54 protein-coding genes and 1 riboswitch are annotated in these 55,077 nt (G+C 68.4%); of the genes, 25 read left to right on the forward strand and 29 right to left on the reverse strand.

The window, feature by feature from the left end; genetic code table 11:
• Positions 1 to 196: 196 nt before the first annotated feature.
• Genes FXO18_RS05635 through FXO18_RS05645 form a run of 3 tightly spaced genes read right to left on the reverse strand, consistent with a single transcriptional unit; the run spans position 197 to position 4,976 of the window.
• A complete protein-coding gene (locus FXO18_RS05635; RefSeq protein WP_149360746.1) occupies positions 197 to 2,782 on the reverse strand; it encodes a molybdopterin-dependent oxidoreductase in 2,586 nt (861 codons plus the stop codon).
• 2 nt (positions 2,783 to 2,784) lie between these two features.
• On the reverse strand, positions 2,785 to 3,594 hold the full coding sequence (locus tag FXO18_RS05640) for an FAD binding domain-containing protein (protein ID WP_149360145.1): 810 nt from the start codon (positions 3,592 to 3,594) through the stop codon (positions 2,785 to 2,787).
• Between the two features lie 8 nt (positions 3,595 to 3,602).
• The gene (locus tag FXO18_RS05645; RefSeq protein ID WP_149360146.1) at positions 3,603 to 4,976 is read right to left on the reverse strand and encodes an 8-oxoguanine deaminase; all 1,374 of its coding nucleotides are present in this window, start codon (positions 4,974 to 4,976) and stop codon (positions 3,603 to 3,605) included.
• An 85-nt stretch (positions 4,977 to 5,061) separates the two neighbouring features.
• On the opposite strand from FXO18_RS05645, the gene FXO18_RS05650 reads away from it, so the two are divergent.
• Positions 5,062 to 6,444, forward strand: coding sequence for a guanine deaminase (locus FXO18_RS05650; protein ID WP_149360147.1), 1,383 nt, complete (start codon positions 5,062 to 5,064; stop codon positions 6,442 to 6,444).
• 408 nt (positions 6,445 to 6,852) lie between these two features.
• Here the strand turns inward: FXO18_RS05650 and pucL are convergent, their stop codons facing one another.
• The 3 genes from pucL to FXO18_RS05665 are packed head-to-tail and all read right to left on the reverse strand — an operon-like array spanning position 6,853 to position 10,237.
• Complete coding sequence (gene pucL / locus FXO18_RS05655; RefSeq protein ID WP_149360148.1) at positions 6,853 to 7,761, reverse strand: factor-independent urate hydroxylase; 909 nt, start codon at positions 7,759 to 7,761, stop codon at positions 6,853 to 6,855.
• A 23-nt stretch (positions 7,762 to 7,784) separates the two neighbouring features.
• Positions 7,785 to 8,288: a 2-oxo-4-hydroxy-4-carboxy-5-ureidoimidazoline decarboxylase gene (gene uraD, locus FXO18_RS05660; RefSeq protein WP_235900499.1), complete on the reverse strand. Its 504-nt coding sequence runs from the start codon at positions 8,286 to 8,288 to the stop codon at positions 7,785 to 7,787.
• Positions 8,285 to 10,237, reverse strand: a complete 1,953-nt coding sequence (locus tag FXO18_RS05665; RefSeq protein WP_149360149.1) for a solute carrier family 23 protein — start codon at positions 10,235 to 10,237, stop codon at positions 8,285 to 8,287. Before FXO18_RS05665 ends, uraD begins: the two co-directional genes overlap by 4 nt.
• A gap of 87 nt (positions 10,238 to 10,324) precedes the next feature.
• Between FXO18_RS05665 and FXO18_RS05670 the strand changes: the two genes are divergently transcribed.
• The 3 genes from FXO18_RS05670 to FXO18_RS05680 all read left to right on the forward strand — a co-directional run bounded on the left by FXO18_RS05670 (position 10,325) and on the right by FXO18_RS05680 (position 14,001).
• On the forward strand, positions 10,325 to 10,903 hold the full coding sequence (locus tag FXO18_RS05670; RefSeq protein ID WP_149360150.1) for a nucleotidyltransferase family protein: 579 nt from the start codon (positions 10,325 to 10,327) through the stop codon (positions 10,901 to 10,903).
• 366 nt (positions 10,904 to 11,269) lie between these two features.
• Entirely contained in the window at positions 11,270 to 13,300 is a 2,031-nt protein-coding gene (locus FXO18_RS05675) for a hypothetical protein (protein WP_149360151.1), read from the forward strand.
• A gap of 41 nt (positions 13,301 to 13,341) precedes the next feature.
• Positions 13,342 to 14,001, forward strand: coding sequence for an ABC transporter ATP-binding protein (locus tag FXO18_RS05680; protein ID WP_149360152.1), 660 nt, complete (start codon positions 13,342 to 13,344; stop codon positions 13,999 to 14,001).
• Positions 14,002 to 14,007: 6 nt separating this feature from the next.
• Here the strand turns inward: FXO18_RS05680 and FXO18_RS05685 are convergent, their stop codons facing one another.
• The 3 genes from FXO18_RS05685 to FXO18_RS05695 are packed head-to-tail and all read right to left on the reverse strand — an operon-like array spanning position 14,008 to position 16,716.
• Positions 14,008 to 14,907 (reverse strand): SDR family oxidoreductase, encoded by a 900-nt coding sequence (locus FXO18_RS05685; protein WP_149360153.1) that lies wholly within the window; start codon positions 14,905 to 14,907, stop codon positions 14,008 to 14,010.
• A complete protein-coding gene (locus FXO18_RS05690) occupies positions 14,888 to 15,856 on the reverse strand; it encodes a hypothetical protein (RefSeq protein WP_187774202.1) in 969 nt (322 codons plus the stop codon). The genes FXO18_RS05685 and FXO18_RS05690 overlap by 20 nt, the downstream gene beginning before the upstream one ends.
• A 26-nt stretch (positions 15,857 to 15,882) precedes the next feature.
• Complete coding sequence (locus tag FXO18_RS05695; protein WP_149360155.1) at positions 15,883 to 16,716, reverse strand: SDR family oxidoreductase; 834 nt, start codon at positions 16,714 to 16,716, stop codon at positions 15,883 to 15,885.
• Positions 16,717 to 16,825: 109 nt separating this feature from the next.
• On the opposite strand from FXO18_RS05695, the gene FXO18_RS05700 reads away from it, so the two are divergent.
• Complete coding sequence (locus FXO18_RS05700; RefSeq protein ID WP_187774203.1) at positions 16,826 to 17,767, forward strand: alpha/beta hydrolase; 942 nt, start codon at positions 16,826 to 16,828, stop codon at positions 17,765 to 17,767.
• Between the two features lie 154 nt (positions 17,768 to 17,921).
• Here the strand turns inward: FXO18_RS05700 and FXO18_RS05705 are convergent, their stop codons facing one another.
• The gene (locus FXO18_RS05705; protein WP_149360157.1) at positions 17,922 to 18,557 is read right to left on the reverse strand and encodes a hydrolase; all 636 of its coding nucleotides are present in this window, start codon (positions 18,555 to 18,557) and stop codon (positions 17,922 to 17,924) included.
• Positions 18,558 to 18,677: 120 nt separating this feature from the next.
• On the reverse strand, positions 18,678 to 19,148 hold the full coding sequence (locus FXO18_RS05710; protein WP_149360158.1) for an SRPBCC domain-containing protein: 471 nt from the start codon (positions 19,146 to 19,148) through the stop codon (positions 18,678 to 18,680).
• An 89-nt stretch (positions 19,149 to 19,237) separates the two neighbouring features.
• Positions 19,238 to 19,432: riboswitch (cobalamin riboswitch) on the forward strand.
• A 29-nt stretch (positions 19,433 to 19,461) separates the two neighbouring features.
• Here FXO18_RS05710 and FXO18_RS05715 point away from each other — a divergent pair.
• From FXO18_RS05715 to FXO18_RS05740, 6 genes are all read left to right on the forward strand, one after another.
• Complete coding sequence (locus FXO18_RS05715) at positions 19,462 to 20,511, forward strand: ABC transporter substrate-binding protein (RefSeq protein WP_187774204.1); 1,050 nt, start codon at positions 19,462 to 19,464, stop codon at positions 20,509 to 20,511.
• Entirely contained in the window at positions 20,511 to 21,563 is a 1,053-nt protein-coding gene (locus FXO18_RS05720) for a FecCD family ABC transporter permease (RefSeq protein WP_149360159.1), read from the forward strand. Before FXO18_RS05715 ends, FXO18_RS05720 begins: the two co-directional genes overlap by 1 nt.
• Positions 21,560 to 22,633: a FecCD family ABC transporter permease gene (locus FXO18_RS05725; RefSeq protein ID WP_235900500.1), complete on the forward strand. Its 1,074-nt coding sequence runs from the start codon at positions 21,560 to 21,562 to the stop codon at positions 22,631 to 22,633. Before FXO18_RS05720 ends, FXO18_RS05725 begins: the two co-directional genes overlap by 4 nt.
• On the forward strand, positions 22,633 to 23,418 hold the full coding sequence (locus FXO18_RS05730; RefSeq protein ID WP_149360160.1) for an ABC transporter ATP-binding protein: 786 nt from the start codon (positions 22,633 to 22,635) through the stop codon (positions 23,416 to 23,418). Before FXO18_RS05725 ends, FXO18_RS05730 begins: the two co-directional genes overlap by 1 nt.
• Positions 23,415 to 24,086, forward strand: coding sequence for a (2Fe-2S) ferredoxin domain-containing protein (locus tag FXO18_RS05735; RefSeq protein ID WP_149360161.1), 672 nt, complete (start codon positions 23,415 to 23,417; stop codon positions 24,084 to 24,086). The genes FXO18_RS05730 and FXO18_RS05735 overlap by 4 nt, the downstream gene beginning before the upstream one ends.
• Positions 24,087 to 24,356: 270 nt before the next feature.
• On the forward strand, positions 24,357 to 24,698 hold the full coding sequence (locus FXO18_RS05740; protein WP_149360162.1) for a hypothetical protein: 342 nt from the start codon (positions 24,357 to 24,359) through the stop codon (positions 24,696 to 24,698).
• On the opposite strand, the gene FXO18_RS05745 is transcribed toward FXO18_RS05740, so the two are convergent.
• Together FXO18_RS05745 and FXO18_RS05750 are read right to left on the reverse strand one after the other, a co-directional pair.
• The gene (locus tag FXO18_RS05745; RefSeq protein WP_149360163.1) at positions 24,695 to 25,099 is read right to left on the reverse strand and encodes a hypothetical protein; all 405 of its coding nucleotides are present in this window, start codon (positions 25,097 to 25,099) and stop codon (positions 24,695 to 24,697) included. The genes FXO18_RS05740 and FXO18_RS05745 overlap by 4 nt on opposite strands.
• Before the next feature lie 135 nt (positions 25,100 to 25,234).
• Positions 25,235 to 26,053, reverse strand: coding sequence for an ion transporter (locus tag FXO18_RS05750; RefSeq protein ID WP_149360750.1), 819 nt, complete (start codon positions 26,051 to 26,053; stop codon positions 25,235 to 25,237).
• Positions 26,054 to 26,176: 123 nt separating this feature from the next.
• Here FXO18_RS05750 and FXO18_RS05755 point away from each other — a divergent pair, with 123 nt between their 5' ends.
• From FXO18_RS05755 to FXO18_RS05765, 3 genes are all read left to right on the forward strand, one after another.
• Positions 26,177 to 27,595, forward strand: coding sequence for a M20/M25/M40 family metallo-hydrolase (locus tag FXO18_RS05755; RefSeq protein ID WP_187774205.1), 1,419 nt, complete (start codon positions 26,177 to 26,179; stop codon positions 27,593 to 27,595).
• A gap of 135 nt (positions 27,596 to 27,730) precedes the next feature.
• Entirely contained in the window at positions 27,731 to 29,062 is a 1,332-nt protein-coding gene (locus FXO18_RS05760; RefSeq protein WP_328593361.1) for an NCS2 family permease, read from the forward strand.
• A gap of 77 nt (positions 29,063 to 29,139) precedes the next feature.
• On the forward strand, positions 29,140 to 29,934 hold the full coding sequence (locus FXO18_RS05765; protein ID WP_149360166.1) for a PIG-L family deacetylase: 795 nt from the start codon (positions 29,140 to 29,142) through the stop codon (positions 29,932 to 29,934).
• Between the two features lie 19 nt (positions 29,935 to 29,953).
• Here FXO18_RS05765 and FXO18_RS05770 read toward each other — a convergent pair whose 3' ends face one another.
• A complete protein-coding gene (locus FXO18_RS05770; protein WP_149360167.1) occupies positions 29,954 to 30,139 on the reverse strand; it encodes a DUF1918 domain-containing protein in 186 nt (61 codons plus the stop codon).
• A gap of 153 nt (positions 30,140 to 30,292) precedes the next feature.
• On the opposite strand from FXO18_RS05770, the gene FXO18_RS05775 reads away from it, so the two are divergent.
• Together FXO18_RS05775 and FXO18_RS05780 are read left to right on the forward strand one after the other, a co-directional pair.
• Entirely contained in the window at positions 30,293 to 30,874 is a 582-nt protein-coding gene (locus FXO18_RS05775; RefSeq protein ID WP_149360168.1) for a lytic transglycosylase domain-containing protein, read from the forward strand.
• A 268-nt stretch (positions 30,875 to 31,142) separates the two neighbouring features.
• Entirely contained in the window at positions 31,143 to 31,727 is a 585-nt protein-coding gene (locus FXO18_RS05780) for an SMI1/KNR4 family protein (RefSeq protein ID WP_187774206.1), read from the forward strand.
• Positions 31,728 to 31,952: 225 nt separating this feature from the next.
• Here the strand turns inward: FXO18_RS05780 and FXO18_RS05785 are convergent, their stop codons facing one another.
• The 3 genes from FXO18_RS05785 to FXO18_RS05795 form a co-directional block, all read right to left on the reverse strand.
• Positions 31,953 to 32,342, reverse strand: coding sequence for a hypothetical protein (locus FXO18_RS05785; RefSeq protein ID WP_149360170.1), 390 nt, complete (start codon positions 32,340 to 32,342; stop codon positions 31,953 to 31,955).
• A gap of 527 nt (positions 32,343 to 32,869) precedes the next feature.
• Positions 32,870 to 33,241 (reverse strand): hypothetical protein, encoded by a 372-nt coding sequence (locus tag FXO18_RS05790; protein WP_149360171.1) that lies wholly within the window; start codon positions 33,239 to 33,241, stop codon positions 32,870 to 32,872.
• Complete coding sequence (locus FXO18_RS05795) at positions 33,231 to 33,989, reverse strand: MerR family transcriptional regulator (protein WP_149360172.1); 759 nt, start codon at positions 33,987 to 33,989, stop codon at positions 33,231 to 33,233. Before FXO18_RS05795 ends, FXO18_RS05790 begins: the two co-directional genes overlap by 11 nt.
• A gap of 240 nt (positions 33,990 to 34,229) precedes the next feature.
• Here FXO18_RS05795 and FXO18_RS05800 point away from each other — a divergent pair, with 240 nt between their 5' ends.
• Complete coding sequence (locus tag FXO18_RS05800; protein WP_149360173.1) at positions 34,230 to 34,778, forward strand: type 1 glutamine amidotransferase domain-containing protein; 549 nt, start codon at positions 34,230 to 34,232, stop codon at positions 34,776 to 34,778.
• 156 nt (positions 34,779 to 34,934) lie between these two features.
• Positions 34,935 to 35,090: a hypothetical protein gene (locus FXO18_RS15855; RefSeq protein WP_187774207.1), complete on the forward strand. Its 156-nt coding sequence runs from the start codon at positions 34,935 to 34,937 to the stop codon at positions 35,088 to 35,090.
• A gap of 126 nt (positions 35,091 to 35,216) precedes the next feature.
• On the opposite strand, the gene FXO18_RS05805 is transcribed toward FXO18_RS15855, so the two are convergent.
• The 4 genes from FXO18_RS05805 to FXO18_RS05815 all read right to left on the reverse strand — a co-directional run bounded on the left by FXO18_RS05805 (position 35,217) and on the right by FXO18_RS05815 (position 36,802).
• Positions 35,217 to 35,429: a hypothetical protein gene (locus FXO18_RS05805; RefSeq protein WP_149360174.1), complete on the reverse strand. Its 213-nt coding sequence runs from the start codon at positions 35,427 to 35,429 to the stop codon at positions 35,217 to 35,219.
• An 18-nt stretch (positions 35,430 to 35,447) separates the two neighbouring features.
• On the reverse strand, positions 35,448 to 35,603 hold the full coding sequence (locus tag FXO18_RS15860) for a DUF6131 family protein (protein WP_187774208.1): 156 nt from the start codon (positions 35,601 to 35,603) through the stop codon (positions 35,448 to 35,450).
• 75 nt (positions 35,604 to 35,678) lie between these two features.
• On the reverse strand, positions 35,679 to 36,404 hold the full coding sequence (locus FXO18_RS05810; protein ID WP_149360175.1) for a sigma-70 family RNA polymerase sigma factor: 726 nt from the start codon (positions 36,402 to 36,404) through the stop codon (positions 35,679 to 35,681).
• A 2-nt stretch (positions 36,405 to 36,406) separates the two neighbouring features.
• Complete coding sequence (locus FXO18_RS05815) at positions 36,407 to 36,802, reverse strand: ATP-binding protein (RefSeq protein WP_149360176.1); 396 nt, start codon at positions 36,800 to 36,802, stop codon at positions 36,407 to 36,409.
• Between the two features lie 260 nt (positions 36,803 to 37,062).
• Between FXO18_RS05815 and FXO18_RS05820 the strand changes: the two genes are divergently transcribed.
• The 3 genes from FXO18_RS05820 (at position 37,063) to FXO18_RS05830 (ending at position 39,429) form a co-directional block, all read left to right on the forward strand.
• On the forward strand, positions 37,063 to 37,509 hold the full coding sequence (locus FXO18_RS05820) for an STAS domain-containing protein (RefSeq protein ID WP_149360177.1): 447 nt from the start codon (positions 37,063 to 37,065) through the stop codon (positions 37,507 to 37,509).
• Positions 37,506 to 38,216, forward strand: a complete 711-nt coding sequence (locus tag FXO18_RS05825; protein ID WP_223114583.1) for a GAF and ANTAR domain-containing protein — start codon at positions 37,506 to 37,508, stop codon at positions 38,214 to 38,216. The genes FXO18_RS05820 and FXO18_RS05825 overlap by 4 nt, the downstream gene beginning before the upstream one ends.
• A 160-nt stretch (positions 38,217 to 38,376) precedes the next feature.
• Entirely contained in the window at positions 38,377 to 39,429 is a 1,053-nt protein-coding gene (locus tag FXO18_RS05830) for an RNase H family protein (RefSeq protein ID WP_149360178.1), read from the forward strand.
• Here FXO18_RS05830 and FXO18_RS05835 read toward each other — a convergent pair.
• The gene (locus FXO18_RS05835) at positions 39,417 to 40,820 is read right to left on the reverse strand and encodes an aspartate aminotransferase family protein (RefSeq protein WP_149360179.1); all 1,404 of its coding nucleotides are present in this window, start codon (positions 40,818 to 40,820) and stop codon (positions 39,417 to 39,419) included. The two genes, FXO18_RS05830 and FXO18_RS05835, sit on opposite strands and share 13 nt — an antisense overlap.
• Positions 40,821 to 41,136: 316 nt before the next feature.
• On the opposite strand from FXO18_RS05835, the gene FXO18_RS05840 reads away from it, so the two are divergent.
• Positions 41,137 to 41,976 carry an AraC family transcriptional regulator gene (locus FXO18_RS05840; RefSeq protein WP_187774209.1) on the forward strand — a complete coding sequence of 280 codons (840 nt, stop codon included), beginning with the start codon at positions 41,137 to 41,139 and terminating at the stop codon, positions 41,974 to 41,976.
• A gap of 5 nt (positions 41,977 to 41,981) precedes the next feature.
• On the opposite strand, the gene FXO18_RS05845 is transcribed toward FXO18_RS05840, so the two are convergent.
• Both FXO18_RS05845 and FXO18_RS05850 read right to left on the reverse strand, forming a co-directional pair.
• Positions 41,982 to 43,145 carry an acyl-CoA dehydrogenase family protein gene (locus FXO18_RS05845; RefSeq protein ID WP_149360181.1) on the reverse strand — a complete coding sequence of 388 codons (1,164 nt, stop codon included), beginning with the start codon at positions 43,143 to 43,145 and terminating at the stop codon, positions 41,982 to 41,984.
• 6 nt (positions 43,146 to 43,151) lie between these two features.
• A complete protein-coding gene (locus tag FXO18_RS05850) occupies positions 43,152 to 45,188 on the reverse strand; it encodes an acetyl/propionyl/methylcrotonyl-CoA carboxylase subunit alpha (RefSeq protein ID WP_149360182.1) in 2,037 nt (678 codons plus the stop codon).
• Between the two features lie 166 nt (positions 45,189 to 45,354).
• On the opposite strand from FXO18_RS05850, the gene FXO18_RS05855 reads away from it, so the two are divergent.
• Entirely contained in the window at positions 45,355 to 45,936 is a 582-nt protein-coding gene (locus FXO18_RS05855) for a hypothetical protein (protein WP_149360183.1), read from the forward strand.
• A gap of 432 nt (positions 45,937 to 46,368) precedes the next feature.
• Here FXO18_RS05855 and FXO18_RS05860 read toward each other — a convergent pair whose 3' ends face one another.
• The 4 genes from FXO18_RS05860 to FXO18_RS05875 form a co-directional block, all read right to left on the reverse strand.
• Positions 46,369 to 46,824, reverse strand: coding sequence for a (2Fe-2S)-binding protein (locus FXO18_RS05860; RefSeq protein ID WP_149360184.1), 456 nt, complete (start codon positions 46,822 to 46,824; stop codon positions 46,369 to 46,371).
• 27 nt (positions 46,825 to 46,851) lie between these two features.
• On the reverse strand, positions 46,852 to 49,077 hold the full coding sequence (locus tag FXO18_RS05865) for a xanthine dehydrogenase family protein molybdopterin-binding subunit (RefSeq protein WP_235900501.1): 2,226 nt from the start codon (positions 49,075 to 49,077) through the stop codon (positions 46,852 to 46,854).
• 60 nt (positions 49,078 to 49,137) lie between these two features.
• Entirely contained in the window at positions 49,138 to 50,451 is a 1,314-nt protein-coding gene (locus tag FXO18_RS05870; RefSeq protein WP_149360185.1) for a DUF2254 domain-containing protein, read from the reverse strand.
• An 81-nt stretch (positions 50,452 to 50,532) separates the two neighbouring features.
• Entirely contained in the window at positions 50,533 to 52,110 is a 1,578-nt protein-coding gene (locus tag FXO18_RS05875) for a carboxyl transferase domain-containing protein (RefSeq protein WP_149360186.1), read from the reverse strand.
• A gap of 477 nt (positions 52,111 to 52,587) precedes the next feature.
• Between FXO18_RS05875 and FXO18_RS05880 the strand changes: the two genes are divergently transcribed.
• Complete coding sequence (locus FXO18_RS05880; protein ID WP_149360187.1) at positions 52,588 to 53,298, forward strand: hypothetical protein; 711 nt, start codon at positions 52,588 to 52,590, stop codon at positions 53,296 to 53,298.
• Positions 53,299 to 53,331: 33 nt separating this feature from the next.
• Here the strand turns inward: FXO18_RS05880 and FXO18_RS05885 are convergent, their stop codons facing one another.
• Entirely contained in the window at positions 53,332 to 54,363 is a 1,032-nt protein-coding gene (locus FXO18_RS05885) for an XdhC family protein (RefSeq protein ID WP_187774210.1), read from the reverse strand.
• 73 nt (positions 54,364 to 54,436) lie between these two features.
• Here FXO18_RS05885 and FXO18_RS05890 point away from each other — a divergent pair, with 73 nt between their 5' ends.
• Entirely contained in the window at positions 54,437 to 55,063 is a 627-nt protein-coding gene (locus tag FXO18_RS05890; RefSeq protein ID WP_149360189.1) for an SACE_7040 family transcriptional regulator, read from the forward strand.
• The last annotated feature ends 14 nt before the right edge of the window (positions 55,064 to 55,077 follow it).

Genomic DNA, 55,077 nt, shown 5'->3' on the forward strand with positions numbered 1-55,077 from the left:
GGAGGCAACAACGCCCCTCCGCGATCCGGTTCCGCCTCGTGCCCGTCCCCCGCTTCGAGCGGGGCCCGCGCACCGGCTGGCTCCAAGAAAGTTACACACCCCCGATCCCAATCACAAATCCGCTGTTCACGTGCCGTTCGCCGGGATGAGCACCCACGACGACCAGCGGTGCGCGGCACTGCCCGAGGGACAGCTCCTAGTCGCGCCCGTGGAGCCCGCGCCACACCCGCGCAGGGTTCATGGGCTGCTCGCGCAGGCGCACGCCAGTGGCATCACGGATGGCATTGGCCAGGGCGGGCGCGACGGGGTTGTAGGGCGATTCGCTCATGGACTTCGCACCGAGGGGGCCAAGCTGGTCGTAGGTATCGGCGAAGCAGATCTCGGTCGCGGGAATGTCGGCGAGCTGGGGGATGTGATAGTTCCGCAGGGTGTTGACGGTGTTCGCACCTTCCTGGGTCGGCACTTCCTCCCAGAGGGCGGAGCCAATGCCTTGGGCGATCCCGCCTTCGATCTGGCCGCGGCACTGCTCAGCATTGAGGACTGTCCCTGCATCGGCGGCGTGCACGGACTGGAGGACGCGCACGACGCCGGTCCCGGTATCCACCGCCACGCGGAACGCATGGACGTTGAAGGCGACCGAGCGGGGCGAGCCATCCTGCCGGGAGTGCTCGGCGAGCGGTCCGTGCTCGGCAGCGACTTCGGCCAGATCACCATTGAACTGCTCGATGCGGCGGGCGAGCGCCGTAGCTGCCTGGTGCACGGCCTTGCCGGCAACCACTGTTCCGGCGGAGCCGAACGCGCCGGTGTCGTGCTCGACGGCGTCGGTGTCGGACTGGATGATGCGGATCGCGCCGGGCTCGATACCGAGAGCCTCGTCCACGAGCTGCGCGTGGATGGTGGTCGTGCCGTTGCCGAACTCCGCGGTACCCACTCGCACGGTGACAGTGCCGTCGCGCTCGAGGGTGACGCTGGCATCGGCGATGTGCCCGCGCGGCGGGATGGTCGCGATCATGGCGATGGCCATCCCCTCCCCCACTTGCTCCCGGGGCGTGGCCGGCGCGCTGGAGCTGCGGCCTCGAGCGAGGGCTGCCTCAGCAAGGTCGAGGCATTGGTCGAGGCCATAGCTGCCGAAGATGAGGTCGTCATCATGAGGGGCTGCGTCGACGAACACATCACCGGGGACGACAACGTTGCGGCGGCGCAGGTCGAACGGGGAGATGCCGATCTCGCGCGCGAGATCATCGAGCGCTTGCTCGATGGCGAACATGAGCTGCCCGAGCCCGTATCCGCGGAAAGCACCAGAGGGAGGGTTGTTGGTGTAGACGGCGCGGGCGTCGACGCGCTTGTTGGCGCAGCGGTACTGGGCCACGGATTCGCTGCAGCCGTGGAACATGACACCCGGCGAGTGGTTGCCATAGGCACCCGCATCGGAGAGCACGTCGACAGCGAGCGAGGTGAGCCGGCCGTCCGGCGTGGCCGCGGCGGTGACGTCGATGCGCATGGGGTGCCGGTGGGCGGCGCGATCGAACTCGTCGGAGCGGCTGTATTCGTACTGGACGGGTCGGCCGGTGCGCTGGACGGCGAGGGCAACGATGTCCTCGGTGAACATCTCCTGCTTGCCCCCGAAGCCGCCACCAACGCGCGCGGTGTGGACGCGGACCTGCTCGCGGGGCAGGTCAAGGATGCGGGCAAGCTCATCGCGCACGAGGAACGGCACCTGGCTGCTGGTCCGCAGAACGAGGCGCTGATCGTCATCGATCCAGCCGATCGTCGCGTGGGTCTCCATATGGACGTTCTGCACGCGAGCAGTGCGCCAGGTTCCGCGGACGACCGCTCCCCCTGCTTGCTCCGCTGCCTGGATGCCGCGGGCGATGCTGCCGGTCTCGCCATGCAGCTCTGCGACGACGTTGCGCGGGGATACCGACGGATGCAGGACGGGCGCACCGGGCTCGGTGGCCTGCTCGGGATCGTGCACCGCGTCCAGGAGGGTGTACTCGACCGTGATGGCCGCGGCAGCGCGGTGTGCGTCGCGCGGGGTCTCGGCGATGACGGCGGCGACGCGCTGGCCCACGAACCGGACGGTGTCGTCGAGGATGCGGGTGTCCTCGGGATCGTCGGCGTAGTGGTGGTGGCGGGCGGTGGAGAAGCGCGCCGGCGGGCTGTCCTCGTGAGTGAGGATGGCGACCACGCCTGGCATGCTGCGCGCTTGCGCCGTGTCGATGCGCTCTATGCGCGCGTGCGCATGGGGGCTGGCCACGATCGCGAGGTGCAGCAGGCCCGGGATGGTGGTGTCGAGGGTGTAAGGCTCGGTGCCGGTCACGACACTGTCCGCGGCGGGGGGCAGCGTGGTTCCAGCAGGGACGGCTCGTCCTTCGAGGGCATCGCGGATGGAGCGGTAGCCGGTGCAGCGGCAGAGGTTGCCCTTCATGGCGCGGGGCAGGTCCGCGCGCTGCTCGTCGGTGAGCGCCGCCGCCGTCATGATCATGCCGGGGGTGCAGTAGCCGCATTGGAAGCCCATGGCGTCGCGGAAGGCCTGCTGGGCGGGGTGGAGGTTGCCGGGCTGGCCGAGCCCCGCCGGGGTGGTGATGGTCGCGCCGGCGGCGCGGTGGGCAGGGGTGATGCACGAGTGCTGGGGCTTGCCGTCGATGTGGACGGTGCAGGCGCCGCAGTCGCCGGCGTCGCAGCCCTTCTTCACGTCGTGGTTGCCATGCTCGCGCAGGTAGGTGCGCAGGCATTGGCCGGGGCGGGGCGGGGTGGTGATCTCGCGGCCGTTGACATTCATGGTCATGTCCTCCGCTCCACGAGCTCGGCGACCAGGTCCTCGGCGAGCATCGCGGTGACGTGCTCGCGCCAGTCGGCCGTGCCGTGGGGGTCGGTGTACCAGCGCTCGCTGCTGATCCTGCTGATCGCGGAGCGCGTTTCCGCTGGGCTGCCCGCTTCGAGGAGCAGCGGACGGTCTGTCGCGGCGGTGATGGCGAGGATGTAGCCGTCCGCGGTGGCCCGGCCGATGAGCAGCGCGCCGGACCGGCCGAGGGGCGCTTGGGATATGCGGCGCAGCGTGACGTCCTGGCGCAGGGCGGTCTCGGGCAGGTGGATGGAGCGGAGGATCTCGCCGGGTGCCAGGGTGGTGCGGCGCGGCCCGGTGATGAGCTCGGTGATGGTGGTGGTGCGGTCGGTGCCGTCCGGCTGCCAGATCGTGAGAGTGGCGTCGAGGGCGGCGGCGAGGGCGATCATCGACCCGGCGGGGAGGGCGAGGCAGATGTTGCCGCCGACGGTGGCGGTGGTCCATATCTTGAACGAGGCGACGAGCGCGTCGGCGCACTGGCGGAACAGGCTGGTGGCGGTCCATTCCGGGGGGAATGATGCTTCGATGAGCTGCTCGATGGTGCAGGTGGCCGCGATGTCGAGGCCATCGTCGGTGATCGCGAGCGATGGCCAGCCGAGCGCGGTGATGTCGATGAGCCGGTCGGTTCCTGGCTGGGGCTCGGAGTAGAGCCAGGTGCCCCCGCCGAGGATCGCATCGCCTGGCGCTGGCAGGGGAACCTCGCGGCGCGCGCGGGGCTCGACGATGGTGTCGATGGTGTGCAGGTCCACGCGATGGCCTATCCGTTGTGCCCGCGTGCCATGACGAGCTGGGCGGTGAGCACGACCTTCGCGGCCTTCTCGGCGTCCACGGTGGTGACCTCCCCGTTCTCGACAATGACGCGCCCGTCGACGATCAGGCGCTCGAGCGGCGGCGCGACGCCCATGACGAGCGCGACCACGGGATCGTCGATGCCAGCGTGGGGCAGGGTGTCCATGCGCCACAGCGCGAGGTCGGCGAGCTTGCCCTCCTCGATGGAACCGATGTCGTTGGCGCGACCAAGCAGGCGGGCTCCTCCTAGTGTCGCGAGCTCGAGCGCCTGGCGCGCGCTGAGCGCGGCGGCTCCGTCGCGGGCCCGGGCGAACAGCAGCGCGTGACGTGCTTCCTCGATGAGGGAGCCGCCCTCGTTGCTCGCCGCGCCATCGACGCCGAGGCCCACGGCCACCCCGGCGCGGACGAGGTCGCGGAGGCGTGCGATTCCTGCTCCGAGGCGGGCGTTGGAGGTGGGACAGTGCGCGACCCCGGTGCGGGTGTCGGCGAGCTGGACGATCTCGCGGTCCTCGAGGTGCACGGCGTGGGCGAACCAGACATCGGGGCCGGTCCAGCCAAGCCCGGCGACATACTCGAGGGGGGTGCCGCCGAGGTTCTGCCGGCAGAACGCGACCTCCTCGCGGGTCTCGGCGAGGTGGGTGTGCAGGCGCGCGCCGTAGTCGCGGGCGAGGGCGGCGGTCTCGCGCATGAGGTCGGCGCTGGCGGAGAACGGGGAGCAGGGCGCGAGCCCGATGCGCAGCATCGATCCGGGCGAAGCGTCATGCCATTCCGTCAGTGCTTTCTCGCTGGCGGCGAGGATGTCGCGGAGCGGCTCGACGAGCGAGTCGGGGGGCAGCCCGCCCTGGGACCGGCCGAGGTCCATGGAGCCGCGAGTGGGGTGGAAGCGCATGCCGATCGCGGCGGCGGCGGTGATCTCGCTGCCGAGCATGTCGGCGCGGGCACCCTTGTCGCCGGTGGGCGGGAAGACGTAGTGGTGGTCGGTGGTGGTGGTGCAGCCGGTGGCGGCGAGCCTGACGAGGGACGCGATGGCCGCGGTGTAGGCGGTGTCGCGGGTGAGCTCTGACCAGCGGGGGTAGAGGGTGACGAGCCAGTGGAAGAGGTCGAGGTCGGCCGCGTGGCCGCGGGTTATCCATTGGTAGAGGTGGTGGTGGGTGTTGACGAGCCCCGGGGTGAGCAGGCAGCCGCGGCCGTCGATGATGGTGGCGCGCTCGGGCAGGTCGGCGGGCTCGTCGCCCACGGCGGTGATGCGGTTGCCCTCGATGACGACGCTGCCGGTGAGCTCGCGCCGCTGCCCGTCCATGGTGACGATGCGAGCGTTGCGAATTACTTTGGTCACCGACATACCTGTGAATGTAGTGATCCCGCATTACACACTGGTGACGTTCGGGGCGCAATGGCTGTCATCTTGGTGTGCAAGAGTGTGCGACGTGCTCCTGTACCGAGGTCATGTGCTGCATATCGCCGGTCGCCCCAGCGTCAATGAAGCAGGGGATGCGCTGGTCAGCGAGCCGGATGGCGCGCTGGTCGTGGACGATGCCGGCCGGATCGCCTACTCGGGACCGTTCAGCGAGGTTCCGCCCGATCTTGCTGCGGCGACAGTAGTGGATCGGCGGGGCTGCCTGTTGCTGCCCGGATTCGTCGATGCGCACATCCATTTCCCGCAGGTCTACACCACGGATGCGCACGGTGGTGGCACGTTGCTGAGCTGGCTGGATCGATGCGTCTTCCCGGCCGAGGCCCGTTTCGCTGATGCTGGCTTCGCGCGGGAGGCGGCGCGGGAGTTCTGCGCGGCCCGCATCGCGGCGGGCACGACAGCGGCGATGGTGTTCGGCTCGGCGTTCCCGGTCGCGCAGGACGCCTTGTTCGAGGAGACCGCGCGGACGGGGCTGCGGATGGTCAGCGGGCGCGGCGTGCAGACCCGCGGCCCGGCCTCGGCATCGCCGTTGATCACCTCGGAGGGCGATGCGGAGCGCTCGTGCCGGGCCGAGATCGCTCGCTGGCATTGCGCGGATGATCCAGGGCGGCCTGATCGGGCGATGCTCCAGGTGGCGCTGGTGCCCCGTTTCGCGCTGTCAGTGACGCCGGAGACGCTTGGCTGGATGGGCGAGCTGCATCGGCAGCATCACGCCTCGGGGGTGTACTTCCACACGCACCTGAGCGAGAACGATGCCCCAGGGGTGGGCGAGATCGATTCGGTGCTGCGCGACTTCGGCACGTCCTCGTACCTCGATACCTATGATGGCCGCTTCGGTCCGGGCGGCGAGGTAGCAGGCGAGTCGCTACTAGGGCGACGAAGCATCCTGGCCCATGCGGTTCACTGCAGCGATAGCGAGCTCGATCGCGTCGCGGCGGCCCGGGCATCGATCGCCCACTGCCCCACGTCGCAGCTGTTCCTGGGCTCGGGGACTATGCCCTGGAAGCGGATGGCGGCGCGCGGGATCACGGTGGCACTCGGCTCGGATGTGGGCGCGGGCGACGAGTGGCTGGTGAGCCGGGTCGCCAACGATTGCTTCAAGGTCCACATGAGCGCGAGCGCTGATCGCGTAGTGCCCCTGGAGCCTGCTGCATTGCTGTTCAGCGCAACGCTGGCGGGCGCGAGGGCGCTGGACATGGAGGATGCGTTCGGGAATCTGGATGCAGGCAAGGACGCGGACTTCCTTGTCGTGGATCCCTCGGCCTGGCCACCGCTGTCCCGATCGATCGACGCCGCCTCGGGCCCGGCCGCGCTGGCGTTCGCCGTGATGATGGCATTGCGCGAGCCGGCGATCGCAGAGGTGTTCGTGCGGGGCAGGCGGGTCTCGGTCTCGTGAGGGGTGCCGCGTTCCGGTCGCGGCGCTGTGAGGTGGGCGCGGGTCCGGGCCCTGGTGGTCCGGCCGATGTGGAGGGCCAGTGCGGCGCCGGCGAGGAGGACTAACGAGCCGAAGCCACCAGCGACGACGACGAACAGCAGTTCCTCGTTGCCGAGGAACTCGCCGAAGCCTCGTATGGCATTGGTGTCGCGCGTCATGACCTACCCCCGTTCAACAGTCGTTGATACCTCAACGTTATGTCTGTTGTACGGGAAAGTGACCTTGTAGCGTTAGGGGCCACGCCACCAAGGTGACAGAAGTAACTCTGGTGTCACTGATTGTTTACACAACATCTCTGCCAGCAAAAATGCGGTGCACCTGCGCGAAGCTGCCCCAAAAAGCGCAACCCTGGCCCCCCGCGCAGCCCACCTACCCCAGCCAGGCCAGCTGCGGCACCCACGCGTCGCCAGCGGCAGGGGCATCGTCGCGCGCCACTGTCGCCTGGATCAGCCCGTATGGCCGGTCGTCGGCGTGGAAGACCTCGTTATTGTTCTCGATGCCAAACCGCTCCAGGTCATAGAGGAAGTGATGCTTGTTCGGCGCGGACATGCGCACCTCCACCACTTCCGGACGTGCTTCCAGGATCCGTCGACCGATCGCATAGAGAGTCTGCTGCAGAGCCTTCGAGTGCTGCGTCGCGAACGTCTCGACGATGATCTTCCGGATGGCTGCGTAGGCCTCGTCCCATGCCACGTCGACGCCATCAAACCGCCACTGCGCTACCAGGGACGTCGCCATCACGCGATCATCCGTTGGCTCGAGAACCGTGAACTCGTCCTCGAGGAAGCCCTGGAACTCCGAACCGGTCGACTTGAGCAGTACCAGGTCCTTGATGCCGCCGATCACATGCTCCCGGCGCTCCCCGCCCGAGCCTGACACCGTCACTGCCGCGGTGCGGACCTCGGGCCCGGTGCGCGTCCACGCATGATCGTGGCCGCCCTCCCCCACCGGCACCCGCTCCCACCCGAGCTCCTCGATCTCGATGCGAGACCCTTGCACGGGCTCCACGTCATCGACGAAGTGCCGCGCGAGCGCCAGCCCGTACTCCTCGATGCTGCCGTCGCAATGCGTCCGCGCATAGGCATACACCGTCTGCTTCTGCGTATCGGTCGGCAGCACGGGCGACTGGTCGCCCTCGGTGTGCGCGATGGTGAAATCACCACGCAGCGCCGTGGAGACCGTCATGTCACGGATGCCGTGGCGCGGCGAGCCCCGATAGATGCGCACCACGCGGTTCTCCGCCTTGCCGTACTGGTTGGGCCCCAACACGATTCCCATGCCGCATCCTTCCTGCGAGCCTGCTAGCTCTCCGCATCGAACATTGCCGCGAGCCGGAACTCCGTGATCCGGCACAACTCCCTGCGCGCCACCCGCCACTCCGAGTCGGGATCGTTGCCCAGCCGCTCCTCGAGCACCGCGAGCAGCTCCTCGGCACCGCGCCCGTGCGCGAAGACCAGGTAGACGTGGCCGAACCGCTCCTCGTACGCACGGTTCGCCTCCACCAGCCGTGACAGCACCGCATCACCGGCGGCCGCGACCCGCGATTGCTCCGTCGCCGAGCGCCCGCCCGTGACCCGATCACCGATGCGGGGGTGCCCGGCGAGCCCCGCGCGGATATCCGCATCATCGGTGGCCGCGAGCTCGGCCACGGCCTGCTCGCACAATTCATCCACGCTGGCGAACGGGCGCAGCGCCGCTACACGCCGGGCCCAGCGGGGCGCCGCGCACGCCTCGGCCAGCACGCGCACGGCAAGCGCCAGGTCCGCGTCATTGAACGCGGCCAGCGGCATCCCGCGCACCGTCACCGCAGCGACTCCAGTCGCGCCAGGTAGGAATCGGTCACCGGGTTCGCCTCCGCCACGAGATCATCAAACCTGTAGTTCAGGATCTTCGCCACCTCGACGAGCGCGAACGAGCGCTCGCTCGCGGGCTGGTTGTCCAAGCGTGACGCCCCCGTGCGCAGCACCGCATCGAAACGGTCGATCTCGCGGGCACAAATGATCAGCGGAAAACCGAAATGCATCCGATACGCCGTCGCCAGCTTCACCACCGCCAGGTGCTCGCCCTCCTGCAGCGTCGACAACGCCACGTGGTCCACCGCGATCGGTGTGCCCGTCTCATCCTCGGCTCCGAGATCCGGGAACGCCCGCAGCAGCTCCAGCTTCTCCGCGTCCGAGGCCATCAGCATCGCCTCCTGGAACGCTGCCCGCAGGTCATGCGCGTCCGCGAACGGCGCCTGCCCGAAGGCGTGGCGTGTCACCCATCGCGTGCCATGCACCAGCGGCCCGAACGTCGCGTGGAACTGCTCCTCGTCCATGCGATTGACGTCGGCGAGGGTGATCTCGCCGCGCCCCGCTACCGCCTGGCCGCTGCGCCCGAGGTGGAAGAACACGATGTTCAGCACGATCGCGACGACCGCGCCCATCGTGATGCCGGTGGTGAACAGGATCTCCAGCCAGCCCGGCACGGCTGTCTCCACGCCCGGGATGACCACTCCGCCGGACTCGCGGCGCGTCTGCCCCTCCTCCACGTACAGGGCTAGGCCGAGCGCGGTCCCGGCGATGATGAGGTTGCGCTGGTCGGTGAAGTCCACCTTCGCGAGCGTCTGGATGCCCACGATCGCGACCGACGCGAACAATGTGATCGACGCCCCGCCCAGCACGGGGGCGGGGATCGCCTCCACTACCTGCGCTGCCTTCGGGAACAAGCCCAGCAGGATCATGATCACCCCGGCCGCGGCGACCACCCAGCGGGACTTCACGCCCGTCAGCCGCACCAGCCCGACGTTCTGGTTGAACGCCGTGTACGGGAACGAGTTGAACGATCCACCCACCACCGTGGCGACGCCGTCCGCGCGCAGCGCCGCCGCGATGTCCTGGCGACCGATGCGCTTGCCCACGATCTCGCCCGCCGCGAGCACCGATCCCGTCGACTCCACCGAGGTGATCATCAGGACGATGATCATCGATACGATCGCCACCGCCCCGAACTGCGGCCAGCCGAACGCGAACGGCGGCACGAACCCCACCCAGGCGGCATCGCCGACCTCGTCGAAGCGGGTATCGCCCAGCAGCCACGCGACCGTCGTGCCCACCACGAGCCCCACGAGCACCGCGATGGTGCCCAGGAACCCGCGGAACACCCGGCGCAGCAGCACGATCAGCGCGATCGTGCCCAGCGCGTACGCCATCCACCGGCCATTGCCCGGCTCCGGCAGCCCCGTCACCGGGCTCGTGATCGCGTTGCCGATGCCCACCGGCAGCAACGAGACGCCGATGATCAGGATCACCGAGCCCGTCACCACCGGCGGGAAGAACCGCACCAGCCGCGCGAAGTAGGGAGCGATCAGGAAGGTGAACACACCGGCCACGATCACCGCGCCGTAGACATGCAGCAGGCCCTCGCGGCCCCCGCCGTTATCGTTGGCGATCTTGATGACCGGCGCCAGGCTCGCGAACGTCACCCCCTGCACCAGCGGCAGCCGCACCCCGATGCGCAGCACGCCCACCGCCTGCAGGATCGACGCCACCCCGCAGGTGAACAGGTCCGCCATGATCAGCATCGTCAGGGCCTCGCCGTCCAGCCCGATCGCCATCGCGATCAGCAATGGCACCAGCACCGCCCCGGCATAGAACGCCACCACATGCTGGGCACCGAGCACCGCGAGCACGCGGACCGGCAGCACCTCATCAACAGGGTGCCTCCGGGCAGCTGGCCGCGAGTGCTCGCGGCGCAATGACGCAACAATGGACATCGCACCAGCCTGAACAGGCAGTATTGCCGCAAGGTTTCACGGGAAACCAAGCCCCGATGCCGCGAAGCGCCAGGAAAGGACACCGCCATGCCGTCCCGCTACCTCGGTATCCTCCTCGCCGCCGGTGCCGGGACCCGCTACGGCCAGCCCAAGATCCTCGCCCACGACGGCGCCTGGCTGCGCACCGCCACCGCAACGCTGCAGCAAGGCGGCTGCGCGCGCGTCTACATCGCCACCGGCGCCGCGCGACCACCCCTGCCACTCGGGACGACCGAGCTCCACGTTGAGGCGTGGACCAGAGGCCTCGGTGCCACCGTGCACGCCGCGATTGCCGCAGTGACCGCCCTCACCTGCAATAACGACGAACACGACAACCTCGTTTTACACACAATTGACACACCCGACGTCGGCCCCGACGTGCTCGCCCGGCTCATCGCGCACCACCCCGGCCCCGCGGGCATCACCCGCGCCCACTACCAAGGGCGGCCCGGGCACCCCGTGATCATTGGTCGGGACCACTGGCAGCCGCTGCTCGCGAGCCTTTCGGAGCTCTCGGGTGGGTCATCGGATGCCGGCGCGCGCCACTACCTGCGCGAACGGGATGTGCTCGGCGTCGAATGCGGGGACCTCGCCACCGGAGCCGATATCGACTACCCGGGTTGCTAGCGGGGGTCGCGGCCTGCCTGCCTGTAAAAGCACTAGAAACCGCTAAACGCGATAGAAAAACCGGCACGATCCCGGCAGCTTCTATCGCGTTTGCTTCCGCGGCAACGCTACAGCCATGCGAAACCTCAATATGTGCGCAATAGCCTCTGGCTCCCTGCGATAAACAATTGTGGCTCACGTCACAGATGGCGGCGTGCGAGGCGATCAAAGACATGGGCATTCCGGGCACTGCGTGAACGCGAGGTGAATGATCGCCAAGCTGCACGGCGAGGGCCACCCACAACCGATATGTTGATATGTGTCAATTATCGTGAGGATAAACTTCATCCGGCATGATTTACGATTGCGCGACAGAAAAGAGCGCTCATGGCCAACCGTTTGAGGATCGCACATGGGATCACCTGGATCACGGCGATCCTGTTCGGTCTCGCTCTTCTCGGATCCGCCTCGACGTTCCTGGTCGACCAGGACCGATATGGACCCGAGGGGTTCACGGACGGAATCCACGTCACCGCCGTCGAATCAGACATTCCGTTGGCCGAGGTACTCGAAGCACTGAACGGCGCCGCCCGCGAGACGGCCGCGAACATCTACAAGTCCGCGCCTGCGGTCGCGGACAGCGTGCGCAGCACTGACTACTACCTGTTCACCGGGGATCCCGCGTCGATCATCGGGGATCCGGATACCGACTACTTTCCCACTTTCGGCAGCGCCTACCCCGCCACCCTGCTACCCGGAGAATCCCTGGGCAGGGACCAGTTGCTCGGGACGTATCTCGTGCAAGGCGACACCGGGCAGGCACGGGAAGCGGTGCGTCTGCTGCGGCTAGCGGGAACGGATGCGGTCGCGTTCAGCAACACCACACCGGCGGCGCTGCGGTGGCTGCTATCCAGCGTGGCAGCCCCGCCCTGGGGGATCGTCTTCGCGATCCTGTGGACCGCGCTGGTGCTGGCCACCGCCAATCTCGGCAGCACGCGGCTGAACATCGTGGGGCTCCGGCTCGCAGTGGGCCACGCCCGGCTGCCGGTGCTCGCGCGGGAGGCCGGCGCGCTCGCCCCCCCCGCTGCGGCTGCCGTCCTGATCCCGTTCGCCGTACTGCTGGCGTACTCACACGCCTTCGCCGATGGCTACCTCACGGCCACGATCATGCAGATCGGGGCTGTGACGCTGGTCCTGGTCCCGTCGGCCACGGTCCTGTCCGCAGCACTGCTGGCATGGGCGACGCGGAAATACACGGCGGGGCGCGCCATCCGGGGCGCCCGTCCGCTCGGCCTGCTTGCAGCACTGTCCATGGCGGCGCTCGCGCTCGCCACGGGTGGCGCGGCGCTCGGCTCCGCCCAGGCGCTCGTGCAGGCCCGCCAGTTCCAGGCCGCGACGGAGGCATACGGGTATCACGCGGCGCATCCCGAGCTGGTTAGTCCTGCCCAGAGCTATGCAGTGCTCTCGCCCGAAGGTGGAGTTCTGGCCGAGCAGCTAGGCCAGGTCCACCGCGAGCTGGAGCAGCAGGGCCAAGTATGGATGACTGATTCGCGGACCTTCGAAGCGTGGACGGAGGTCGGCGTGCCCGACATCCCGGTGCTCGTGAACTCCAGCTTCCTGGAGAGCTTGCCCGACGTGCCGAAGCCCCTGGTGCCCGAGATCCGGGCCTGCGCCACTGTCCCCGGGGGGATCTGCGTGCTCATCCCGTCGCGACTCGTCCAGGACGAGGAGGAGATCATCGCGGTGGTCCAGGAGTGGGGTGATTTCCAGCTTTCCCTGGGAGCAGACCGGGCCGTGGAACGGCTATCGATCATTACGTTCCCCGGCGTGGACCTAGGCGTGACGCCCCTTCTGGATTTCAATCGCCCCGGGGCGCCACCATTCAGCATCGATCCCGTGCTCGTCGTCACCGACTCGAGCAGTGGAATCCTGTCGGACGATTCCTACAGCCTCATCGGCGCCTACACCGACGGAGCGCGCGCCGAGCGAGAGTTGCAGGAGCGCGGAGCGTCCCGCATCGTCATATCGTGGAAAAGCATCGCGAACCTTGCTGAGCTGGATCACGCGAACAGGGTCGCGGATTTCCGGATCGTGGTCATCGCCACCGCGATGATGGCAATAGTATTTCTGCTCAGCGCGGCGATCTTTGCCGCGATCCATCACGCGCGCAATACCGCAGCAATCTTCCTGCTGCAATCAGTTGGCTCGGGGTTCTGGCGAATATATGGTCGGCATCTGCTAGTGGTGGGTGCGCTCTCCGTGGCGCCAACGATTGCCATGACATTCCTTATCGATCTGGCTCTCGCTCCCCAGCTGCTCATCATCGGCGGGATCAGCGCGGCGGCGCTGGCCGTGACCGTCACAACGCTGCTGCTGCTGCGCCGGGGCGTCAACCGTGCCGCGCTCGAAGCGGCCTGAACCCTGCAGCACGCACCCCCACCAGTCCCCGAGGAGCAACAATGATGAAGACAGCCGAGAGCACCACCACCGGCCGTGGCGGCGTTTCCGCCACCAGCCTCGCCTACTCGTTCCCGGGCCGCACCATCTGGCAGGACCTGGCGTTCACCATCGACGACGGAACATTCGCCACGCTCGTTGGGGAGAGCGGCTCCGGGAAGACAACCCTGCTGCAATGCCTGGGGAGCCTGGAACGGCCCACCTCGGGAACCCTCACCGTCGGAGGGCAGGAGCCTGCGGCCCTGCGCGGCGCGGCGCTTCGGCGGTTTCGCCGTTCGATGGTTGGTTTCGCGTTCCAGAACGCTGGCCTCGTGCCGGGATGGTCGGTCAGGAAGAACATCGAGGTCGGTGAGTTCCGCATCGCGCGTGATCCCGACCGCGCCCGCGAGGTGTTCGCGCGGTTCAATCTCGCCTACGAGTTCCTCGGCACGCCGGTGTACCAGCTCAGTGGTGGCGAGCAGCAGCGAGTGGGAATCATCCGGCTGGCCCTGCAGTCGCCCTACCTGCTGCTGATGGACGAGCCGACCGCCGCGCTCGACGACCATAACGCGGGGAAGGTCGTCGACTTCATCACGCGGCACTGCGCGGGCGGCGGCATCGCCGTTGTCGCCACGCATGATCCGCGCTTGATCGATGCCTCCCAGCAGGTGATCCGGCTGTAGCTGCCCCTACAGCACGCGCTTGACGATGCCGTCGACGATCCGGTCGAACGGCTTCGGGGCGCGGGCGAGGCCTGCTCCGAGGCGCATCGCGTAGTCGCTGACGGCGGTGGGCACGACGGTATCGAGGAGGACCGCTCCCACGGCATCCGCGCCGACGAGGTAGCGGGCGCGGGGATGCTTGCTGGTCAGCGCCTTGCGGACGGTCTGGGCGACCGGGGTGGGCGCCGGATAGCTCGCGGATTGCTCCCCGATGCGGTCAGCGAGGGCATAGGCATCGCGGTAGGCGGATGATTCGCGGTCGGGCAACTGATCCATCGCGGTCCCCCATACGCCGGTGCCGTAGCTGCCGGGCTCGATGAGCACGACCTTGATGCCGAATGCCGCGACCTCACGCCGGGCAGCGTCGGAGATGGCCTCGAGCCCGTACTTGCTGGCGGAGTACCAGCCGAGGAATGGCGGCGCGACGCGTCCGGACATGGAGGAGATGTTGATGATGCGCCCGTCGCCGCGCTCGCGCATGGCGGGCAGGGCGAGGCGCATGAGGCGGGCCGGGGCGAGGAGGTTGATGGCGAGCTGGCGCTCGGCGAACTCGCCGGAGACGTCCTCGATGGCGCCGGCCTGGGCGATCCCGGCGTTATTGACGAGTGCCCACGGTCCGCCATCGGTGAGCAGGCTGATGCGGTCGAACGCATCGCGGGCCTGCTCGTCGTCGGTGACGTCGCACTCGATGGTGCGGATGCGCACGTTGGCGCGGTCCGCGGCATCGAGGACGGTATCGGCGGCGGCCTCGGTGCGGACGGTGCCGATGACGTCGAAGCCGTGCTGGGCGAGCTCGATGGCGGTGGCGAGCCCGATGCCACCGTTGGCGCCGGTGATGACAACGCTTCTAGACGTGGTGCTGGTCATGGTGGTGCCTCTTCTTGGTCGGACGGGCAGTGGAGCGCGCTGGCCTGCTGCGGCGCAGGTCAGCGATGATGCTGATGGTGTCGCCGATGATGAACGCACCGATGAGGGCGACGATGATCCACGGGCTGGGCTGCGGCAGGCCGGCCTGCTCGAGGTACGCAGGATTGATGAGGCCGCTACGGGTGGCGGCGTGGATGAGGGTGGCGAGCAGCGCGATGTCCGCGAGCAGGTGAACGATCGCGAGCGGGACCGTCCACGTGCCGCGCGCGAGCCGCAGGGCGTGGAGCACCAGCATGAGGGCCGCGAGCACCAGGATGATCGGCAGCCAGGCACGCCACAGCTGCGGATCCACGAACGGGATCTCGCGGCCAAGCTGCTGCCACACCAGGAACACGATCAGCGCTGCCATGGCGATGATGGAGAACGCTGCGTCAGCCCGCTGGCTGGTCGCTCCCGCGCGGGGCAGTTGCTCGGGCCGCCAGCGCATATCGCGTGATCGGGAGGCGTGCCGGTCGAGGAGCACGAACACCAGCGTGGTCCAGAAGAGCAACTGGATCGCGACCATCGCCGTTGCCCAGGCGGTGCCGGCGAGAACGGCGAGATAGTCGTCCGGGGTGGCGAGGATCTGGGGGATGCTGATGGCGAGTGCGCTGATGGGCAGCACGATCGCTGCGAGCAGCTTGATCAGCCGGAGGTAGTCGAAGTAGAAGGCGGGCCCGATGAGGTGCTGCGGCGCGCCGGTGTACTCGGCGGCGAGCCGTTGCGGGTCACCGAGCTCGATGAGGGCATCCCGCTCGGCCTGCATTGCGTCGCCCGTTTCCTGCCGCGCGATGGCGGCCTCGATCAGGGCGTGGACGTCCGCATCGATGTCGGCGCGCAAGGCCGGGGGCACGTGGCGCGCGACGGCCCAGGCGTAGCGGTCGCTGAGGTCGGTGGTGAGCGCGGCCATGCCGTGATCATGGCACACACCGGGGGCTATCGCGTGGCGAGGAAGTCCCGGAAATCCGTGGCCGGGTGCCCCGCGACGCGCTCCACCACATCGGTGACGATGTCGAGCTCGCCAGTAGCGGCGGCAGCGTAGGAGGTGACCCAGCCATCGATCTCCCACTTCTCCGCATCGAACCGCTCGCGGGAGGCGTACGCCTCGTCGAGGCTCTCGGCATAGTAGGTGGTGCTCTCGCCAGTGATGGTGGTGATCATCTCGGCTGCCTCGTGAAGGGTGAACGCGCGCGGCCCGGTGACGTCGTAGGACTCGCCCTCGTGCCCGTCCTGCGTGAGCACCGCCGCCGCGACGTCCGCCACGTCATCACGGGTGACCGCGCCGATCCGGCCGTCGCCCGCGGGCCCACGGATCACGCCGTCCTCCCCGGCGAACAACGGGATGACGTCCTGGTAGAGGTTGTCGCGCAGGAACGTGAACTCCAGCCCTGCGCCACGGATCGCCTGCTCGGTATGCCAATGATCGCGCCCGAACGTGAAGGTGCATTCCGGTGCCGCGGAGACGAACGAGACATAGACGATGCGGCGCACCCCGGCATCGGCGGCGGCCTCGACGACGCGGCGCTGCACCTCGGCGCGATCACGGGTCTCCGGCGCGGAGACGAAGAAGAAGGTATCGACGCCGTCGAGGGCCTGGCGGATCGTATCGGGATGGCCGAAGTCCCCCAGTGCGATATCCACTCCCGGCAGCTTGACCTTCTCGGGGTCGCGGACGATCAAGCGTTGCCGCGCCCCCGCGTCCGCGAGCCGCTGAGCGACCCGGCCACCGATCTGTCCCGTTGCCCCGCTGACAGCGATCACACCACTCATGGCCCCGACGTTACTCCGGGAGCGTCGGGCGGACAGCCCGATGAAGCATCGTGGGCCGACATGCCGGGAGCCTGGGACGCCGATGCTGATCCGGACGTATCGTGAGGGAATGGTCAGCATGCCCAAGCTCGATCCAGCGGTGATGCGGCTCGCGGTGCGCACCGCGGTACGACCGGTCCTCTCGGCCCGGCTTCCCGTGCGCCTGCAACGCCCGCTCATCGCCGCAGCCTCCCTCGTCTCCGCGCGTCCGAGCGGCATCACGCGCCGGACCATCACCCTGGGCGGGCTCAGCGCCGAGCAGGCCACGCACACCACATCCGACCCGGAAACCGTGGTGCTCTACCTGCATGGCGGCGGCTACACCCTCGGCTCGCCGAGCACCCACCGCTCGATCGCCAGCTACCTGGCGCGATACGCCCAAGCCACCGTCACCACGCTGGACTATCGCCTCGCACCCGAGCATCCCTACCCGGCGGCGGTGGAGGATGCGGTGGCGGCCTACGCGGCATTGCTCGCCGATGGCATGCCGCCCGGCCGCATCGTCCTGGCCGGCGACTCCGCGGGCGGTGGGCTCGTCCTCTCCACCGCGCTGCGCCTGCGCTCATCCGGTGCACCACTGCCCGCCGCGCTGGTCCTCATCTCGCCGTGGATCGACCTCACCGTCTCCGACCTCAGCGAGACCCGCGACCCGATGCTCAGCGCCCCCTGGCTGCGCGAATGCGCGCGCCGCTACATCGCCGGCGGCCCCCTCGACGCCGAGGTCGATCCCCTGCATGCCGATCTCGCGGGCCTGCCGCCCACCTTGATCCACGTGGGCAGCGACGAGATCCTGCTCCACGACGCCAAGCGGCTCGCCGCGCACGCGCAGGAAGCGGGCGTCGACGTGACGCTCACCGTCCTCGAGGGCCTCTGGCACGTGGTTCACCTGCACAGCGGCCTGCTGCGCGCCGCCACCCAAGCCGTCGAGGACATCGGGGACTTCGTGCGCCACCACACCGGCAGCGATACCGGCCGCGAGGCGGGCACCGCTCGGCCGACGAGCACGGAGTAGCGGGTGGTGGGATCGCGGGCGTGTGGCTTCGGGACCCTGGGGCGCTAGAAGCACCGGAAAACGCCAAACGCGATAGAAACTGACCCGGGATCTCCGCAGCTTCTATCGCGATTGCGGCGCGAGGTCACAGCGCCCCGGCCGCGATCAGCGCCCGCTACGCGAGGCCGAGCCGCTGCCGCTCGGGGAAGTACCACTGCATGACCTCGCGCAGGTTGTCCGCGTCGGGGCGGGCCCAGTTGCGCATCAGCTCGCAGCCGAACGAGATCGCGGTCACCGGGCGCGCACCGGCCGCGATCATGCGGTCGAACGCGCGGTCATGAGCCACCGGCGAGATACCGCCGACGGCATCGGCGACCGGGTAGACGTCATACCCCTCGGCGAGCATGTCGAGGGTCGGGAAGGTCAGGCAGACCTCGGTCCACAGCCCGGCGATGACGACCTTGCGCCGTCCCGTGGCCTCGATGGCCGCGCGGAAATCCGCGTCCTCCCAGGCGTTCACCCCGGTTCTGTCGATCTCGGTCACGCCGGGCAGCTCCGCCAGGATCGCCGGGCTGGTTCCCTCGTTGCGGCCCATGTCGACCCCGACTGTGGAGACGATGACGGGCACGCCGTAAGCGGTGGCGAGCTTGCAGAGGGCGATCACGTTGAGGTCGATCTCCTCGCGGGTGGAGGAGGTGATGGTGGAGTACTGGCCGGGCTGGTAGTCGATGAGCACGACGACGCAGTTCTCGGGGGCGAGCAGCTGGTCGGTGGCGGGGTCGCGCCGGGGCTCCTGGTCGGTCTTGGGCATGGATGGCCTCTTCTGTCGGGGATCGAAGCGCGTGCCTCCCGACACTAGCGCTGCCCTAGCAAGCTCGCGCGCACCGTCTGATATGCGAATATCCCGTGGCGCGAGGCAGTTTTCCGCGCTTTACGCACTACCGAGCAGTTGCTCGTACTGGTCGAGCAGCGCGTCGGGGTCCGCGGCCGGAGCAGTCGTGCCGAGGGCTTCGGCGAGGTCGTCGAGGCAGAGGTGCCAGGCGGTGGCGGTGCGAGCAGCCTCGGTGGGGCTGGCGTCGCTCAGGCGGTGCTCGAGGGTGAGGGTGGCGCCGTCGAGAGTGGGGGTGATGGTCCATTCGAGGGTGTCATCGCCCCAGGCGTGGACGAGTCGCTGGGGTTGCGTCACGATGTGCACGGTGGTGTCGATGGGCTCGTCCGCAGGCGTCTCCTGGGTTCGGGCGGGGCCGGGGGTGGTGAGGTCGCGATCGGGGTTGACGGGCGACCATTGCATCAGCAGCGGCGCTTCGGTGAGGAAGTTCCAGAGGGTGTCCTCCTGGGCGGCGTAGTCGCGGGCGAGGGTGAGGGCGTTGCCGCGCAGGGTGGCTGTGGTGTTCTCGGGCATGGGTGCAGCCTACGGGGCCTCCCCCGTCGTCACTCTTGACAATCGTTTCCATTAAGTTCTAGGGTGGGCGTCCCACCGTGAATGCGCTGCTAGGGTCGAGGCGTCGTGGTGGACGGGAAGCCGGTGCAAGACCGGCGCGGCCCTCGCCACTGTGATCGGGTAGCACGCGATCGTTCTCCAGCAATCCAGCCGGGGAGCCACTGGGGCATCGAGCCCTGGGAAGGCAGATCGTGCTGCGTGACAACCCCGTCAGCCAGGAGACCGGCCACGACCAGCGATATCCGATTCCACGAGGACCTGGAAGGCGGTCACCTTGACCACTCGTCATCACGCCTGCGCGAAAACCCTCGCGCTCCTGGCACTGCCCCTGCTCATCTCCAGCTGCGCCCCCTCCCCCGGAGCCACCGGGAACACCGGGGCCGCCGGATCAACCACGACCACGCGCGCCAACTGCGGCATCGACGTCACCGTCACCGAGCCGCCGCGACGCATCTACGCCGCCTACCAGCCCGCCATCGAGGTGGCGCACGCCCTCGGCGCGAGCGACCGGCTCGTCGGCACCGCCTACCTCGACTCCGAGGTACTTCCCGAGCATGCCGCCGCGCAGGAGGAAACCCCCTACGTCGAGTCGCTCCCGAGCCGTGATGAGCTGCTCGCCGCCCAGCCGGACTTCATCCTCGCCGGGTTCAACGGGGTGTTCTCCGAAGCATCGTCGAGCAGCATCGGGACGCGCGCGAGCCTTGCTCCGCTCGGCATCAGCACCTGGATCCTCAGCCCGCTGTGCCCGAGTACTGACGGCCTCGCCGACGAGGCGATCGACCCGGCCACTGTCACCTTCGACAGCATCTACGCCGACCTGCGCGACCTCGGCGAGCTCTGGGGCACCCCCGAGCAGGCCAGCACCGTCGTCACCGATATGCAGGACCGCATCGCCGCTGTCGCCGAAGCTGTGGACAGCGCCCCCCGGCCCACGGTCGCGGTGGTCTCGCCCCGTGCCGACGGCACGCTCGGCATCGCGAGCGGCACCGACTTCGTCACTCGCATCATCGAGGCCGCCGGTGGCACCAACGTCTTCGCGGACCTGGCCAGCAAGCGCAACATCACGATCGGCGAGGAGGAACTGCTCGCCCGCGATCCCGATGTGATCCTCACCAGCACCTGCTGCGACGCTTCCTACACCGAGCAGGATGCGCTGCCCGATGTGGCACGCCTCCGCGACAATCCCGCTCTCGCGACCCTGACAGCCGTGCGCGATGACCAGGTGCATCCGTTCCTGTTCGCGGATCGGGCAGCGAGCGTGCGGGCCGCGAGCGCCACCGAGAAGGTCGCGGCAATCCTGCATCCCGGCCTCGTGGAGGACTGATGGCGATCCAGGGTGCCGCCATCACGGGGCAGCGCCCGGCAGCACCGCGCGCCGTCACGCCCCAGCGGCAAGCGATCGTTCTCGCTCTCGCGCTAGGCCTGCTCGCGCTGGTCTCAGCCACCTCGCTGCTCGTCGGTACGCATTCCCTCGCGCCGCACCAGATCGCGGGGACACTGCTCGACTACCAGGGCACCACGGTCGATCGGATCGTGGCGCACATCCGGCTGCCCCGCCTCGTGACCGGCCTCCTCGCGGGGCTCGCGCTTGGCGGGGCCGGGGCGATCATGCAGGGGCTCACCCGCAATCCGCTGGCCGGACCGGGCGTGCTGGGCATCAACGCCGGGGCCGCCCTTGGTGCGGTCCTCGCGATCGGGGTGCTCGGCATCGGAAGCGTCACTGGCTATATCTGGTTCGCGCTGGCCGGGGCCGCGCTCGTTGCCACGCTCGTATACCTGCTCGGGGCAATGGGACGGGGCGGCGCCACGCCCCTGGCGCTGGTGCTGACCGGTGCCGCGGTGTCCGCGCTCGCGGCGTCCATCACGTCCGCGATCAGCCTGCTTGACCGGAGCGCTTTCCAGGATTTCCGGTTCTGGGTGGTGGGCTCGCTGACCCGCGCCGACCTCGATGCAGCGGTGGCGATATTGCCGTTCATAGCGGTCGGCGCGGTGCTGGCCCTCGCGGCGGGCCGCACCCTCGATGCCGTGGCGCTCGGTGATGACATGGCGCGTAGCCTCGGCACCCGCCTGGCCCTGGCACGGATCACGTGCGCGATCGCGGTGGTGCTGCTCGCCGGGTCCGCCACTGCCATCGCGGGGCCCATCGCATTCATCGGACTCGTCGTTCCGCACCTCGCGCGCGCCCTGGTGGGCACCGGCTACCGGGTGGTCACGCTCATGTCGATGCTGCTCGCCCCGCTGGTGCTCATCGCCGCCGACGCTGGTGGCCGCTTGCTCGTGGCGCCGCAGGAACTTCAGGTCGGCATCGTCACGGGCCTGCTCGGGGCGCCGTTCTTCCTGGCGCTGGTCGGTCGGCGGAAGATGGCGGCGCTGTGAAACTTCCTGCTGGGACCATTCCCCCCGCGAGCGTCCTCCCAGCCCGCGCCACCGTGCTGCGCCGTGGCAGTACGTCACTGCTCGTGGACCGGCGCGGCACCTGTCTCGGGATCCTCGCGCTACTGCTCGCCGGAGGGCTTGCTGCCTGGTCGCTGGGCCTAGGTGAATTCCGCTTCACCAGCGAGGACATCGGGCGCATCCTGCTCGGCGGCGGAACGCTCATCGAGCATGACGTGGTGGTCGGCACGCGCCTGCCCCGGGCGATCGTCGCGGTGCTCGTCGGGGCCGCGCTCGGTGCATCAGGGCAAGTGCTGCAGCGCATCGCCGCGAACCCGCTGGCTAGCCCGGATGTGCTCGGCATCAGCACAGGTGCATCGCTGGGCGCGCTGGTATCGCTGCTGGTGATCGGCGGCTCCGCCGTGGTGACCATGATGGGCGCGCTGGCCGGCGCCGCCGTCGCGAGCGTGCTGGTGATCGGCATCGCCCACAAGCACGGCGCCTCGGGCTATCGGATCATCCTCGTCGGCATCGGTGTGGGCGCGCTCGGTTCGTCGCTGATCGCGCTGCTCCTCACGCGGGCCGATAACTATGCCGCCCACTCAGCGGCGATCTGGCTGACCGGCAGCCTCTCCAACCGCGGCTGGACGCATGTACAGGTCATCGTGGTGGCGTTGCTGCTGGGTGTGCCTGCGCTGGTAGTGCTTGCCCGGCACCTGCCAGTCCTCGAGCTGGGTGATGATCTGGCGCAGATGCTCGCGGGCCGGGCGGCGGCGCTGCGGATCGGACTGGTGGCGGTGGCGTGCGGGCTGGCGGCGCTCGCCACGGCGGCCGCGGGCCCGATCGCGTTCGTGGCACTGGTGGCGCCGCAGATCGCGCGACTGCTGCTCGGTGGCCGTGCGGCCGGACCGTTCCTCGCCGCAGCGGTCGGTTCCGTGCTGGTGATCAGCGCTGACCTCGCGGCGAAGCACCTGTTTCCCGTGGAGCTGCCTGTAGGCATCCTCACCGCCTGCCTCGGGGCTCCGGTCCTGCTTGTCCTGCTTGCTCGTGCTGCCCGGAAAGGAAGTGGCTGATGGCTCTCGCAACAACCAGCCTCACGCTCGGCTATGGCGATCGGCGCATCGTCGAGGACGTGACCCTCGCCGTCGAGCCCGGCACGTTCACGGTGATCGTGGGCCCCAATGGGTGTGGCAAGTCCACCTTGCTGCGCGGGATGGCGCGCCTGCTGCGGCCCCGCGCCGGATCAGTCCTGCTCGATGGTCGCATGCTCGCCGAGCTGCCTGCCCGCGAGCTTGCCCGATCGATCGGCATGCTGCCGCAGCACCCGCTCGCGCCGGAAGGTGTGACCGTGGCCGAGCTCGTGGCGCGTGGTCGGCACCCGCACCAGAGCTGGTTGCGGCAGTGGTCCGTCGCGGACGAGGATGCGGTGCGAGGGGCGCTCGACGCGGCCGGTCTCTCCGATCTGGCCGAGAATCGGGTGGATGAGCTCTCTGGCGGGCAGCGGCAGCGCGCGTGGATCGCGCTCGCCCTCGCGCAGGACGCGCCCGTGATGCTCCTCGATGAGCCCACCACGTTCCTGGATCTCGCGCACCAGCTGGAGGTCCTGGACCTGTTGGCCGGGCTTCGGGGCTCCCGGGGCCGCACGATCGTCGCCGTGCTGCATGACTTGGATCTCGCGTCGCGCTACGCCGACCGACTGGTGGTGATGAGCGCGGGCGCGGTGGTGGCGAGCGGGCCGCCGAGCGAGGTTGTCACCCCGGAGCTGGTACGGGAGGTGTTCGGCGTGGACTGCATCATTGTGGATGATCCGCTCTCCGGGACGCCGATGGTGATCCCCCGGCCCAGGAGGTATTCATGAGCGCCGAGCCGGAGAGCCAGGTGGTGCTGGTCGCGCGGCCCACTCCCTCGGGCGTGGACGAGCGGTCGGTGCGGTCGCTCGCCGAGGCAGTGGGGGCGCGCTGGGCGATGCTGGACCAGGGCGAGCCGTCCGTGCATGACGAGCTCGATCACGCTGCCCGTTCGTGCGTGCCTGTCGTGCTGGTGCCGCTGGCGGTCCCACGGGATCGATACCTGGAGACGTGGCTGGCGCGGGCGGTGGCGAACTGGCGGGAGACCCGCAGCAACCACGAGCTGGAGGTGCGGGTCACCGACGGCCTCGATGCCACGGATGGACTGGCGGGGGCGGTGCGGGAACTGATCGCTGCCGGTGGCCGGGAGTCGCGAGCGAGCCCGCGGGCGTTCCGGAGCCCGGAGTGGTCGGAGATCCCCGAGCACCAGGTTCACGTGATGGTGTGCCGGGGCCCGCGCTGCACGGCGCACGGTGCGGGCGAGGTGCAGCGGGCGCTGGTGCTGGAGCTGCTCGATTCTCCGGTGCTGATGTCGGCGAGCGGATGCCTCACGCCGTGCAACCTCGGACCACTGGTGGTGACGTATCCGGATGGCACGTGGCATGCGAACCTCACGGCCGATAATGCGAGGGAGGTCGCTCAGAGAATTCGGGAAACAATTAACGACAATACGTTGTGATTTCTTACCCGTAGATCATCAATGCATCACGTGAGACCACCCCTAGCGCTTGCGGAATATGCACATTCTGTCACAAACACGCAGGCAAGAGGCATGTTTCACAAGTCAGTGTTATTAATAAATGCTTCAATCATCTCAGGAAACATGCAGGAATTCTTGCTATCCTGGACCTGACTCACAACGCCGATGGCTTGGGGAGGTGTCGCTATAGGAAGCCACAACGAAATGAAGCACGACCCATTTCGGATACACCCAAAGGCGGTAGCACCCATGGCACGATCACTCTCCACGCGCGCACGCACCAGCCTCGTCGCGGCAGCATCAGCAACCGCACTGCTCCTCGCCCCAGCTAGCGCCCTCGCCGGCGGATTCAGCTTCGGCGGCAACGCAGGCGGCGGCGGTGGGTTCTCCTTCTCCTGCTGCAGCTTCTCCCTCGACGGCGGAGCCAGCGCGGGCGGTGGCGGAACCACCTCGGGCGGCGACGGCAGCGCCGAAGGCTCGGCCACCGCGACGTTCGGCGACTTCACCGTCGGAGGCGGCGGTAGCGCAGGCGGCTCCGGAGACTCCACCGGCGGCAGCGGCAACCTTGGTGCGTTCTTCGGCTTCGGCTAGTCCGCACTCTCCCTACTACCCGGCCCGGCACGGAACACTGCCGGGCCGGACCCATGCGCAGGAGCGGCCACCCCGATCGCGAGGATCCCTGCGGCCACCAGCACGAGCGGGATGCCGAATGCTGGGTCTCCAGATCGATGCAGCAACGGAGCTATTGCGATCACAGCACCAACCACGATCACGCCGATCGCACCGCGTACCCAGCGCCGCACGAACCTCTCCGGGGCCAAGCGCTGCCCGGCGAGAACTAGCACGCCGATTCCCGCGACCACGGCACAAGCCAGCCAGTACTTCCCTGCCGCCTCACTCTCGTCGCTGATCAACGCCCCGAGCCCGAGGCCAATCACGACTATCCCGATAGCGGAAAGATCGAGAATCTTCTGCCTGCGAATCGATTTCATCCAGGGACCTCCATGCACATGGAATCACTCCACGCGCCTGCTCGCCACACGAGCAGGCATCGTGATCGCCTGCCTGCCTAGATGGGATGGCCGAGTCCGGACAGGGGGGCCGATCATCGATCTGTCAGCTCCCCCTCACTTCCCCAGCCGCTGCTCCAGCTCCGCCAGCCGCGCGTTGACCGAGCGCAGCAGCTCCAGCATCTCGGTGCGCTCGTCGTGGGCCTGCCGGTCTTCCTCGGCCCGCTCGGCACGGACTTCCTCGTCGTGGACCTCCTGGGTGGCACTCACGATGATGGCGATGAACAGGTTGAGCACCATGAAGCTGGAGATGAGGATGAACGGCACGAAGTACACCCACGCGTAGGGGTATTCCTCCATGACGGGGCGGGCGATGCCCATCGACCAGCTCTCGAGCGTCATTACTTGGAAGAGGCTGTAGATGCTGCGGCCGAGGGTGCCGAACCAGTCGGGGAAGCGGTCGCCGAACAGCTCGGTGCCCATGACGCCGAAGATGTAGAACATCATGCCGAGCAGCGCTGCGGTCCATCCGATGCCGGGCATGGCCTGGATGAGTGATTCGATGATCATCCGCAGCCGCTTGACGGTGGAGAGCAGCCGCAGCACGCGCAGGATGCGTAGCGTGCGCAGGATCGCCAGCGGGCCGGAGGTCGGCACTAGCGCGATCGCGACGATCACGAAGTCGAACACGTTCCAGCCGGATCGGAAGAACCGCGGCCCGAACGCGATCAGCTTCGCCGCGATCTCCACCACGAACACCGCGAGGATCGCCTGGTTGAGCGCCGTGAGCACCGGTCCGACTGCTGCCCGCACCGAATCCGAGGTCTCGAGCCCCAGGATCACGGCATTGAGCAGGATCAGCACCGTGATCACGCCCCGTGCCCGGCGTGATTCCACGAGATCCCCGAGCTGTTTCCGCCATGCGCTGAGCGCCATCCCCGCCTCTTCTCCCCCATGTCGAGCGTGCATCGCGGATTCTAGCGAGAACCACCCAATCCCGGCGGTCGGCGGCTCCCTCGTGCTCCCGGCGCTAGCATCGGGGGCATGGTTGCTGGCGGCATGGATTCTCAGGTACTTCGGGACGAGACGTCGTGGCGGTGGCGGGATGCGCTGCCGAGCTTGATGGACTTCGTGCGGATCCCGGCGCTCTCCCCGGCTTTCGATGCCCGCTGGGACGAGACTGGGCACCTGGACGCCGCGATCGAGCATGCGCGTTCCTGGATCGCCTCTCGGGACATCCCGGGCGCGAGCATCGTGGTGGAGCGCTTGCCCCGCCGCTCCCCGCTGCTGGTGGTGGATGTTCCTGCCACGCCCGGCTCGACCGCGCTGGGAACGACGCTGCTGTATGGGCATCTCGACAAGCAGCCGGGCCTCGATGGCTGGTCGGAGGGGCTGGGGCCGTGGGAGCCGGTGATGCGCGAGGGCCGGTTGTTCGGCCGGGGCTCGGTGGACGATGGCTATGCCGGGTTCGCCGCGATCACCGCGATCGAGGCGGTGCAGGCCGCGGGTGGCGAGCATCCGCGGTGCGTGCTGTTGCTCGAGACGAGCGAGGAGTCCGGCAGTCCTGATCTTCCCGCGTACCTCGACCATCTCGCGGACATCCTGGGCACGGTCTCGCTGGTGGTGTGCCTGGATTCCGGTGCCGGGGACTACGAGCGCATGTGGTTGACGACGTCGCTGCGGGGGCTTGCCTCGGTGACGCTGACGGTCTCCACCTTGCGCTCGGGCGTGCATTCGGGCATGGCCGGGGGGCCAGTGGCATCCTCGTTCCGCATCGCGCGGGCCTTGCTCGACCGCATCGAGGATCCCAAGACCGGCGAGATCCTGGTGCCGGAGCTGCACGCGAACATCCCCGCCGACCGCATCGCCGAGACCGAGGCAGCCGCCGCGACCCTGCCGGGCGCGTGGCAGGCGATGCTGCCGCTGCAGGAGGGCGTGGTCCTCGACAGCGACGACGAGGTGGAGCTGCACCTGCTCAACACCTGGCGGCCCTCGCTGGAGGTCATCGGTGCGGACGGGCTGCCACTGCCTGCCGATGCGGGCAACGTGCTGCGACCGTCCACGACGCTGCGGCTGAGCTTCCGCCTCCCCCCGACCGTCGATGCCGAGACCGCCGTGGCGGCGATCACCCGGACATTGACGGCCGACCCGCCCCGCGGGGCACGCGTGACCGTGAGCGACAGCGAGGCCGCGAACGGCTGGAACGCGCCCGCCACCGCCCCCTGGCTCGCCAACGCTCTCGACGCGGTGAGCGATACCGTTTTCGGCAGTCCGTGGCGCGCGCTCGGCGTGGGTGGATCGATCCCCTTCATGGGCCTGCTGCACGAGGCGCACCCTGGCGCCCAATTCGTCATCACCGGGGCGCTCGGCCCCGACAGCAACGCGCACGTGCCCGACGAGTCGCTGAACGTCGCGTTCGCCGGACGCATCACCGAGGGCATCGCCCACATCCTCCACAGCGCCGCTACCAGCATGTAGCGGTGTGACGTCGGGCACGCGGTCGCGAATGTTGCGGGCCTGCAATGCCGGCGTCACCAATGAGCCCCACACTCATCGGAGATCCCTGCTGCGATGGAGCACGCAGCGACACGGGCACGGATGAAGGAGGAGCCAGTGGGCAGATCACGGACCGCGCAGGCCCACCGGGCCACCGACGAGTACTTCGGGCTGTCCGCCGAGGGCACCACCGTGCGCGCCGAGGTCGTGGGCGGCACCACGACGTTCCTCGCGATGGCGTACATCCTGTTCGTCAATCCGCAGATCCTCGGCACTACCGGCATGGACGTCAACGCCGTGTTCGTCGCCACCGCCCTCGCTGCGGCGCTCGGCTCGCTCGTCATGGGATTGTGGGCGCGCTATCCGATCGCGCTCGCTCCCGGCATGGGCCTCAACGCCTACTTCGCGTTCACCGTGGTGCTGGTCATGGGAATCCCGTGGCAGACCGCGCTCGCGGGGACCCTCGTCTCGGGCGTGCTGTTCTTCATCCTCGCCGTCACCGGCATCCGCGGCGTGCTGGTCAATGCGATCCCGCTGCACCTGAAGTTCGCCACGGGCGCGGGCATCGGCCTGTTCATCGCGTTCATCGGGCTGAAGAACGCCGGCATCGTCGTGGCGAACGAGTCAACGCTGGTGGGGCTCGGCGACATCTCGCGCCCGGAGACGCTGCTCGCCATCTTCGGCGTCCTCGTCACCGCTACGTTCCTGATCCGCGGCTACAAGGGCGGGGTGTTCTACGGTCTGCTGCTCACCGCCACGGCCGGTGTCGTCACGGGGCTCACATCCGCGCCCGACGGGGTGGTCAGCTCCGTTCCCAGCATCGCCCCAACGTTCGGCCAGGCCATCGGCTCGCTCGATCAGCTGTGGACCACCCAGATGATCATCGTCATCCTGACCATGCTGTTCGTGGACTTCTTCGACACCTCCGGCACCCTCATCGCCGTGGCGCATCAGGCCGGTTTCCTGCAGAACGGCAAGCTGCCCCGTGCCAACAAGGCACTCATGGCCGATTCGGTGGCCACTATGGGCGGTGCGGTGCTCGGCACCTCCACCACCACGTCCTACATCGAGTCGTCGTCCGGAGTGAGCGCGGGTGCCCGCACCGGCCTCGCCTCGGTGGTGACGGCGGGCTACTTCCTGCTCGCGATCTTCTTCTCGCCCCTGCTTGCTGTGATCACCCCGGAGGTGACCGCGCCGGCCCTGATCATCGTGGGCGTGCTCATGGCGCAAGCGCTCGGCGACATCGAATGGGGCAAGCTCGAGTACGCCATACCTGCGTTCATGACGATCGTGGCGATGCCACTGACCTACTCCATCGCCAATGGCATCGCGTTCGGCTTGTTCCTGTACCCGATCATGATGGTGCTCAAGGGCCGCTGGCGGGACGTGCACCCCATCACCTACCTGCTGTTCCTCGCGGTGACGGCGTACTTCATCTGGCTGATCTAGCGCACAGCCCGTGGCCGGAACCGGCATGCCGAGGCTCGCGACGGGACAGGCACGCAGCAGTCGGGCAGGATGACGGGGTGACCACTGTCGTTTTCGTCCATGCTCACCCTGATGATGAGAGCTCCCAGACCTCCGGCTCCATGGCGCGGGCATCGCGGGACGGTCACCGCGTAGTGGTCGTCTATTGCACCAATGGCGAGCACGGGGAGGTCCCCGAGGATCTCGCGCCGGGCGAGTCACTCGTGGACCGCCGCCGCACCGAGGCCGAGGCATCCGCGCTCGCGACCGGTACGAGCCGCATCGCATGGCTCGGCTACTCCGACTCCGGCATGAACGGCTGGGCGCAGAACAACGACCCCAGCTGCTTCCACCAGGCCGACCTCGAGGAAGCAGCCACCCGGCTCGCCGGGATCCTCGACGAGGAGCACGCCAGCATCGTCACCGGCTACGACTGGCATGGCGGATACGGCCACCCCGACCACATCAAGGTGCATCAGGTGGTCCATCGCGCCGCGAAGCTAGCCGCGCAAGCACCGCGCTTGCTCGAATCCACGTTCAACCGCGACCGCTTGCGCATGTGGCGCGATGCGCTCGTCGCGGCCGGGGAGACTCCCGAATTCGACCCCGATGCTCCCGCCGACGACGGCAACCCCCTGGGCTCCCCCGAGGCCGACATCCACTGGCAAGTGGACGTCTCGGAGTTCCTCGGCCAGCGCCGCGCCGCGATGCAAGCACACGCCAGCCAGGCCACCGACATCGGAGGCTTCATGGCGATGCCGCCCGAGATCTTTGCCGCGGTCTTCGGGATGGAGTTCTACATCGAGCCAGGCCGCGCGCCCGGCATGCGCGAGGGCTGGTTCCTGGACGACTAGATCGCGCCCGGGAAAGCCCCTAGTCGCGGTGCTCGACGAGGCAATCCGTGCCGGGGAACAGCAACGACTCGTGCCCGTCCTCGAACCGCACCCGGTACGGCGGCTCCCCGCTCGGGCCGCGCACCTCGAGGACCTCGCAGTCCTGCTCGGGACGGCCCACCGTGGAGCTCTTGATGTGGAGGTGGTCGCCAATGACAGCGTGCATGCGTCTCTCCCCGCATTCGACGTGTGATCCGTGGCACTTCCCATTCTGGTCGTGATCGGCAGCTCGGGCAATGCCAGATCGTGTCCTGATCGAGCAGTATTCTCAGTAACTTCCTATGGCGGCGGCACGCCGATGCGGACACACTCGAGGACGATGAGACAAAGCTGGCCCGTGGCACTGTTCGTGGGGGCGCTCGGCGTGGCCGGATGCGCCGCCTACTTCGACAGCGACCGCGAGTACCCCGACTACGCCCCGCGCACCGTCACCAACGGATTCAACGACGAGTACCGCGAGTGGATCCTGCGCGCCGCCGAGACCTGCGAGGCCATCACCCCGCAACTGCTCGCCGCGCAGATCGAGGCCGAGTCCAGCTTCCGCAGCGACGCCCTCTCCCCCGCCGGGGCCATGGGCCCCGCCCAGTTCATCCCGTCCACCTGGGAGATCTGGGGCATCGACGCCGACGAGGATGGCATGGCCGACCCCTACAGCATTCCCGACGCCATCACCGCGCAGGCCGCATTCATGTGCGACAACCACCGCCGCGCCACCGAGGGCGTCGCCACCGGGCAGCTCGACGGCGACCCCCTCGACCTCGCGCTCGCCGCGTACAACGCTGGGTTCGGCGCCGTGCAGCGCTTCCAGGGCCTCCCCGAGGGCGGCGAGTACACCACCCAGACACGGCCCTACGTCGAGCGGATCCGGGCGCGGGAGGCGCACTACGTCGGCGAGCTCTGAGGGCTGGTTGGCGCGGCGCGACCGTTGGCAAAGCGCAACACGGAGGCAACCCTCGCCTTGTGCGCGCTGCGAACTGGTGCGAAGCCGCACAAGCCTGTTCCGCGCCAGCCCGTCGCGGGGTCTGTGGTGAAGATTCTGCTCATGCACCTGATGGGCAGCAGCTAGTTGGGCCAGCCCGAGGACCGCACCCAAGAACTTGCCCCGCATCGCTCCGATCCTGACCACACCGTGCCGCGTGATGTCACACCCCACCGGTAGCGTGCGGCACATGAGCATCGAGTGGAACTGGCAGCGTGTCCTCACCTGGTGCGCGCACCACGCCCCCGTCACCGCCTCCCGCATCCGGCCCCCCGCCGACCCCCAAGAAGTCCGTGACGCCGAGACTGCCACCGGAAGACCCTGGCCCGAGCAGTTGCGCCAGTGGTTCGCCCTGCATGACGGCAGTCCCCAGGACCGGCCCGTCGCCCAGGTCCTGCCCGGGTTCATCCCCTGCTCTGCATCCGAGGCAGCCACCACAAACGCAGAGATGGTCGAGATCTGGCAGGAGAACACCGACGAGTTGGGCGGAGCCGAGGCCCTCGAAGCAGGGCAGACCTCGTACACCTACCTCCCCGCCTACATCCCCATCGCGCACGACGGGGGACGGGGCTACCTACTCGTCGACACGCGTCCCGGCCCGCTCAGCGGCTGTGTTCTCGAGTTCACCGGCGAGGATGCCGACCAGTTCGGCCCGCAGTGGCGTTCTATCGATGAGATGCTCGGGGAGATCGCGGATGCACTAGAGCACGGGGGCAACGTCGCGGAGTGGACACCGCGCGCAGGCGGCGGAGAGCTCGACTGGGAGATCGAGTAGTCCCGCGCACGAATGCAACGCCAACAAGCCGTCAAACTACGCAGCAAAGGCCTCAAATACACCCAAATCGCCGAAAGATGGAATTCACCCCTGGTGCGGAAGCTCGTCTACTCCATGATGCGTGCACACACGGTGGATCGACGCGCGAGGAACGCATACCGGCCAAGAAGCTGGGGTCAAAGGCTTCCACTAGCCACAAGCGATCGCAGAATATAAACCTGCGACCTACGACTGCTCACCGGATGAAAGCAATCGCCGGGTCGTCACTACCGCAGCCGCCCCCACAAGGACTGCCAGCACAAGTGAACCCGCGCTCCAGCGATCGCCGAAACCTCCTGGCGTCAGGCCAACGACTCCCATCAGGGTCGCTGCAATAAGGCCAACTCCAAATGGAAGAACTTCGGAAGTGCGCATGCTTCGCGTAGGCGAGGAGGCTATGAAAACCGAATAGGAAAGAAAAGCCATCCAACCGAGCGCCATGACGAGCAGGAACGCGTTGCCCAGAGACGTGCCGATCGCCAAGGTGCCGACCAGTCCGAGACTGAAAACTGCTGGTACCCAGGGGGACATCCCACCGAAGTATTCGCGACTCTGTGAGTAAATACCAGCCATCATTCTCATCCTTCCCAGCATGCTACAGGTAGTGCCAGACGATACCGCCCATGCACGAAACGGCACCGATAACGCCAAGACGCCGAACCGCGGACTAGCACGTTTTTCACGTTCTTTCCCTATCGTCCTATTTACCGTTTTTTCCAAGGGGAACCCGAATACCCTGCGAGCTTAAACCAAGATCAACTGATTTACAGCGCATGCAAGCGAGAATCATTCAAAGGGATGATCAACTGCTGGCGTGAGTCCTACTTTGGTATGACTCACACCAAATTGGGACAAATGCCTATGACTGCCATCGCTGAGAACGGGCGCATCTCTCGCGGTCAGGGGCAACTAGCCGCAGCCTGTGCTGTACGAGGCGCGCTGGGGAGCGCGCCGCGACCGGCAGCTAGGCGCACGCCTCCGCGTAGTGGTCAAGGTGTCAGCGGAATAGCCGGGGCACCCGTACGCGCCGGACCGCACTCGGAGAGCTTCACGCACACTCGGCGCGTCACGGACGCGGCAAGGACCGCTCCCGAGCGCAGCTCCTACTGATTCCGAAGCAGGTCTACAAGGTTGAGGACGCCCGCGAGCAGCAGTCCCGCGCCGAAGTAGGCGACGAACACGGGCGAGAACAGGATCTCCGTGCTGCCCTGGTTGCCGAGGTACCAGTTGGTGCCGTACGCGATGCCTGCGGCGCCGAGCAGCAGCGAAGCGATATGCACCGCCATTGCTCGGCCCGAGAGAAACACCGAGAAGACGACTGACAGCACGGCGGCCATGCACGCCAGGATGGAGGCGACCAAGAGCGGGCCTGAATCGAGCACTATCGCCGCCGCGACTCCGGCCCCGCCCACGATGAAGATCACCAGCTCGGCCGTCGGTTGCCGGATCCGCCTTCCGGGACCACTACTCGCCACAGTTGTTCTCCGCCCAGTGGATGAGGGCATCGCGGACGTGGATGGCGCCACCGTCGCCAGGTGCCATCTCGTAGTTCGCGGCGAACCGCGGGTCGTCCACGTACATGCGGGCGAGTCCGATGAGGTGCTCCTTTCCGGGCTTCTTTCCCTGGTGGGCGGCGGTGAGCCACTGGACGTGTCGGCCTGCGAGCTGCTGCGCGGCATCGCTGGCCGGATCGTCTCCGGCGGCGAATGATTCCTTCCATGCCTGGGCTAGCGCCTGGGTCTCTGCCATGAAGCCGGCCTTGTCGGTGGTGCTGAGGCCGCGCCACCAGCGGTCACTGTCGGCGTAGGCCTTCGCTCCCCAGCGTTGCTGCACCTCGTCCTTGTACTGGGTGTGGTCGAATCCGTCGAGCATGTCGTGTGCCATGGGGGTTGTTCCTTCCGTGTGGGTGATGATGGTGTGCTTGACGGCCTGGATCTGCCGCGCGATGCGTTCCTGCTCGGCCTCGAGCCACACGAGGTGGTCGCGGAGCGCGCTGATGTCGTTGTGCTGCCCGTCGAGCACGTCCGCGATGGCGGGCAGTCCGAGCCCGAGCTGGCGGAGCATGAGGATCCGCTGGAGCCGCATCAGGGCGGGGGCGTCGTAATGGCGCAAGCCGCTTGAGGATGTGCGGCTCGGCGGGAGCAGGCCGATCTGGTCGTAGTGGCGCAGGGTGCGGGTGGTGATCCCGCTGAGCCGCGCGACCTCCTGGATGGGCCAGTCCATGCTTGCCTCCTCGCGCGTGGTTCCGGGGTTTTCCCGCCGTCGGCAACGGGTATGCCGACTGGATGCATCTCGACAGTAGGCGTTGACGCTGCGTCAACCGCAAGGGTTGTGCTCGACGGTCCGGGTTTCCCACTAGTGGAAGCTTTTCCCGGCCCAGGCGGGAAATGTTTCCACTGAGCCGTGGAGGCCACCGGGCGTACGGTCGGGAGCGAGGAAGCACATCACGAGAGGAGCTATGACGTGGGCAATTTCGACATCTCGGGCGCAAGGGTGGCGTTCCTGTGCACCAACGGCGTCGAGCAGGTGGAACTGACCCGGCCCTGGCAAGCAGTCAAGGAAGCGGGCGGCAAGCCCATCCTCATCGCGCCGGAGGAAGGGGTCATCACGGCCATGGAGAACGATTGGGATCATGCCGATTCCTTCGAGGTCGACGTGGTCCTCGGGGAAGCCAGCGTCGATCAGTTCGATGCCCTCGTGCTGCCCGGCGGAACGGTGAACGCTGACTCGATGCGCCTGGCCGAGGGCGCGGCAGACTTCGTGCGGTCGTTCTTCGAGGAGGAGAAGCCGGTCGCGGCGATCTGCCATGCCCCGTGGATCCTCATCGATGCGGGCGTGGCCAAGGGGCGAACGCTGACTTCGTACAAGTCGGTGGCGCTGGACCTGAAGAACGCGGGGGCCGTGTGGATCGACGAGGAGGTCGTCGCGGATGGCAACCTGACCACTTCCCGCAACCCTGGTGACCTCGATGCTTTCTGCGCCAAGCTCGTCGAGCGGATCTCTGTCGCGTAGGTCGCGCGCGCATCACGATCTGGTGATCGTTGGCTGGTTCACGGGACGGCAGCGGCGCGGATTGGTCACTGTGAGATACCCATCACTGGCAGGAGCGGCGGGCATCGCGTCCCGTAGCATTCCTGCCGGATACGACCACTCGTGCTTGGAGGCACCATGAACTTTTCCATCTTCGATCTCTCGACCGTCGGCGAGGAGCAGCTCGGTGTTGCTCCGTCCGAGATCTACGCCGCCATCTTCGACGGCCTGCTCGGTGCGGCTTCCTTCTTCCAGGACCTGCTTCCCGGAATCGTCAACATCCCCGGCGTCTGATAGCCAGCGGCACCATGCGATGTGGGCCCGGGAGCTTCGGCTCCCGGGCCCACATCTCGTGACCAGCCCCGGCGTGGACTTAGCTGGGAGGCGTCGATCAGCCGGGCCTGGCAGGCTTCCCGATGGTTACGGGCTCGGCTCGGGCAGGTCGCACTGCCCGACCTGTGGGTTGACGCCCGCATAGTTCAGCGGGCCCGCAACGACCGTGATGGCGAGCGTGCTGATGCCCGCGCAATCCGGATTGGTGCTGCTGAAGTAGCCCCGCTGCCCCGCAGCGATGGCACCCACGATGAGCCAGATGATGACGAGCAGAGTGATGATGCCGCCAAGTCCTCGCATGATTCTCGCTCCCCTCCGCTAATACCACGTGCGACGGCCACCGACGGGCCGCCCGATCGCGCCGAGAATGGCGAGAATGACACCGATGACCAGTGCCACGATGCCCAGCGTCCAGACGATCTGGATGCCGGTCAGCCACCCCACGACGAGCAGGATGATGCCGAGTACGATCATGTTCCTGTCCTCCTCACTGCTGCCGCTTTGTGGCCAGCTATAGGAGGTGTACCCCGAAGGCATCGGTGGCAAACATCACATTCCGGCAGATGCTCGCTCGCGCAGCAGGACCAGTGCCCGGGAGAGCAGCCGGGATACGTGCATCTGGGATATTCCCAGGCAGCTAGCGATCTCGGACTGGGTGCGGTCCTCGAGGAACCGCATGCCGACGATGACTTTCTCGCGCTCGGGCAGCGCGGCGATGAGCTCGCCCAGCGCGAGCCTCTGGTCGGCAGCCTGGTAGTCGATATCGTGATCGTTGACGAGATCCCCGAGATCGGTGTCGCGGTAGATGGTGCCCGCATGCATCGCCTCGGTGATGTCCTCCACGCTTGCTCCGGCCTTGGCCGCGATGTCCTGTGCTCGTGGCGTCCTGCCGAGCCCCTGCGCCAGAATGGGCATGTCCTGCGCGATGCGCGCGCGCAGCTCGTGGATGCGACGTGGCACTCGCACGAGGTCACGCTTGTCACGCAAGTGGTGCCGGATCTCGCCGACGATGGTCGGCACGGCGAACGGGATGAATCCTTTGTCGCGCGAGCAATCGAACCGGTCGATAGCCGTGATGAGGGCGAGCCGCGCTACCTGCAAAACATCATCGGGGTCCTCGCCGCGATACCGGAAGCGGCTCGCGATGTTGCGGGCAAGCCCGAGGCACCGGGTGATGATCTCCTCGCGCAGGTCCTCGGCAGCAGGATGACCGGGGGGCAGGGCCGCTCGCCTAGCGAGCAGCGCGTTCACGTGCTCGACCTCGTCGGGCTCCATGGTCAATCAGTATCGCGGCGGGACTGGAACCCCACCATGGCACGCGCTCCCTCGGTCCGGTACTCGAGCTCGCTCGTGACACTGGCCAGCACATGCCATCCGATGCTGTCCTGGTCGGGATGACGCACCTCGTCATGGTCCACGCTAGCGATGACGTGGACCTCGCCGGGCGCGAACTGGAACTCGCACAGCAGCTCCTTGTCGGGCAGCGCCACCGCTATCAGCTGCGTGCATGCCTCATCGACAGCGAGCCGGACCTCCTCGACGCTGGTGAGGTCGAGGTCAGCCCGCGCGGCCACGCTCGCGGCAACGAGCCGCCCCAGTGCCAAGTACTCCGCTCGCGCGGGCACGCTCAGCGCGATCGTGTCCGAAAGGCTGGTTCTCCTGCTGATACTCACTCCTGCTCCCCGCTCGTGGCAGCGCCGATGCTGCCTCGTCCACGAAGACTACCCAGGGCGGGCCCAGGATATTCCCCCGTTAGCGAGAAGCATGAAACAAGGACAATCCGGTCACTTGTTCCGCTGCGGACTGTGATCCAGGTAATATTGGATACCGGTTGAGCAAACAGCCTAGTTGGGACGCGCGCATCGGCACGTCTCGTGTCCTCGCCAGGCGAGTGCTCGCTCCCATTGTCGTCAACATTCGATGGGAGGCCAATATGACTAGCTCAACTCAGAGCAAGCGGTTCCGTACGGTGGCGCGCGCCCCGGGGCGCGCGCCGACCTTGATCGCCTTCACCGGCGACGTGGATGCCCGGCGCATCAGCGACCCCGAGGCGTGGGCGGCGCGCCATGCGCCAGGGATCTGCCCCGCGCACTGCATCGTGGACCTCACTCGCGCCACATTCCTCGGCGCCTCGGGCATCGCGGCGATCAGCGCGCTCGCGGACGCGCTGCGCGACCGCGGCGGGTGCTGCGTGGTGGTCGCCGGAGGATCACTGCGCCACATCCTGTCCGCCACCCGCGCCGATCAGCAGATCGCCGTCGTGGGCACGATCCGCGAGGCCCAGCAGTCCATCATGCGCTTCGTCGAGACCGGACGCCTCGACGCGCTCCTCGATGCTGATGCTCAACCGGGCATTTGCCATGCTAGGCAGAGTCAGTGAGCGGCTTTCCTCCGATGGCGGAGCTCCTGGCCGATGCTGCTCGCGCGATGGAGAGCGAGCCGGAGCATAACGCCACCCTCGAGGCGATCGTCCGCGAGGCGCAGAAATCCATCCCCGGCACCGACCATGCCGGGCTGAGCGTCCTCGAGAATGGGCGGGTGGCTACCGCCGCGCCCACCTCCGAGCTCGTGGAGGCAATCGACTCGTTCCAGTACACCTTGCAGGAGGGCCCGTGCGTGGATGCTGTGCTCGACGGTGGCGTGTACCGCACCGGGAACCTCGCGCGGGAGACGCGCTGGCCTAGGTTCGCGGAGGCCGCGAGCAGCCTCGGGGTGCATTCGATGCTCGCGTTCCGCCTGCACCTCGATGGCCGTGTGCTCGGCGCGCTCAACCTGTACTCGACCAATCCCGATGCCTTCGACGAGGAATCCGTCTACATCGGGCAGCCCTTCGCCGCGCATGCCTCCATCGCGGTGGCGCACTCCCGGGAACGGGTGCAACTGCTCGACGCGCTCGATTCGCGGGACGTGATCGGCATGGCCAAGGGCATCATCATGCAATCCATGACGGTGACCGACGAGCGAGCGTTCTCGGTGCTCGTCGCATTGTCCCAGCGCACGCAGGAAAAGCTGCGCACCGTGGCGGAGAAGGTCGTCGAGGACGCCCGGTCCCGCGCGCTGCACCAGCCCGGGAGGGGGCGGAGGTAGGGGCTCGCGGGCCCTCGCGCCCCGGCCGGACGCGCACGACTCATAAGTCAATCCTCAGGCAAATCCCCGGTTACGGCTGTCCAAATTGCCGTAGCCTGGAGGTGCTTTCCACGTAGGACCGAGCCCGCGCGTCCGGCAGTACCACGAGGGAGGATTGCCCGTGTCGCCACGCCTGCTTGGTCGCGTCCGGTCCACGATCTCGGCCGCTCGCGACCAGTTCCCCAGCCGGGCACGCATCGCGCGATCCGTGCTGCTCGCGGGCCTGGGCATGCGGAGCATGGGGTGGCCTTCCGCGGTGCCGGGCGAGCAGCACTGGTATGGCGTGGTCCGCACCTTCACCGCCGAGGAGCTCATCGACGGGCAGCCCCGCACCACCGCATGCGCCATCGCGGTGGTGTGCGATGGTGACTACTCGGCGTTCCATTTCTTCTCCCGCCCGCACGAGGGCACGAGCGGGCGGCGGCGCGAGGCAACTCTCGGCCTCGTCGGCGTCGATGCGTTCGAGTACCTGTACAAGATCGTGGAGGGGCACGAGCGCGACATCGTCGTGTACCTGCACCAGCCGCACCTGCGCGACCTGCTGCGCTCCGCCGCGCCCGCGTTCCCGCAGTGCACCATGCGCGAGAGCCTCGAGGATGAGCGGCTCGCCCGCCTCAATGGGATCGCTGGCACCCAGATCGATATGCGGGTGCATCGCCAGCAGGCCCGCCTAGCGGGCATCCCCCGCAAGGAGCATGGACGGCTCATGATCGCCACCGACGCGTCCCTGCGCAGCCGGCATCGTGGCGCCGGCATCGCCTGCGTGAGCGAGGAAGGGATCGCCGAGTCGGCCTTCCGCGCCCATCTGGGCCGGATCGATGTCGCCGAGCTCGCCGCGATCGATCTCGCCCTCTCCACCTTCTGCGATGGCCGCGCGCTGCACATCCTCGTCGACAGCCGGCACGCGCTGAACTATCTGCAGGGCACCGGCAAGGTCCGCGACCGTGCGATCGCCTCGCTGGTGGACAGCATCCGCGGAAAGTCCCGCAGCCGGTCAGTGACGTTCGAATGGGTGCGCGCGCACAACGGCCAGCCGCTCAACGAGACCGCGCACCGCCTCGCCGTGGCCGCGCGCAGGTGCCACACCAGCAATGTGCCCGCGGATACGCAACAGCGCATCGTGTCGGGGATCCTCGAGGACCTCACCGCCAATAGTGTCGATCAGACCGTGTAGGAATCACCGATCTTGAGCACCTCGTCGAGGATGCGCAGCCCCTCGCGGGCCTCGTCGGTGGTGATGGTGCACGGCGGCGCGCAGTGGATGCGGTTGGAGACCATCAGGGGCAGCAGGCCCTGGCGCTTGCACTCCGCCATCATCTGGCCCATGGCCGCGCTGGTGCCCGCGTAGGGAGCGAGCGGCTCGCGGGTGGTCGCGTCGGCGACGAGCTCGAGCGCCCAGAAGACGCCCCTCCCCCGGACCTCGCCGACGCAGGGGTGCCGGTCGGCGATCTCGGCGAGCCCCGGGCCGAGCACTGTCTCGCCGATGCGCCGCGCGTTCTCCACGATGCCCTCGTCGGTCATCGCCGTGATCGTGGCGACCGCGGCCGCGCACGCGAGCGGATGTCCCGAGTAGGTCAGGCCGCCCGGATAGGGGCGCTCATCGAAGGTCGCGGCCACCTCCCCGGAGATCGCTACCCCGCCGAGCGGCACGTAGCCCGAGTTGACGCCCTTGGCGAAGGTCAGCAGGTCGGGCGCGATGCCGGCCTCGTCGATGGCGAACCAGTTCCCGGTGCGCCCGAAGCCGCACATCACCTCGTCGGCGATCATGACGATGCCGTGCAGGTCGCACAGCTCGCGCACGCCCCGCAGGTAGCCGGGCGGCGGGGGAATGATGCCGGGCCCGCCGGGGATGGTCTCGAGGATGATCGCCGCGATGGTGCCGGGGCCCTCGAGCTCGATGACCTGCTGGAGGTGCTGCAGCGCCCGCTGCTCCTCCTCTGCCTCGGTGGTGGCGTGGAACGCGGAGCGGTAGAGGAACGGGCCGAAGAAGTGGGCAGTGCCCTCGGTCGCGCGGTCGTTCGCCCAGCGCCGTGGATCACCGGTCACGTTGATCGCTAGCGCCGTGGCGCCGTGGTAGGAGCGGTACTGGGAGAGGATCTTGTTGCGACCGGTGTGCACGCGCGCCATGCGGATCGCATGCTCGACCGCCTCGGCCCCGCTGTTGGTGAAGAACACCTTGTCGAGGTCGCCCGGGGCGCGCTCGGCGATCAGCCGGGCCGCTTCGCTGCGCTGGTCGTTGACGTGGTGCGGGGCGATCGTGGCGAGGCGCTGCGCTTGCTCGACGATCCCGGCGACGACAGCCGGATGCTGGTGCCCGATGTTGGTGTTGACGAGCTGGCTGGAGAAGTCGAGCAGGCGATCGCCGTTGCCGTCCCACACGTGGGAGCCGCGCGCGGCGGTGACGACCATCGGCGTGAACGATCCCTGCGCCACCCACGAATGGAAGACATGCTTCCGATCGAGCTCATAGGCGCGAGCGGCCGAGGCGCGGGCCTCGTCCACGCTGCCGAACCCGGGAACCGCGGCTTCCGCCGAGGCCCTCGACACATCCTGCTGGTCAACCATGCGTGCTCGTTCCTTCCCGCCACCAATGGGTGCAACCCGGCCACTGCACCAAGGTGCAACCCGGCCACTGTAGTACGCCCAGGCTCGCGGGAGGGGGGAAACGTCGCGCGGGTCGCGCGGGCCCGGCACCATCGGGCAGGAGGAATTGCGCCGGGCCGCGCCGGCATCATTGGCGGCGCGCCCGACGCATCGTCCGCAACGGGGATGAATGCCGACGCCATGGGTTAATCTATGCCCTCATGAGGCGTGGATCACGGTCGAAACCGGACAAGCAATGGTGATTCCTGGACACTCCCCTGTCCGGGCGATCCCCTACATGCCCGCGACCCCGGCGGCCCGGCATGGGGTGGAGATCATGACCCTGCGATCCCTGCGCGAACGGATGGGGCCGGGCGAGTTCATCGCGCCCCAGTGCCCGCGCTTCCACATGATCGCCCTCGTCACCAAGGGGCATGGCACCCATGCGGTGGATTTCCGCACCGGCGCGCTGAGCCCCGGGACCGTGTGGTGGGTGCGCCCCGGGCAGGTGCAGCAATGGGGCAACGTCTACGGCTACGAGGCCACCATCGTCCTGCTCGAAGAGGGCGTGCTCGGCCCCATCGCGCGATCCTCCCTGACCGGCAGCCCCATGCGCTGGCGCTGCTGCTGGCACCTTGACCCGCGCGATAGCGGCAGCAATCTCGTGCCAGCGCTCATCGCCCACCTCGGCACCGTCTTCGACCAATCCGGCGCGGGCGCGGCGCCCCTCCTGCGGCACCTGGCGAACACTCTGCTGCTCACGCTGCTCGACATCGCGCCCCCCGATGGCGGGCCCGGGCCGGCGATCGCTCCCTCGACGGTGGACAGGTTCGCGCAGGCCGTCGAGGATGGCTTCGCCCGCACGCGCTCGGTCAGTGACTACGCCCGCGAGCTCGGCTACTCGGAGAAGACAGTCACGCGGGCGGTGCGGACCGCGACCGGGCTGACCGCGAAGCAGTTCATCGATGAGAGGGTGATCCTCGAGTGCAAGCGGTTGCTCGCCCACACCGAGCGCACCACGGGCAGCATCGCCGACTCGCTCGGCTTCAGCGATGTCTCCAACTTCACGAAGTTCTTCGCGGCCCGCGCTGGGATGTCACCGACGGAGTTCCGGCGATCGGCGCAGCTACCCCGCTAGCCTCTCTAGAGGCCTAGCTCGCGGGCGATCAGCATGAGCTGCACCTCCGTGGTACCCTCGCCGATCTCGAGGATCTTGCTGTCGCGGTAGTGGCGGGCGACGAGGTACTCGTTCATGTAGCCGTAGCCACCGAAGACCTGGGTGGCATCGCGCGCGTTGTCCATCGCGGCCTCGCTCGAGACGAGCTTGGCAATGGAAGCTGCCTTCTTGAAGGTCTTGCCCGAGAGCATGAGCGCGGCGGCGTCGAAGTAGGCAGCGCGGGATGCTGCGGCCCGTGCCTCCATGCGCGCGATCTTGAACGCGATGGCCTGGTTCTCGCCGATGGGTTTGCCGAAGGCAGTGCGTTCCTTCGCGTAGCGGACGCACTCGTCGACGCAGCCCTGTGCCACCCCGGTGCCCACCGCGGCGATGGCGATGCGCCCCTCGTCGAGGATGCTCAGGAAGTTGGCGTAGCCGCGGCCGGCCTCCCCGAGCAGGTTCGCCTCGGGCACGCGGAGATCATCGAACGACAGCGGATGGGTATCGGAGGCGTGCCAGCCGACCTTGGAGTAGGCGGGCTGCACCGTGAGGCCCGGCGTGCCGGCAGGAACGATGATCGTGGAGATCTCCTTCTTCCCGCTGGGCGTGGTTCCGGTCACGGCGGTGACGGTGATCAGCTCGGTGATGTCGGTGCCAGAGTTAGTGATGAACTGCTTGCTGCCGTTGATGACCCATTCACCGCCATCGAGCCGCGCGGTGGTCCGGGTGCCACCGGCGTCGCTGCCCGCTCCTGGCTCGGTCAGGCCGAACGCGCCGAGCCGGGCACCGCTGGCCAGCTGGGGCAGCCATTGCTGCTTCTGCTCGTCGGTACCGAAGCGGTAGATCGGCATGGCACCGAGGGACACTGCCGCCTCGAGCGTCATCGCGACGGACTGATCGACCTTGCCGAGTTCCTCGAGAGCGAGGCACAGGGCGAAGTAGTCGCCGCCCATGCCGCCGTGCTCCTCCGGGAACGGAAGCCCGAACAGGCCCATCTGCCCCATCCCGCGGACCACGTCGTAGGGGAAGGTCTTGTTCTCGTCGTGCTCGGCGGCGACCGGTGCCACGACCTCCCGGGCGAACTCCTCGACGGTGCGGCGGAGCTGCTCGTACTCGTCGGGCAGCGCTGCGGTGGACAGGAAGGTGGTCATGGCTGCTCAGGACTCCTTGGTCTCATCGGTGCCAGTCTCGTCGTGGGAGGTCGTCGCGGTGATGCGGGCCAGCAGCTGGTCGACAGTGACCTGATCGCCGGGGGCCGCCTTCAGGTCGACGGTGCCATCGACGGGCGACGAGAGGGTGTGCTCCATCTTCATGGCCTCGACCACGATGATCGGTGTGCCCGCCGCGACCTCGTCGCCCGAGGCGACGTGGATGGCTATCACCGAGCCAGGCATGGGGCTGAGGATCTCGGCATCGCCCCGGTGCGCGTCGTGGTGGCGCACGCTGGCCTCGCGGACCACCTGCACCGACCAGGTGCCGTGCGGCAGGGTCACCCAGATGTGGTGGTGGTCCTCGGTGATCGTGACGGGCTGGCGCCGGCCGTCGAGGACGAGGGCCCCTCCGGCGCTGATGCCGACGGTGTGCTCGTTCTCGCCGATGCGGGCGCGGGCATCATCGGGCGTGCCGGTGAGCTCGACGGCCGCGGTGCGGTCGCTTCCGGAGAGGCGCACGCGGTAGGGAGCCTGGTCGCCGCTCCGCCATCCGCTGGGCACGTCCCACATGCTGCGGGGCCGCTCGGGCCAGTGCGCGCGCCAGCGGTGGACGGCGGCGGCGGCGAATACCTCGTCGGGCGCCGGGGCAGGCTCGTAGTCGGGCATCACTCGATCGATCAGCGCGGTGTCGAGGTTGCCTGCCCGCACGTCCTCGTTGGCGAGGAGGTAGCGCAGGAACTCGATGTTCGTGACCAGCCCGTGCACGGTGGTCACAGCGAGCGCATCATCGAGGCGCTGCAGGGCGGTCGCCCGGTCGGGGCCGTGCGCGATGATCTTCGACAGCATCGGGTCGTAGTCGCTGCCGATGACGCTGCCGGGGCGGATGCCGGAGTCCACGCGCGCGCTGGCGGGCTCGTCGAGGGCGAGGACCGTGCCGCCCGTGGGGAGGAAGCCGCGAGCGGGGTCCTCCGCGTAGACCCGCGCCTCGATGGCGTGCCCGGTGAGGGTGATGTCGTCCTGGACGCGGTCGAGCGGCTGGCCGGCGGCTACGCGTACTTGCCATTCGACGAGGTCGATGCCGGTGACCATCTCGGTGACGGGATGCTCGACCTGCAGGCGAGTGTTCATCTCCATGAAGAAGAACTCGTCGGGCCGGTCGGCGGAGACGATGAACTCGACGGTTCCCGCGCCGAGGTAGTCGACGCTGCGGGCGGTGTCGCAGGCTGCCTTGCCGATCCGGTCGCGCGTGGCGGCGTCGAGCAGCGGGGAAGGCGCTTCCTCGATGACCTTCTGGTGGCGGCGCTGCAACGAGCACTCACGCTCGCCGAGGTGGAGCACGGTTCCGTGCGCGTCGGCGATGACCTGCACCTCGATGTGCCGGGGGCTGGTGATGAAGCGCTCGATGAAGAGCGTGTCGTCGCCGAAAGCCGAGGCGGCCTCCCGACGGGCGGAGCGCAGTGCCTCGGGGAGGTCGGCGGGGTCATCGACGCGGCGCATGCCCTTGCCACCCCCGCCGGCCGAGGGCTTGACGAGGACGGGGAACCCGATGCCGGGGGCGGCGTCGAGCAGTTCCTCGTCGGTGAGCCCGGGCCGGGCGATGCCGGGAACGGTGGGCACGCCGCTGGCCGCGACGGTGGTCTTGGCGGTGATCTTGTCGCCCATGACGGTGATCGCTGCGGCGGAGGGGCCGAGGAACACGATGCCGGCATCGGCGCAGGCCTGGGCGAACGCGGTGTTCTCGGAGAGGAACCCGTAGCCAGGATGGATCGCCTCGGCGCCGGTGCGGCGGGCCGCGTCGATGATGGCAGGGATGTCGAGGTAGCTCTGGCGCGCGGCGGCGGGCCCGATGCGCACGGCCTCGTCGGCGGAGCGCACGTGCAGGGCATCGCGGTCGGCGTCGCTGTAGACGGCGATGGAGCGGATCCCGAGCTCGCGCAGGGTGCGGATGACGCGCACGGCGATCTCGCCGCGGTTGGCCACGAGCACGGTGCCGAACAGGCGCGTGCCGGTCGGCGGGGTGTGTTGTGGTGCGGCAACGCCCATGAGCGACTCCGGGTTCGGGGGTGACGGGTAGCAAATTTAGGTTAATCGCCATTCACTGAGTTGTCCAGGTCACAGCATCCAGCTCGCCCCCACCGTGGGACGATAGAAATTCCACGAGACGCACACGCCAGCCACTCACGCCAGCCACCCACGCCGGAGGTCCCTGATGGCGCAGCCCAGTACCTACCCTCGAAGCCCCAGCCGCAGGAACCCCTCCGCCCGGTGGTACCTGCTGGTCGTCGCCCTCGCCGTCATCGGCATCACGATCGGCGCGGTGCTCGCCTGGCGAGCGGTCGCGGCCTTCCCGTCCGTTGTCGCCGAGGCACGCGCCAACCAGCAGCTCGAGGTATCGCTCGACGACGAGGGCCTGGCCATCTTCGCCGATAGCGGCTCGGCCCGGCTCGACTGCTCGGCCACCGATGCCCAGGGCGCCAGCGTGCCCCTCGAGCGCCTCACCGCGTCCGAGACGATCACCGTCGGCTCCCGCACCTGGCATGTGGTCCTGCGCTCCCCGGAGCCAACGCCGCCCGGCACATACACGGTGCTCTGCGCCAGCGAGGACACGAGCACCGTCTATGGCGTAGGTCCCCGCGCCTCGGTGTTCGGGTTCGTCGGCCTCGTCCTCGGTGCTGTCGCCGCGCTCGGGGTCGGCATCTTCGGTGGGTTCCTGCTGTGGCTGGTGATCTTCCTGCTGCGGCGCCGCACCCCGCCCGGGCAGGTAGCGGCCCCCGGGTACCCGCCCGCTTAGGGCGTGTCCGGTGAATGCGTTCAGCGCCGTTGGTGCTGCATGGCTGCCCTGTCGATCAAGCTTGCTGCCACCTCTAGCTCCTTGCTGCCACCCTTGTGCGGACCTGCCACGGATATAGCCGTGGCAGCTGTGCGCTAACGGTGGCAGCTGGGCGCCGACCAAGCCCCGGCAAGGCCGAGCGCGGGCCCGCGCCCTCGTCGAGGGGCGCTCCAACCGGCTCACGTCATCCCGCAGGCCGCTACGCCAGGCGTGCAGCCCGCCACCAGGGCGGGCCTGCCATCGCTGCGATCATTCTTTGGCTCGAATGATTCACAGGACACGCCCAGCAGCCTGGCCGCCTCGGAAGTGTTGGCTTTCGCACCCTCTCGCGGGTTTCCGTGGGTGCAGAACCGCACACAACCGGGCAACCGTCGCAGGGACAATCAGGCTGCCCTAGCCGAGCCCAGCGGCGCGCTTGATGGCGGCCCGGATGCGCGGGTAGGTGCCGCACCGGCACACGTTGATGACCTCATCGATGTCGGCATCGGTGGGGCGCGGGTTGCGGCGCAGCAGGTCAACGGCGGACATGATCTGCCCGGGCTGGCAGTACCCGCACTGCGCGACGTCGAGGTCGATCCAGGCTTGCTGCACGGCGTGCAGCTGCCCGCCGCTGGCGAGCCCCTCGATGGTCGTGACCTCGCGCCCCGCCACCTCCTCGACGGGGGTGACGCAGGGCCGGATCGCGGAGCCGTCGAGGTGGCTGGTGCAGGCCTTGCACACGTCGATGCCGCAGCCGAACTTGGGCCCGGTGATGCCGAGCTTGTCGCGCAGCACCCACATCAGCGGCAGGCCACGGGCGGCCTCGACCGTGACGTCGCGACCGTTGACACGGAACGTATAGCTGGGCATGCGGGGACACCTCCGGACGTGCTTGGGCTATCGGGGGAAGGGCTCGAAGTCGATGTCGAAATTGATGGGGAACGAGCGTGGCCTGGTTCCCGTGGCACGGGCGTAGGCATTGGCCACGGCACCGACCGAGGCGGGGACGCCGAGCTCCCCCGCTCCGCCCGGCTCGTCGCTGCCCTCGAGGATGTGCACGGTGACGTCCGGGGGCGAATCACCCTGCCGCGGGTAGTGGTACTGCGAGTACGAGCCCTCGAGGGGCAGCCCGTCGACGATGTGCAGCCCGGCGGTGAGCGTGGTGGCGATGGCGTCGCTGAGGCCGCCATGCATCTGCGCCTCGAGGCCGAGGGGATTGATCGTCTTGCCGACGTCGACGGCGATGACGGCCTTGGTGACGCGGGGCTTGCGGGGGTCGCGCGCATCGATCTCGACGAGCACGGCGATGGCGGAGCGGTACTCCTCGTGCACGCCGACTCCCTGGCCGAAGCCGGGAGGCATGGCGCGGCCCCAGTTGCCCTCGCGGGCGACGGTATCGAGCACATCGCGGACGCGGTGGTCCTTGATGATGGCGCGCCGGTACTCGACGGGATCACGGCCGAGGTGCTCGGCGATCTCGTCGATGAACATCTCCTCGCAGCCGCGGGTGTTTCCGGAGTACACACCGCGCCAGCTGCCGGTGGGCATGCGCAAGGGGATCTCGAACAGCTCGTGGCTCTTGGCGCCCACCTCGTAGGGGGTGAACTGGGTGAGGTGGAAGAGCGTCTGCCCGAACACGGGGTTGCCGACGACGGGGAGCTGGGTATAGGCGGCGGTGAGGATCTCGCCGAGCCCGTGTCGGAAGTCGGTCTCGACGAAGCCGGCGCGGTGGTGGAACCCGGCGACGGCGCTGGTGCCGATGCGCGCGCGGAGACGATGGTGGGAGGCGGGCCTGGCGCGGCCGTGGCGCATGTCGTCGATGCGGCTCCACATCAGCTTGACGGGCTTGCCCATGGCGCGGGAGATGCGCGCGGCCTCGAGCGCGCCGTCGTAGAAGAGGCGCCGCCCGAAGCTGCCCCCGGCCTGGGTGACGTGCACGATGACCTTGTCGAGCGGCAGGCCGAGCTCGAGGGCGATGTGCTCGCGGGTGATGATCGGGGATTGCAGCGCGGACCAGATCTCGGCGCGGTCGGGGCGCACATCGGCGATGGCGGTGTTGGGCTCGAGGGGGGCGTGGCTGGCGAACGCGAAGTCATACTCGGCGTCGAGTACTCCTCCGTCGAGGCTGCCGGAACCGAGGGGCGGGTCGTCGAACGCAGGGATGGCACCGCGGATCTGGGCGCGGATATCGGGGTCGGAGAGGCCATCGATGGTGCCGGGCTTCCACGTGACGTCGAAGGCGCGGGTGGCGGCGAGGGCCTCGCCGAACGTCTCGGCCATGATCGCGATGCCGGTGGGGATCATGGCGACATCGATGACGCCGGGCTGCTGGCGGGCGGTGGCCGCGTCGAACCATTCCGGGCTGCCGTTGATGGTGGGCGGGCGGCGCACCATGACGGGCTTGGCACCGGGTATGTCGAGGTCGAGGGTGTAGGGCAGTTCCCCGGTGACCATGGCCCGGGCATCCTTGCGGCGGGTGGGGGTGCCAACGGTGTGGTGGCTGGTCTTGGGCCGGGCGGTGACGTCGGCGAGGGAAGGATTGGCCGCGCCGGCGGAGAGCTCGCCGTAGCCGAGGGACCGGCCGTCGCGGGCGATGACGCGCCCGTTCTCGGTGCGCAGATCCGTGGGCAGGACGAGCAGGCGGGCGGCCGCGGCGGCAACGAGCCGGGCGCGCACCACCGAGGCGACAGCGCGCAGCGGGTGCCAGAGCGAGCGGATGGTGTTGGAGCTTCCGGTGAACTGGTTGAACAGCAGCTCGGGCTTGGCCGGGGCGAGGCGCACATCGACGCGGTCGACGGGAACATCGAGCTCGTCGGCAACGATCATCGCGGTCGCGGTAGTGATGCCCTGGCCGATCTCGGCGCGGGGCAGCTCGAAGCGGATGCGACCGTCCGGGGTGACCTCGATGACGAGGATCAGCGCGGTGGGCAGCCCGACGGTGATGAAGAGATCCCCGATGTCGACGATCTGCCCGGCCTCGGGGTTGCTGGGGATGCCGGGGACCCCTGGCTGCGCGCTCGCCGTGGGGCTCGCTCCCGGGGCTGCCCATTGGGCTCCGACGGTGAGGATCGGTGCGGCAACGAGGAAGGTGAGGAACTGGCGACGTGCCATGCTCTCGACCACGGGCCACCTGCTTTCGTGCCTATCGCTTGCCGGGCACTAGCAAAGGTGGCACGGATCACATTAGGGGCGGGGTGTTTTGCCGGAAATCGCGTATAGCGCCGCGTCGACGCGGTCGCCCGCGGCAGCCTTGTCGGCGTCGCGCTCGGCGTGGTCGATGTACTCGTCGCGAAGCCGCGCGAGGTGGTCGACCACGAGCGATCGGAGGTGCGCGTGCTTGGTCGTCGTCCCGATGCGCTCGGCGAGGCGGATGGTGGCCTTGATCGCGAGCGGGCTATCGAGCGCGTAGTGGCGCATGGCGTCGAGCACGCCTCCGATCAGCCTGGCGGGCGGCACCCTGGCCACGACGAGCCGCAGCGTGCCCTCCTCATCGACCCTGCCCAGTAGCGGTTCGGGCCGTCGCGCGAGGGGAACCAGCCCGACGGCGAGCTCGTCGAGGGCATTGCTCGCGGTGTAGGGGTCGTTCATGCTCGGCGAGAGCGCCCGGATCGCCATCTCGGTGAGCTGCTGGACGGCGAACATGATGTCCTGGCGGGGGCTACGGGACTCGGCGAGCACGAACGCTGCCCGGATCGCGGCGACGAGATCCTTGCTGGGCTCCTCCACGCCGTGGACCGTCGCGAGCATCTCCCCCGCGACGAGGTGCGTTCCTGTTCCCGCGCGCACCTCGATGCGGCACTCATGCTCGCTGGCGAGGACGAGCAGCCGGTCCTCGTCGATGATCATCACGAAGCCAAAGCCCTCGGCCGGCACGGCGGCACCGGTGCCCGGGCTGGACGGGGCCGCGATGGTGGCCTCGTCCGGCGGATCCTCGGGGTAGAGGTCGTCGAGCGCGCTGACCATCTCGCCGCGGACCCGCGCGAGCAGCGTCGGCACCTGGATGGAGTCGGCGATGTGATGGATGAAGAAGACGAGGACCGCGACGTCGAGCACGGCGAGGAGGACGGCGATGTTCACCGCGAGATCAGGGATGAACGCCCCGCCCTGGTCGGTCTCCGAGCGGATCGAGCGCAGCACCATCAGGCAGTACAGGAACGTCGCGCCGTAGACGCCCAGGACGAACTGGTTGGCCCGGTCGGCCATGAAGTTGCGCACGAGGCGCGGCCCGTAGGTGGAGCTCGCGATGGCGAGCACGGAGATGGTGATGGAGAACGATGTCGCGGCCACAGCGAGCATGGAGCCGCCGATGGCGGTGAGGATATCGCGGCTGCCGCTGGCCCCGATGCTGTAGAACAGCGAGCCGGCCAGGCCCGGGTCGCTTCGCTGGATGGTCACATCGATGCGGATGAGCAGCTGCGACAGCGCCAGCGCGACGAGGCCCAGGATGGTGGGCAGGAACCAGAAGGAGTCGCGGAACGTGATGATCCACTTGCGCATGGCGTCGTGCCTGGCCTTCCTGCCGCGATCACTCCGTGGCAGGAAGGCGGCACCCTCACTGTAGGTCGCGGGGCGGGGCTATCACATGCGGAACACTCCGTGGGCGATCGGCTCGAGGGGGGCGTGCGCGCAGGCATCGAGGGCGAGTCCGAGCACGGTGCGGGTGTCCGCGGGGTCGATGATCCCGTCGTCCCAGAGCCGCGCGGTGGAGTAGTAGGGGTTGCCCTGGGCCTCGTACTGGTCGCGGATGGGCTTCTTGAAGGCCTCCTCGTCGTCGGCCGACCATTCCGTGCCCTGGGCCTCGAGCTGGTCGCGGCGCACGGTGGACAGCACGGACGCTGCTTGCTCGCCGCCCATCACCGAGATCCGCGCGTTGGGCCACATCCACAGGAACCGGGGCGAGTAGGCCCGCCCGCACATCGAGTAGTTCCCGGCTCCGTATGAGCCGCCGATGACGACGGTCAGCTTGGGCACGCGAGCGCAGGCCACGGCGGTGACCATCTTTGCGCCGTGCTTGGCGATGCCGCCGGCCTCGTAGTCGCGGCCCACCATGAAGCCGCTGATGTTCTGCAGGAACAGCAGCGGGATGCGGCGCTGGTCGCACAGCTCGATGAAGTGGGCGCCCTTGACCGCGGACTCCCCGAACAGGATGCCGTTGTTGGCGATGATGCCGACGGGATGGCCGTGGATGCGGGCGAAAGCGGTGACCAGCGTCTTGCCGTACTCGGCCTTGAACTCCTGGTAGTGGCCGCCGTCGACGAGGATGTCGAGCACGTCGTGGACGTCGTAGGGGATCCTCGAATCGGTGGGCACGACGTCATAGAGGGCGGACTGGTCGCGCTCCGGTGCGGTGGCGGGCTGGTGGTTCCAGGGCACGGGCGGCGCCGGGGGCAGGGTGTCGACGATGCCGCGGACGATGCGCAGGGCGTCCTGGTCATCCTCGGCGAGGTGGTCGGTCACGCCGGATACCTTGGCGTGCAGCTCCCCGCCACCCAGCTCCTCGGCGGTGACGATCTCGCCGGTGGCGGCCTTCACCAGGGGCGGCCCGCCGAGGAAGATGGTGCCCTGGCCGCGAACGATGACAGTCTCGTCGCTCATGGCGGGCACGTAGGCGCCGCCGGCGGTGCAGGATCCCATGACGGCGGCGATCTGGGCGATCCCGCGCGCGCTCATGTTGGCCTGGTTGTAGAAGATGCGGCCGAAGTGCTCGCGATCGGGGAATACCTCGTCCTGCTTGGGGAGGTAGCCGCCGCCGGAGTCCACGAGGTAGACGCAGGGCAGGTTGTTCTGCATGGCGATCTCTTGCGCCCGCAGGTGCTTCTTGACGCTCATCGGGTAGTAGGTGCCGCCCTTGACGGTGGCGTCGTTGGCGAGGACGAGGCACAGTCGCCCCGCGATGCGCCCGATGCCACCGATGACACCGGCGCCGGGCGCCTCGTCGTTGTACATGCCGTTGGCGGCGAGCGGGGCGATCTCGAGGAAGGGGCTGCCGTGGTCGAGGAGCTGGTCCACGCGATCGCGGGGTAGCAGCTTGCCCCGGGCGAGGTGCTTCTCGCGGGCCCGCTCGCTGCCACCGAGCCTGGTGGCGCGTGTGGCCTCGTTGAGCTCCGCGACGAGCCGCTGATGCGCGGATCGGTTGGCTTCCCGATCTAGTGCCATGCCCACACCCCATGATTTGAGTTAATGATGAGTAACCGAACCGAGGCTAGCGCGCGAGCCCCGTGTTGTCCATATCACTCCTGCGCAAGCCCGCGCGGGCACCAATCCGGGACAGGCCCGGATCCGGATTATCCCTTGAGCAGGCCCTCGGGAATGGAATACTGGGCCGATCACGAGTTGATGACACCGTGAAGCCATTCACGGCCGCATTGATCACGGTTCGTTCACGCGTACTGGGCCACCTGGCCCCGGAGCATCCCGCAAGGCGGTAAAATATGCGCTGATCAGGAGGTTCCCCGAACAATGCAATGCTGACGCGTACGGTGGAAAATTTCTTTCCGGACCTGTAACAATCACAGCAGGATCAACGATCTACAGTTCGACAGTGCGCAACAGCGGTATCGCTCACGAAACCCGACTTTCCCGTGAGACACTGCTCGCGTCTGATCTCAACCAACATCTTCAGGAGGAATCACAATGAAGGCATTCACCCGCGTCGCCGCGATCGCTGCAACCTCGGCCGCCCTCGCCATCCCGTTCGCCGGAGCTGCTTCGGCGCAGCCGACCGTTGACCTCGGTGGAGACCTCGGCGTCAACCTCGGCACCGGCAGTGGCGACCTCGGCGCCGGCGGCGGCATCGACCTCGGCGCGCTCCTCGGACTCGGTGGCACCGCTGACGGCGGCGCGAACGTCGGCGGCGGCGTTGAGTTCGACACCGCGAGCATCGAGCAGCTGTTCAACGTCAACGTCGAGGGCCAGGGCGGATTCGACCTCGAGGCCGCGATCGCACAGGCCGAGGCTGACTTCAACGCCTGGCTCGAGAGCAACTTCGGCGCCCAGGGTGGCGGCACCGGCGGCGGCGAGTTCAACGGCACCATCGACCTCGAGCAGGCATGGCTCGACTTCCTCGCACAGGCCGAGGCTGACATCCAGGCCTTCTTCGGCGCCCAGGGCGGCACCAACGGTGGCGGCACCGGTGGCGCTGAGTTCACCATCGACACCTCCAGCATCGACGCCCTCATCGGCGGCGGCGCGAACGTCGAGGGTGGCGGCGACCTCGGGCTCGACCTCGGCACCGGCAGCGCTGACTTCGGCATCGGTGGCGACCTCGGCGCCGGCGGCGGCTTCGACCTCAACAACCTGCTGGGCGGCAACATCGACCTCGGCCTCGGTGGCACCGTCAACTGACACCTGCACTAGCTGGCAGCCAGCTCTAGCTGGCTAGCCCTGCAGCACCATCGCGCCGGTGGGGCCGAGCACTCGCTCGGCCCCACCGGCCTTTGCGTGCCCGGTCGCCACGAGCTGCGCGGCGATCGACACCGCCACCTCCTGCGGCAACCGTCCCGCCGCACCCAGGCCCACGGGCGAGACCAGCATCTCCAGCGCGGCCTCCCCCACGCCCCGCCGCCGCAACTCCGCGCGCCGCTGCGAAGCGGTCGCAGAGGAGCCCAGCGCGCCCACGAAACCGAGCGGCTGATCGCCCGCGAGCGCGCGCTCCAGCACATCCACATCCACGCCGTCGGCATGGGTCATCACCAGCACCACGGTGCGATCATCGACCCGCCCGCGACGGATCTCGGCATCGAGGTACGCGGCGGGCCGGGCCACCACGACCTCGTGCGCGCCCGGGAAGCGGGCCTGAGTGGTGAACACTGGCCGCTGGTCGCACACGGTCACGGCGAAGCCGAGGAAGCGGCCCATCTCCGCCATCGCCGCCACATGCGGCGTGGAGCCGAGGATCAGCATGCGCGGCACCGGGGCGAAATCCATGGTGAACATGTCGTCGCGCAACGCAACGCCGTACTGCCGGCCCCCCGCGATGGTGCATCGCTGCCCCAATCGATGCCCCGGCTCCTGCGCGCCCGGCTCGATCGTGACAGCGACAGTCGCTGGACCACCCGCCGCCACCGCCTCGTGCAGCGCGGCAAGACCCGGAAAAGTCGATTCATCCACTCGCTCCACGAGGATCTCGACCTGACCGCCGCAGGTGAGCGAGATGCCGCCGAGCTCGCCACCCGGCCCGTACCCCACCCGCTCGGCGATGCCCGTGGACAGCGCACGCATCGCGCGCGCGTGCGCATCCGCCTCCACGCACCCACCCGACACGCCACCCACCACCGCGCCGGCGATGTCGATCGCCATCGCAGCACCTGGCTCGCGCGGCGCGGAGCCGCGAGTCCCGATCACGGTCACCAGTCCGCAGGCCCCGTCCCGTGCGACCCGGTGATGCAGCCAGGGCAGAATCTCGCGCATGCAGCCACGGTAGCGGCACCGGCGCATCAGTGACGTGGGTTAATGTGGTTTCACCTGGATCGAAGGGAGCGGCATGACGGAGTCGGCCACGTCGTCGCGTGTCGCGGGAAGCGAGTCAACGAGGCGCTCCCGGCTCAAGGCGGACCGGCGCGAGCAGCTGCTGCGCGCCGCTGCCCGGCTGACCGCTGAGCGCGGCTTCAGCGGGGTGCGGCTCGAGGACATCGGTGCCGCCGTCGGGATCAGCGGCCCCGCCATCTATCGCCACTTCTCCAGCAAGGAAGCCCTGCTCGTCGAGCTGCTGAGCAGCGTGAGCCGCCGCCTGCTCATGGGCGCGCGGGCTGTCGCGGGGCAGGCATCGTCAGCGGAGCAGGCCATCGAGGACCTCATCGACCACCACCTCGACTTCGCGCTGGGGCAGCCGGACCTCATCCGGGTCCAGGACCGCGACCTGCACAGCCTGCCGGCCGAGGCGCGCCGCGAGATCCGGCACATGCAGCGCCGCTACGTCGAGCTCTGGGTCGGCGCGCTGATCGAGAAGGACCCCCGGATCGATGCGAGGGATGCCCGGATCAAGGCGCACGCCGTGTTCGGGCTGCTGAACTCCACGGCGCACAGCCTGGTGGAGCGCGAGCTGCCCGATGCTGCCGGGCAGGCACGGATAGTGCTTCGCTCGATGGCTCTTGGTGCTCTTTTCCATTGATCGAGCCCCGTGCA

It is taken from the genome of Lolliginicoccus suaedae (assembly GCF_008312885.1).
Lineage (GTDB): Bacteria > Actinomycetota > Actinomycetes > Mycobacteriales > Mycobacteriaceae > Lolliginicoccus > Lolliginicoccus suaedae.

What these genes read in the sequence shown, in the direction of transcription:
- FXO18_RS05635 (WP_149360746.1), bottom strand. Translation starts at nt 2,782, where the DNA reads ATGAATGTCAACGGCCGCGAGATCACCACCCCGCCCCGCCCCGGCCAA.
- FXO18_RS05645 (WP_149360146.1), bottom strand. Translation starts at nt 4,976, where the DNA reads ATGTCGGTGACCAAAGTAATTCGCAACGCTCGCATCGTCACCATGGAC.
- pucL (WP_149360148.1), bottom strand. Translation starts at nt 7,761, where the DNA reads ATGGGAATCGTGTTGGGGCCCAACCAGTACGGCAAGGCGGAGAACCGC.
- FXO18_RS05665 (WP_149360149.1), bottom strand. Translation starts at nt 10,237, where the DNA reads ATGTCCATTGTTGCGTCATTGCGCCGCGAGCACTCGCGGCCAGCTGCC.
- FXO18_RS05670 (WP_149360150.1), top strand. Translation starts at nt 10,325, where the DNA reads ATGCCGTCCCGCTACCTCGGTATCCTCCTCGCCGCCGGTGCCGGGACC.
- FXO18_RS05675 (WP_149360151.1), top strand. Translation starts at nt 11,270, where the DNA reads ATGGCCAACCGTTTGAGGATCGCACATGGGATCACCTGGATCACGGCG.
- FXO18_RS05680 (WP_149360152.1), top strand. Translation starts at nt 13,342, where the DNA reads ATGATGAAGACAGCCGAGAGCACCACCACCGGCCGTGGCGGCGTTTCC.
- FXO18_RS05685 (WP_149360153.1), bottom strand. Translation starts at nt 14,907, where the DNA reads ATGACCAGCACCACGTCTAGAAGCGTTGTCATCACCGGCGCCAACGGT.
- FXO18_RS05690 (WP_187774202.1), bottom strand. Translation starts at nt 15,856, where the DNA reads ATGGCCGCGCTCACCACCGACCTCAGCGACCGCTACGCCTGGGCCGTC.
- FXO18_RS05695 (WP_149360155.1), bottom strand. Translation starts at nt 16,716, where the DNA reads ATGAGTGGTGTGATCGCTGTCAGCGGGGCAACGGGACAGATCGGTGGC.
- FXO18_RS05700 (WP_187774203.1), top strand. Translation starts at nt 16,826, where the DNA reads ATGGTCAGCATGCCCAAGCTCGATCCAGCGGTGATGCGGCTCGCGGTG.
- FXO18_RS05705 (WP_149360157.1), bottom strand. Translation starts at nt 18,557, where the DNA reads ATGCCCAAGACCGACCAGGAGCCCCGGCGCGACCCCGCCACCGACCAG.
- FXO18_RS05710 (WP_149360158.1), bottom strand. Translation starts at nt 19,148, where the DNA reads ATGCCCGAGAACACCACAGCCACCCTGCGCGGCAACGCCCTCACCCTC.
- FXO18_RS05720 (WP_149360159.1), top strand. Translation starts at nt 20,511, where the DNA reads ATGGCGATCCAGGGTGCCGCCATCACGGGGCAGCGCCCGGCAGCACCG.
- FXO18_RS05730 (WP_149360160.1), top strand. Translation starts at nt 22,633, where the DNA reads ATGGCTCTCGCAACAACCAGCCTCACGCTCGGCTATGGCGATCGGCGC.
- FXO18_RS05735 (WP_149360161.1), top strand. Translation starts at nt 23,415, where the DNA reads ATGAGCGCCGAGCCGGAGAGCCAGGTGGTGCTGGTCGCGCGGCCCACT.
- FXO18_RS05740 (WP_149360162.1), top strand. Translation starts at nt 24,357, where the DNA reads ATGGCACGATCACTCTCCACGCGCGCACGCACCAGCCTCGTCGCGGCA.
- FXO18_RS05745 (WP_149360163.1), bottom strand. Translation starts at nt 25,099, where the DNA reads ATGAAATCGATTCGCAGGCAGAAGATTCTCGATCTTTCCGCTATCGGG.
- FXO18_RS05750 (WP_149360750.1), bottom strand. Translation starts at nt 26,053, where the DNA reads ATGGCGCTCAGCGCATGGCGGAAACAGCTCGGGGATCTCGTGGAATCA.
- FXO18_RS05755 (WP_187774205.1), top strand. Translation starts at nt 26,177, where the DNA reads ATGGATTCTCAGGTACTTCGGGACGAGACGTCGTGGCGGTGGCGGGAT.
- FXO18_RS05770 (WP_149360167.1), bottom strand. Translation starts at nt 30,139, where the DNA reads ATGCACGCTGTCATTGGCGACCACCTCCACATCAAGAGCTCCACGGTG.
- FXO18_RS05775 (WP_149360168.1), top strand. Translation starts at nt 30,293, where the DNA reads ATGAGACAAAGCTGGCCCGTGGCACTGTTCGTGGGGGCGCTCGGCGTG.
- FXO18_RS05780 (WP_187774206.1), top strand. Translation starts at nt 31,143, where the DNA reads ATGAGCATCGAGTGGAACTGGCAGCGTGTCCTCACCTGGTGCGCGCAC.
- FXO18_RS05785 (WP_149360170.1), bottom strand. Translation starts at nt 32,342, where the DNA reads ATGATGGCTGGTATTTACTCACAGAGTCGCGAATACTTCGGTGGGATG.
- FXO18_RS05795 (WP_149360172.1), bottom strand. Translation starts at nt 33,989, where the DNA reads ATGGACTGGCCCATCCAGGAGGTCGCGCGGCTCAGCGGGATCACCACC.
- FXO18_RS15855 (WP_187774207.1), top strand. Translation starts at nt 34,935, where the DNA reads ATGAACTTTTCCATCTTCGATCTCTCGACCGTCGGCGAGGAGCAGCTC.
- FXO18_RS05805 (WP_149360174.1), bottom strand. Translation starts at nt 35,429, where the DNA reads ATGCGAGGACTTGGCGGCATCATCACTCTGCTCGTCATCATCTGGCTC.
- FXO18_RS15860 (WP_187774208.1), bottom strand. Translation starts at nt 35,603, where the DNA reads ATGATCGTACTCGGCATCATCCTGCTCGTCGTGGGGTGGCTGACCGGC.
- FXO18_RS05810 (WP_149360175.1), bottom strand. Translation starts at nt 36,404, where the DNA reads ATGGAGCCCGACGAGGTCGAGCACGTGAACGCGCTGCTCGCTAGGCGA.
- FXO18_RS05820 (WP_149360177.1), top strand. Translation starts at nt 37,063, where the DNA reads ATGACTAGCTCAACTCAGAGCAAGCGGTTCCGTACGGTGGCGCGCGCC.
- FXO18_RS05835 (WP_149360179.1), bottom strand. Translation starts at nt 40,820, where the DNA reads ATGGTTGACCAGCAGGATGTGTCGAGGGCCTCGGCGGAAGCCGCGGTT.
- FXO18_RS05840 (WP_187774209.1), top strand. Translation starts at nt 41,137, where the DNA reads ATGCCCGCGACCCCGGCGGCCCGGCATGGGGTGGAGATCATGACCCTG.
- FXO18_RS05845 (WP_149360181.1), bottom strand. Translation starts at nt 43,145, where the DNA reads ATGACCACCTTCCTGTCCACCGCAGCGCTGCCCGACGAGTACGAGCAG.
- FXO18_RS05850 (WP_149360182.1), bottom strand. Translation starts at nt 45,188, where the DNA reads ATGGGCGTTGCCGCACCACAACACACCCCGCCGACCGGCACGCGCCTG.
- FXO18_RS05855 (WP_149360183.1), top strand. Translation starts at nt 45,355, where the DNA reads ATGGCGCAGCCCAGTACCTACCCTCGAAGCCCCAGCCGCAGGAACCCC.
- FXO18_RS05860 (WP_149360184.1), bottom strand. Translation starts at nt 46,824, where the DNA reads ATGCCCAGCTATACGTTCCGTGTCAACGGTCGCGACGTCACGGTCGAG.
- FXO18_RS05870 (WP_149360185.1), bottom strand. Translation starts at nt 50,451, where the DNA reads ATGCGCAAGTGGATCATCACGTTCCGCGACTCCTTCTGGTTCCTGCCC.
- FXO18_RS05875 (WP_149360186.1), bottom strand. Translation starts at nt 52,110, where the DNA reads ATGGCACTAGATCGGGAAGCCAACCGATCCGCGCATCAGCGGCTCGTC.
- FXO18_RS05880 (WP_149360187.1), top strand. Translation starts at nt 52,588, where the DNA reads ATGAAGGCATTCACCCGCGTCGCCGCGATCGCTGCAACCTCGGCCGCC.
- FXO18_RS05885 (WP_187774210.1), bottom strand. Translation starts at nt 54,363, where the DNA reads ATGCGCGAGATTCTGCCCTGGCTGCATCACCGGGTCGCACGGGACGGG.
- FXO18_RS05890 (WP_149360189.1), top strand. Translation starts at nt 54,437, where the DNA reads ATGACGGAGTCGGCCACGTCGTCGCGTGTCGCGGGAAGCGAGTCAACG.